This window comes from Eubacterium sp. AF15-50, from assembly GCF_934835595.1.
GTDB classification, from domain to species: Bacteria; Bacillota; Clostridia; order Lachnospirales; family Lachnospiraceae; genus Eubacterium_G; species Eubacterium_G segne.
On record NZ_CAKVZL010000003.1, the window covers coordinates 1 to 57,671 of the forward strand.

The 57,671-nt window shown below is 35.9% G+C and carries 44 protein-coding genes and 1 pseudogene (1 of these 45 running past the window's edge); 38 read left to right on the forward strand and 7 right to left on the reverse strand.

The annotated features are described in order from the left end of the window. From Q5O73_RS00725 to Q5O73_RS00770, 10 genes and pseudogenes are all read left to right on the forward strand, one after another. The coding region (locus Q5O73_RS00725) for a substrate-binding domain-containing protein (protein ID WP_302668819.1) at window positions 1-180 on the forward strand (180 nt) is incomplete at its 5' end. A gap of 15 nt (window positions 181-195) precedes the next feature. Continuing rightward, a complete protein-coding gene (locus tag Q5O73_RS00730) occupies window positions 196-1,878 on the forward strand; it encodes a sugar phosphorylase (protein WP_021952542.1) in 1,683 nt (560 codons plus the stop codon). Between the two features lie 17 nt (window positions 1,879-1,895). Then, the gene (locus Q5O73_RS00735) at window positions 1,896-3,212 is read left to right on the forward strand and encodes an ABC transporter substrate-binding protein (RefSeq protein WP_021952541.1); all 1,317 of its coding nucleotides are present in this window, start codon (window positions 1,896-1,898) and stop codon (window positions 3,210-3,212) included. Window positions 3,213-3,269: 57 nt separating this feature from the next. Beyond that, window positions 3,270-4,148: a carbohydrate ABC transporter permease gene (locus Q5O73_RS00740; RefSeq protein ID WP_021952540.1), complete on the forward strand. Its 879-nt coding sequence runs from the start codon at window positions 3,270-3,272 to the stop codon at window positions 4,146-4,148. After that, window positions 4,135-4,980 carry a carbohydrate ABC transporter permease gene (locus Q5O73_RS00745; RefSeq protein WP_302668820.1) on the forward strand — a complete coding sequence of 282 codons (846 nt, stop codon included), beginning with the start codon at window positions 4,135-4,137 and terminating at the stop codon, window positions 4,978-4,980. Before Q5O73_RS00740 ends, Q5O73_RS00745 begins: the two co-directional genes overlap by 14 nt. A 22-nt stretch (window positions 4,981-5,002) precedes the next feature. Then, complete coding sequence (locus Q5O73_RS00750) at window positions 5,003-6,061, forward strand: zinc-binding alcohol dehydrogenase (protein WP_302668821.1); 1,059 nt, start codon at window positions 5,003-5,005, stop codon at window positions 6,059-6,061. 23 nt (window positions 6,062-6,084) lie between these two features. After that, the gene (locus tag Q5O73_RS00755) at window positions 6,085-6,876 is read left to right on the forward strand and encodes a sugar phosphate isomerase/epimerase (protein WP_021952537.1); all 792 of its coding nucleotides are present in this window, start codon (window positions 6,085-6,087) and stop codon (window positions 6,874-6,876) included. A 61-nt stretch (window positions 6,877-6,937) separates the two neighbouring features. Then, window positions 6,938-7,975 carry a Gfo/Idh/MocA family protein gene (locus Q5O73_RS00760; RefSeq protein WP_021952536.1) on the forward strand — a complete coding sequence of 346 codons (1,038 nt, stop codon included), beginning with the start codon at window positions 6,938-6,940 and terminating at the stop codon, window positions 7,973-7,975. Window positions 7,976-7,994: 19 nt separating this feature from the next. Next, window positions 7,995-10,286: a glycosyl hydrolase family 65 protein gene (locus Q5O73_RS00765; RefSeq protein WP_302668822.1), complete on the forward strand. Its 2,292-nt coding sequence runs from the start codon at window positions 7,995-7,997 to the stop codon at window positions 10,284-10,286. Between the two features lie 29 nt (window positions 10,287-10,315). Further along, window positions 10,316-11,443 (forward strand): annotated as a pseudogene (locus Q5O73_RS00770) (glycerate kinase). A gap of 71 nt (window positions 11,444-11,514) precedes the next feature. Here the strand turns inward: Q5O73_RS00770 and Q5O73_RS00775 are convergent. Continuing rightward, window positions 11,515-12,105 carry a DUF5067 domain-containing protein gene (locus tag Q5O73_RS00775; protein ID WP_302624050.1) on the reverse strand — a complete coding sequence of 197 codons (591 nt, stop codon included), beginning with the start codon at window positions 12,103-12,105 and terminating at the stop codon, window positions 11,515-11,517. 174 nt (window positions 12,106-12,279) lie between these two features. After that, window positions 12,280-12,450, reverse strand: a complete 171-nt coding sequence (locus Q5O73_RS00780) for a hypothetical protein (RefSeq protein ID WP_302668823.1) — start codon at window positions 12,448-12,450, stop codon at window positions 12,280-12,282. Window positions 12,451-12,729: 279 nt separating this feature from the next. On the opposite strand from Q5O73_RS00780, the gene Q5O73_RS00785 reads away from it, so the two are divergent. Then, window positions 12,730-13,302, forward strand: coding sequence for a hypothetical protein (locus tag Q5O73_RS00785; RefSeq protein ID WP_302668824.1), 573 nt, complete (start codon window positions 12,730-12,732; stop codon window positions 13,300-13,302). On the opposite strand, the gene Q5O73_RS00790 is transcribed toward Q5O73_RS00785, so the two are convergent. Then, a complete protein-coding gene (locus Q5O73_RS00790) occupies window positions 13,299-14,417 on the reverse strand; it encodes a CapA family protein (protein ID WP_302668825.1) in 1,119 nt (372 codons plus the stop codon). The two genes, Q5O73_RS00785 and Q5O73_RS00790, sit on opposite strands and share 4 nt — an antisense overlap. A 192-nt stretch (window positions 14,418-14,609) precedes the next feature. Here Q5O73_RS00790 and Q5O73_RS00795 point away from each other — a divergent pair, with 192 nt between their 5' ends. The 4 genes from Q5O73_RS00795 to Q5O73_RS00810 all read left to right on the forward strand — a co-directional run bounded on the left by Q5O73_RS00795 (window position 14,610) and on the right by Q5O73_RS00810 (window position 22,329). Beyond that, a complete protein-coding gene (locus Q5O73_RS00795) occupies window positions 14,610-16,205 on the forward strand; it encodes a peptide chain release factor 3 (protein ID WP_118589684.1) in 1,596 nt (531 codons plus the stop codon). 57 nt (window positions 16,206-16,262) lie between these two features. Further along, window positions 16,263-17,081, forward strand: coding sequence for a MoxR family ATPase (locus tag Q5O73_RS00800; protein WP_118589683.1), 819 nt, complete (start codon window positions 16,263-16,265; stop codon window positions 17,079-17,081). Window positions 17,082-17,115: 34 nt separating this feature from the next. Further along, window positions 17,116-18,294: a VWA domain-containing protein gene (locus Q5O73_RS00805; protein WP_118589717.1), complete on the forward strand. Its 1,179-nt coding sequence runs from the start codon at window positions 17,116-17,118 to the stop codon at window positions 18,292-18,294. Between the two features lie 258 nt (window positions 18,295-18,552). Then, entirely contained in the window at window positions 18,553-22,329 is a 3,777-nt protein-coding gene (locus tag Q5O73_RS00810; protein ID WP_302668826.1) for a glycosyl hydrolase family 18 protein, read from the forward strand. A 105-nt stretch (window positions 22,330-22,434) separates the two neighbouring features. On the opposite strand, the gene Q5O73_RS00815 is transcribed toward Q5O73_RS00810, so the two are convergent. Further along, window positions 22,435-22,749: a helix-turn-helix domain-containing protein gene (locus Q5O73_RS00815; RefSeq protein ID WP_021952525.1), complete on the reverse strand. Its 315-nt coding sequence runs from the start codon at window positions 22,747-22,749 to the stop codon at window positions 22,435-22,437. Window positions 22,750-23,066: 317 nt separating this feature from the next. Here Q5O73_RS00815 and Q5O73_RS00820 point away from each other — a divergent pair, with 317 nt between their 5' ends. The 10 genes from Q5O73_RS00820 to Q5O73_RS00865 all read left to right on the forward strand — a co-directional run bounded on the left by Q5O73_RS00820 (window position 23,067) and on the right by Q5O73_RS00865 (window position 36,605). Further along, entirely contained in the window at window positions 23,067-24,962 is a 1,896-nt protein-coding gene (locus tag Q5O73_RS00820) for a glycoside hydrolase family 16 protein (protein ID WP_302668827.1), read from the forward strand. Window positions 24,963-25,148: 186 nt separating this feature from the next. Next, entirely contained in the window at window positions 25,149-25,463 is a 315-nt protein-coding gene (locus Q5O73_RS00825) for a hypothetical protein (protein ID WP_302668828.1), read from the forward strand. Between the two features lie 153 nt (window positions 25,464-25,616). After that, window positions 25,617-25,769: a hypothetical protein gene (locus Q5O73_RS00830; protein ID WP_186840622.1), complete on the forward strand. Its 153-nt coding sequence runs from the start codon at window positions 25,617-25,619 to the stop codon at window positions 25,767-25,769. 108 nt (window positions 25,770-25,877) lie between these two features. Continuing rightward, window positions 25,878-26,312 carry a large conductance mechanosensitive channel protein MscL gene (gene mscL, locus Q5O73_RS00835; RefSeq protein ID WP_021952522.1) on the forward strand — a complete coding sequence of 145 codons (435 nt, stop codon included), beginning with the start codon at window positions 25,878-25,880 and terminating at the stop codon, window positions 26,310-26,312. 72 nt (window positions 26,313-26,384) lie between these two features. Then, complete coding sequence (locus Q5O73_RS00840) at window positions 26,385-27,068, forward strand: response regulator transcription factor (protein WP_302668829.1); 684 nt, start codon at window positions 26,385-26,387, stop codon at window positions 27,066-27,068. Beyond that, on the forward strand, window positions 27,062-28,021 hold the full coding sequence (locus tag Q5O73_RS00845) for a HAMP domain-containing sensor histidine kinase (protein ID WP_302668830.1): 960 nt from the start codon (window positions 27,062-27,064) through the stop codon (window positions 28,019-28,021). The genes Q5O73_RS00840 and Q5O73_RS00845 overlap by 7 nt, the downstream gene beginning before the upstream one ends. A gap of 127 nt (window positions 28,022-28,148) precedes the next feature. Beyond that, complete coding sequence (locus Q5O73_RS00850) at window positions 28,149-30,821, forward strand: glycosyl hydrolase family 18 protein (RefSeq protein ID WP_302668831.1); 2,673 nt, start codon at window positions 28,149-28,151, stop codon at window positions 30,819-30,821. A gap of 422 nt (window positions 30,822-31,243) precedes the next feature. After that, window positions 31,244-32,011 (forward strand): ABC transporter ATP-binding protein, encoded by a 768-nt coding sequence (locus Q5O73_RS00855; RefSeq protein ID WP_118589676.1) that lies wholly within the window; start codon window positions 31,244-31,246, stop codon window positions 32,009-32,011. Beyond that, window positions 32,004-34,022, forward strand: coding sequence for an ABC transporter permease (locus tag Q5O73_RS00860; protein WP_302668832.1), 2,019 nt, complete (start codon window positions 32,004-32,006; stop codon window positions 34,020-34,022). Before Q5O73_RS00855 ends, Q5O73_RS00860 begins: the two co-directional genes overlap by 8 nt. Window positions 34,023-34,241: 219 nt before the next feature. Beyond that, window positions 34,242-36,605 (forward strand): cation-translocating P-type ATPase, encoded by a 2,364-nt coding sequence (locus Q5O73_RS00865; protein WP_302668833.1) that lies wholly within the window; start codon window positions 34,242-34,244, stop codon window positions 36,603-36,605. A gap of 44 nt (window positions 36,606-36,649) precedes the next feature. Here the strand turns inward: Q5O73_RS00865 and Q5O73_RS00870 are convergent, their stop codons facing one another. Continuing rightward, window positions 36,650-37,204, reverse strand: coding sequence for a TetR/AcrR family transcriptional regulator (locus Q5O73_RS00870; protein ID WP_158576873.1), 555 nt, complete (start codon window positions 37,202-37,204; stop codon window positions 36,650-36,652). Between the two features lie 122 nt (window positions 37,205-37,326). Between Q5O73_RS00870 and Q5O73_RS00875 the strand changes: the two genes are divergently transcribed. The 6 genes from Q5O73_RS00875 (at window position 37,327) to Q5O73_RS00900 (ending at window position 46,526) form a co-directional block, all read left to right on the forward strand. Next, entirely contained in the window at window positions 37,327-38,172 is an 846-nt protein-coding gene (locus Q5O73_RS00875) for a DegV family protein (protein ID WP_021952514.1), read from the forward strand. Window positions 38,173-38,582: 410 nt separating this feature from the next. Continuing rightward, window positions 38,583-40,010, forward strand: a complete 1,428-nt coding sequence (locus tag Q5O73_RS00880; protein WP_302668834.1) for an ABC transporter substrate-binding protein — start codon at window positions 38,583-38,585, stop codon at window positions 40,008-40,010. A 145-nt stretch (window positions 40,011-40,155) separates the two neighbouring features. After that, window positions 40,156-41,067, forward strand: coding sequence for a carbohydrate ABC transporter permease (locus Q5O73_RS00885; protein WP_021952812.1), 912 nt, complete (start codon window positions 40,156-40,158; stop codon window positions 41,065-41,067). Window positions 41,068-41,078: 11 nt separating this feature from the next. Then, window positions 41,079-41,957 carry a carbohydrate ABC transporter permease gene (locus Q5O73_RS00890; RefSeq protein WP_021952813.1) on the forward strand — a complete coding sequence of 293 codons (879 nt, stop codon included), beginning with the start codon at window positions 41,079-41,081 and terminating at the stop codon, window positions 41,955-41,957. A gap of 86 nt (window positions 41,958-42,043) precedes the next feature. Beyond that, window positions 42,044-44,341 carry a glycoside hydrolase family 65 protein gene (locus tag Q5O73_RS00895; RefSeq protein ID WP_302624057.1) on the forward strand — a complete coding sequence of 766 codons (2,298 nt, stop codon included), beginning with the start codon at window positions 42,044-42,046 and terminating at the stop codon, window positions 44,339-44,341. A gap of 1 nt (window position 44,342) precedes the next feature. After that, the gene (locus Q5O73_RS00900; protein ID WP_302668835.1) at window positions 44,343-46,526 is read left to right on the forward strand and encodes a glycosyl hydrolase family 65 protein; all 2,184 of its coding nucleotides are present in this window, start codon (window positions 44,343-44,345) and stop codon (window positions 46,524-46,526) included. A gap of 45 nt (window positions 46,527-46,571) precedes the next feature. Here the strand turns inward: Q5O73_RS00900 and Q5O73_RS00905 are convergent, their stop codons facing one another. Then, window positions 46,572-47,585 carry a LacI family DNA-binding transcriptional regulator gene (locus Q5O73_RS00905; RefSeq protein WP_021952816.1) on the reverse strand — a complete coding sequence of 338 codons (1,014 nt, stop codon included), beginning with the start codon at window positions 47,583-47,585 and terminating at the stop codon, window positions 46,572-46,574. A gap of 165 nt (window positions 47,586-47,750) precedes the next feature. Between Q5O73_RS00905 and pgmB the strand changes: the two genes are divergently transcribed. From pgmB to Q5O73_RS00920, 3 genes are read left to right on the forward strand one after another with little or no spacing between them, the layout of a single operon-like run. Continuing rightward, window positions 47,751-48,395 carry a beta-phosphoglucomutase gene (gene pgmB / locus Q5O73_RS00910; protein ID WP_021952817.1) on the forward strand — a complete coding sequence of 215 codons (645 nt, stop codon included), beginning with the start codon at window positions 47,751-47,753 and terminating at the stop codon, window positions 48,393-48,395. Further along, window positions 48,389-49,996 (forward strand): glycosyl hydrolase family 28 protein, encoded by a 1,608-nt coding sequence (locus Q5O73_RS00915; RefSeq protein WP_302628641.1) that lies wholly within the window; start codon window positions 48,389-48,391, stop codon window positions 49,994-49,996. The genes pgmB and Q5O73_RS00915 overlap by 7 nt, the downstream gene beginning before the upstream one ends. A gap of 10 nt (window positions 49,997-50,006) precedes the next feature. Further along, complete coding sequence (locus Q5O73_RS00920; RefSeq protein WP_302628642.1) at window positions 50,007-50,627, forward strand: discoidin domain-containing protein; 621 nt, start codon at window positions 50,007-50,009, stop codon at window positions 50,625-50,627. Window positions 50,628-50,787: 160 nt separating this feature from the next. Here Q5O73_RS00920 and Q5O73_RS00925 read toward each other — a convergent pair whose 3' ends face one another. After that, window positions 50,788-52,335 (reverse strand): leucine-rich repeat protein, encoded by a 1,548-nt coding sequence (locus Q5O73_RS00925; protein ID WP_302668836.1) that lies wholly within the window; start codon window positions 52,333-52,335, stop codon window positions 50,788-50,790. Between the two features lie 258 nt (window positions 52,336-52,593). Here Q5O73_RS00925 and Q5O73_RS00930 point away from each other — a divergent pair, with 258 nt between their 5' ends. The 4 genes from Q5O73_RS00930 to Q5O73_RS00945 form a co-directional block, all read left to right on the forward strand. Beyond that, on the forward strand, window positions 52,594-53,334 hold the full coding sequence (locus Q5O73_RS00930; RefSeq protein WP_302668837.1) for a hypothetical protein: 741 nt from the start codon (window positions 52,594-52,596) through the stop codon (window positions 53,332-53,334). A 95-nt stretch (window positions 53,335-53,429) separates the two neighbouring features. Next, the gene (locus Q5O73_RS00935; RefSeq protein WP_118589664.1) at window positions 53,430-54,206 is read left to right on the forward strand and encodes a hypothetical protein; all 777 of its coding nucleotides are present in this window, start codon (window positions 53,430-53,432) and stop codon (window positions 54,204-54,206) included. Between the two features lie 107 nt (window positions 54,207-54,313). Then, entirely contained in the window at window positions 54,314-55,753 is a 1,440-nt protein-coding gene (locus Q5O73_RS00940; RefSeq protein WP_302628646.1) for a hypothetical protein, read from the forward strand. Between the two features lie 113 nt (window positions 55,754-55,866). Then, window positions 55,867-57,671, forward strand: the 5' portion of a protein-coding gene (locus Q5O73_RS00945) for a glycosyl hydrolase family 28-related protein (RefSeq protein ID WP_302668838.1). The gene runs 457 nt beyond the window's last position; only the first 1,805 of its 2,262 coding nucleotides appear in the window; its start codon is at window positions 55,867-55,869; its stop codon lies beyond the right edge, outside the window.

Here is a 57,671-nt window from a genome sequence, read left to right on the forward strand (position 1 = left end):
GTAGATAATATCCCTATGGGAAATTACCTTCATCCGAGAATATCCACAGTTGACCAGGATTTTGAATCCATGGCAAGGGAATGTGTTGAACTTCTCACAAAATTAATAGATGGAGAGGACCTTGGAAACAGAAAAACATCGGTATTTTTACCATCTGTTATTGAAAGGGAATCTACCTGATTTAGGAAGTACAAAATGAATGATTTATTAAGAAAAGATTTATATGAATATTACAAAATAATATACAAAGATGGGAAAACTATTGAAAATCTGTATGACCGCATAGACAGGGTTTTAAATAAATACGGATATCTGGATACAAAGAAAACATGGTTAGACGAAACAGATTCCATGCTTATTACATACGGAGATTCAATTACAGATAAAAATGAGGCAGGGATTAAGACACTTCATAAGTTTATGAAAAAACATGTGAAGGATGCAATTTCATCAATACATATATTGCCTATGTATCCATACACATCAGATGATGGATTTTCGGTAGTAGATTATAAGGAAATAAATCCCTCCCTTGGAAATTGGGAGGATGTAAACAGTCTTTCTGATGATTATAAGTTAATGTTTGATGGGGTTATAAACCATATATCAGCTAAAAGTGATTGGTTTAAGAAGTATTTGACAGGAGAGGATCCTTATAGGAATTATTTCATTGAATGTGATCCGGATGTCGATTATTCAAAGGTAACCAGACCTAGGGCTTTACCGCTACTTACAAAGTTTGAAACTAACAGAGGTAGCAGGTACATATGGACAACCTTTAGTGAAGACCAGATAGATTTAAATTATAAATGTATAGATGTTTACAGTGAGATATTGGACGTTTTAATGTTTTATGCAAAGAATGGGGCAAAATTCATAAGATTGGATGCCATAGCATTTCTTTGGAAAGAACCGGGAACAACATGTCTTAACTTAGAAGAAACTCATATGGTAGTGAAGTCGTATAGAAGAATTTTAGAGGAATATGCACCGGGTGTGTATTTCATAACAGAGACAAACATACCACATGAGCAAAATATAAGTTATTTCGGAAACGGGGACGAGGCACATTTAGTTTATCAGTTTCCGCTTCCACCTCTTACAATGTATTCACTTATTACAGGAGATGCCACAAAACTTACCCGGTGGGCAAAAGGTCTTGAGGAACCGGGAGAGAATACAACATTCTTTAATTTCTTAAGTTCTCATGACGGAATAGGTGTAAGACCGGTAGAGGGAATATTAAATGATGAAGAGAGACAGGTTTTAATTGATGCAACTTTAACTAATGGTGGGGTTGTATCTTATAAAGACAATGGGGACGGAACTAAAAGTCCCTATGAGCTAAACATTAATTATCAGGATGCGTTGGCATCACCGGAAGACAGTGATGAAGTAAGAATTGGCAGGTTTATGGCAGCAGAAACAATACTTATGTCAATGCAGGGACTGCCCGGCATATACATTCATAGTTTGCTGGGTTCAAGGAATGATTACTATGGAAGGGAAACTTCTAATATTCCAAGAAGAATAAACAGACAGAAACTGGATTTGGAAAAATTAGAAGAACAGCTTTTATGTAATACAAACAGAGCCACTATTTTTAATGAAATGATAAGAAGACTGAATATTAGAAAAGTGCACGAACAGTTTTCGCCGAAGGCACATCAGAGAATTTTAAATGTGGACTCACATATTTTCGCACTGGAAAGATATATGGACGGTGGGAAGAAAATATTAGCAGTAATTAATGTATCTTCAGAGGAAATCGTAACAGCTCTTGAATTTAAGGGAACAGACCTTTTAAGCGCAGAAAAGGTTAATGGAACCATAACCCTTAAACCTTTACAGAGTATGTGGATACTGGAAGATAATTAAAACAAAGGAGGATTATTATGATGAAGAGAAAGGTATTAGCAACAGCATTATCATTAGCTATGGTTGCAACATTGTTTGCAGGTTGCGGAAGCAGCAGTGAAAAGAAGGAAAGCAGTGCAAAGGATGAAACAGTAAAAATCCAGTTTATGCACATGCAGGTAGAACAGGAAAGACAGGATGTTCTTTCAGAAGTTATTAAGAAATTTGAAAAGGAAAACCCAAACATCAAGGTTGAACAGATGCCTGTAGGAGAAGATGATTACGATAGCAAGATTACTACATTAGGTGGTAACGGAGAACTTCCGGCTGTTATTGAATTTAGTCAGGATCAGGCAAAAACAAGCGTAAAGAATCAGTTCATAAACACACAGGCAGCAGATGACGTTATAGCTTCAGTAGGAGAAGATGCTTATTTTGATGGAGCTCTTAAAGTAATAAAGACAGAAGACGGAAAAGATTATGTTGGTGTTCCTGTATCAGGATGGGTTCAGGGTATTTGGTGTAATACAAAAATGTTAAAGGAAAAAGGATTTGATTTACCACAGAACTGGGATGATGTAATTAAAATAGCTAAGGCATTTTATAATCCATCAAAGAAACAGTATGGTATAGCTCTTCCAACATCTGATTCAGCATTTACAGAGCAGGTATTCTCACAGTTCGCATTATCAAATGGAGCAAATGCTTTTGATGAAAACGGAAATATAACAATTGACACAGATAAGATGAAAGAAGCAGCTGAGTTCTACAAGGAATTATCACAGTATTCAATGCCCGGTTCAACAGAGGTTGCAGATGTTAAGGATGCTTTCGTTGGAAAGAATACACCAATGTGTATGTATTCAACGTATATTCTTGGAGGATGTAAAGATGCAGGATTCCTTGAGGATGTTCAGTTAGCAGTACCTACAAAGACTACATCAGCAGCATATGGTTGTATTGAAGTTTTATCAATTTCAAATACTATCAGTGACGCAGAAACAGAAGCAGCTAAGAAGTTTGTAAGCTTCTTAATGGAAAAAGAAAACAATGAAGCATGGTTAGAGATGGCACCTGGCGGAGTTCAGCCTGTATTATCAGCAGTTGCAGATGATCCGGCATATGCAGATAATGAATTAATTAAGCCATACGCACACCTTCTTGATAATGTTGGAACAGCTTTTGATAATCTTCAGTTATTCGGAAGTGTAAACGGCAAGAACTTTATGGCTATGGGCGATATCACAAACTCAGGTGTATTAAGCAAAGCACTTAATAATATCTTAGTACAGAAAGCTGATATCTCAAAAGAACTTAAGAATGCTCAGTCTGAGGCAGAAAAACTTGCAAAATAGTTTAGTTTAGAAAAGAGGGCTGAATAAAAGGCCCTCTTTTAAAAGAAGGAGTCTTATATGTTAAAGAAAATAAGAAAAAGTCAGAACGCTTTTGCATATACATTGTTAGCTCCAAGTATTATTTTACTGGTTGCATTAATCGGATATCCGATGATTTACAACATAATGATAAGCGTACAGAAAGTACCACTTAATCCAAAACTTGAATCCGTTTTTGTGGGACTTGATAATTTTAAAGAGGTACTTGCAGATAAGGAGTTTTATTCAAGTGTACTTATTACCATAGCATTTACATTTGTTGTAGTTGTATTAAGTACCATTTTAGGATTAGCCATGGCATGCTTTTTAAACAGAGAATTTGTTGGCAAAAAACTGGTAAATGCTTTAGTTATTCTGTCATATGTAGTACCCTCGGTATGTTTGATTTTCTGCTGGAGATATATGTTTAACAATATATATGGAATAATAAACTATTTTCTGGTTGATATATTACATGTGGTAGATAAAGCACCATTGTGGTTTGACAGCCCGGTGAGTGCATTTGTATTAGTAGCCTTGTTTAATGTTTGGAGATTCTTCCCATATGCGTATATGTCATTTGTGGCAATAATGACTTCTATAGACAAAAGTTTGTATGAAGCAGCAGATATAGATGGTGCTTCAAAATGGCAGAAATTCAAAGCGGTAACATATCCGGCAATAAAGCCTACAATGGTAACAGTTGTAAGCCTTAGAATGATTTGGGCGTTCTACATTTACGCAGAAGTTAAGTTACTTACAAGTCAGGTAGATGTTTTAGGTGTATATCTGTATGATATGGCATTCTCAACACATAATTTCGGAAAGGCAGCAGCTATTTCCCTTGTACTGTTTGTATTTATTTTTGCAATGGTTATGCTGATAAGAAAGGTGGTGTTCAAAAATGACGAGGACTAAAAGAAAAGTCAGGAACAATATATTATTTTACACTGCTTTAATTATCATACTTTTAATAATATTATTTCCATTTATTATGATGGTAAGTGTGGCTTTTAAGTCCACGGCAGAAACAATAGGTTTTCCACCGACAATTATACCAAAGTCATTTACCTTTAAACATATGGAAGATATTTTTAATCCGGGAATATTCCCATTTTTAAAACATTTTAAGAACAGTATGTATATTTCTCTTACTACCTCAGCAATAGTTGTATTCTTAGGAATACTTGGAGGATATGCATTAGCTAAATTGAAATTTAAAGGAAAATCAGTAATAACCGAAGTATTTTTCTTTGTATATATGTTTTCGGGAATATTACTTATAGTTCCTTTATATAAATTGCTTTCGTCAATTGGATTGAGAAACAGTCATGAAGCGGTAATTATTTGTATGATAATACAGACACTTCCAACTGCAATTTATATGACAAGAAGCTTTTTTGAAACAATTCCTGATGAACTTGAGGAAGCAGGAAGAGTGGATGGATTATCAAGATTTGGAGTAATATTCAGAATCGTGGTTCCGCTTTCAATTTCAGGATTAATTTCAGTTTTCGTTTATGCATTTATGATTGCATGGAACGACGTTTTATTCGCATCAATCTTCTTAGATTCACCGGATAAAATGACAATTACAATAGGATTGAATTCACTGTTTAACACACCTGATTATATTTGGGGAAGAATGATGGCAGCATCAATTATGTCCTCATTACCTATCGTTATTATGTATGGTATAAGCCAGACATTAATAAAGAGTGGAAGAACAGCAGGCGGAGTTAAAGGTTAAATAAAGGAGAGAAGGTATTAAAATGAAGAAGTTAGTTGCAACTGCACCTAGAGTAGCAGAATTAAAGGATTATGAAGACAGACCTATTAAGGCAAATGAAGCAAAGGTTAAGGTTGAATTTGCAGCACCAAAGCACGGTACTGAATTGGCAGATTTCAGAGATGTAACTCCATTTAAAGACGGAAAATTTGACGAAGAATGGAGAGTCTTTAAGGAAAGAGCAGCAGATGAACCAAGAGGAATTGAATTTGGTGATTTACCATTAGGAAATATGTTTGTGGGAACTATCACTGAAATAGGAGCAGACGTTACGGAATATGCGGTAGGTGACAGAGTTTGTTCATACGGACCAATAAAGGAAACACAGATAGTGAACGCAGTTGACAATTATAAGCTTAGAAAAATGAGCAAGGATGCATCAGCAAAAAATGCCATATGTTATGATCCGGCACAGTTTGCTTTAGCAGGTGTAAGAGATGCTAATGTAAGACCGGGAGATAACGTTGTTGTAGTTGGTCTTGGAGCAATTGGCATGATTGCACTTCAGATGTGTGTAAAATTAGGAGCAGCAGTTGTTATTGGTGTTGATCCTATTGAAAAGAGAAGAAATGTAGCATTAAAGCTTGGAGCAGATTATGTATTAGACAGCACAGCCTGTGATGCGGGTTTGGAAATAAAGAGACTTACAGATAAGATGGGTGCTGATGCAATTATTGAGACATCAGGAAATGTACATGCTCTTCAGGCATCTATTAAAGGACTTGCATACAATGGAACAATAGCATATGTTGCCTTTGCAAAACCATTCCCGGCGGGCTTATGGCTTGGACAGGAAGGTCATTTCAATCAGGGAAAAATTGTTTTCTCAAGAGCATGCTCAGAACCTCTTCCGGAATATCCGAGATGGACAAGAAAACGTATTGAAGACGTTGTATGGAACATGCTTATGAGCGGTTATTTGAATTGCGAGGATATTATTGATCCTATAGTACCATTTGAAGAATCAGCAGAAGGATTTATGAAATATGTTGATCAGGATCCTGAATTAAGTATCAAAATGGGTGTTACTTTTGACAAATAATAATGAAAGGTTAGGTGCTTAAAATGTTATATGGAACACAGGATAGAGATTTCTTTCCGAGAAATTTTGTGGACAGACTTAATTATATTAAAGAATTAGGATATGACTGCTATGAGGTGGATGGTAAGGAATTAGTTGAAAAAACTGCGGAAATAAAGGATGCAGTTGAGAAGACAAAAGTTCCCGTTACAACAGCATGTAATGGATATAGAGGATGGATTGGTGATTTCATAGAAGAAAGAAGGCTTAATGGAGTTACCGATTTAAAGGAAATATTAAGATGTATAGCAGAAGTTGGTGGAACAGGAGTTGTTATTCCGGCAGCATGGGGAATGTTTACTTTCAGATTGCCGCCACATGTACCACCAAGAAGTCATGAAGGTGATATTAAGGCAATAATGGATTCATTAAAGGAATTAGATCCCGTGGCAAGACAGTATGGCGTATACATTTATTTAGAGCCGCTTAATCAGTATCAGGATCATATGCTTAACCTTCAAAGTCAGGCAAGAGAAATTATTGATAATGGAAAATTCACAAATGTTAAGACAACCTGTGATTTTTATCATATGAACCGTGAGGAGGATAATATATCTCAGGCGCTTAGAGAGTCAAAGGATTATATTGGACATGTTCATATAGCTGACAATCAGAGATATCAGCCGGGTTCAGGTTCAATAGATTTCAAAAAGCATTTTGATACATTAAAAGAAATAGGTTACGATGGACCAATTATTTTTGAAGGAAGATTAAGAGGCGACCCTGTGGAAGTATGTAAGGAGTCAAGTGCTTTTGTTAAGGAATGCCTTAAATAATAAGGAAATTTTATGTGGGAGATAAAATCTCCCACGTATAACAGATTTGCGAGGTAAATATATGAGAAAGATAAAGGTGGCTATAATAGGTGCAGGACAAATTGCACAGACAACACACATTCCGGCATTTAAATCCATGGAAAATGTGGAAATTGTGGGAGTAAGCGATACATATGAAAATGTGGCAGGTAAAGTGGCAAAGGATTTTGACATTCCCTTTAGTTGTAGTTCTCACTTAGAATTATTGGAAAAATGTAATCCTGATGCAGTAAGTGTTTGCGTACCAAACAAATTTCATTATCCAATTGTAATGGATGCATTAGACAGAGGATGTCACGTAATGTGCGAAAAGCCACCTGCAATTTCTTATAGTCAGGCTAAGGAGATGGCTGATAAAGCTAAATCTAAAGGACTAATACTGACATATGATTTTCATTTCAGACATGGAACAAATGTGGCTATTTTAAAGGATTTAATAGAAAATGGTAAAATGGGACAAATATACTATACTAAAGTACAGTGGCTTAGAAAGGCAGGAGTTCCAGGCTGGGGTAATTTCATAAGTAAAGATATGCAGGGGGGAGGACCCCTTATAGATATAGGTGCCCATATGTTAGACATAGCATTATATCTTCTTGACTATAAAAAGGTTTCCTATGTATCGGCAATAAGCTCAAATTTAATAGGAACCAAACAAAGTAACGGACTTATGGGTTCGTGGAATCCGGAAAAATACACTGTTGAAGACGGACTTTTTGGAAACATTGTATTTGAAGACGGAACCGGTATAGGAATAGAAACTACATTTGCTCTTAATATGAAAGAAAAGGATGTGAGGGCTGTGAAGGTTTATGGAGATGAGTTAGGTGCATCCTTATTTCCACTGGAAATTTATAGTGGATCCAATAGAAATTATCAGGCTGTAAATTATCCTTACATTAGTGATGGAGATTTGCACAACAAAGCTTTAGAAAACTTCATTGATGCAATAGAAGGTAAAGAAGAAGTTTTAGTGAAAGCCGGGGAAGGTGCATACATTCAGATGATAATTGAAGCATTATATAAGTCGGCAGAGAAGAAGGAGCCTGTTTTTCTATAGAAAGGCACAGGTGAAAAATATGTACTATTATGATACGAAGAGAGATTCCACCGGATTGTGGATAGAAGAAAATAAATATAGGCAGAAATATACAAAAAAATCGGAATCCGTATTTACAACAGAAAATGGGTACATGGGAATAAGAGGAACACAGGATTTTCCCACAATTGCGGAATGTAAGGGAATGTTTGTGAGAGGTTTTTTTTCAAAGGCAACAAAGGATGAAGTTGTTGAGTTGATTAATTGTCCTAATTTGTCAGAGGTTTATATTACCACAAAGGGAAAGGTCATAAGCTTAGATACCTGTAAAATAGAAAATTACAACAGAAAGTTTAATGTGGAAACGGGAGAGCTGGTTTTTCAGTGTGATTTTCTCTTAGAAAATAATATAATAAATATAAAATCAAGACGATTTGTTTCTTACAGTGATTTACATCTGTTTTGCCAACAGTTGGTAATAACATTAGCTGATGGAAATGATTTAGATATGGCTGTAAAGGTAGGCATAAACGGACAGATGACAAACAGCGGTGTGGCACATATTAGAAGAACTGAGTGCAGGGTACACAATAATACTGTTATGGAGTATATTGGGAATACAGATGATTCAGAAATTGATATAATGATGGCACTAGATTATGAAGGAACAGATGACGCTAAAAATTACGGTCTTGAAAGAAGAAGCATATACGAAAAAAGAAAAATAAAATTAGTAAAAAATAAACCGGTTACACTAACAAAATATGCAATGGTATTTACCAATGTGGAAGAACCGGATATTACAAAAACAGATAAAATAAGCAGAATAATTGAAAACAGAAAAAAAGGATTTGCAAAGCTTTTTGATGAGCATTTACAGGAAGTCTATAAGTTTTGGAAAAATGCAGAAATAAAAATAGATGGCATATCAGTAGAGGACGAGGCGGCAATAAAGTACTCACAGTTACAGTTGTTTGGAATGATACCAAAAGATACGGATAGAGTGAGTATTGCAGCAAAAGGTCTTTCAGGTGAAGGATATAAGGGGCATGTATTTTGGGATTCTGAAATATATATGTTGCCGTTTTTCTGCTATACCAATCCTGAAATGGCAAAAAGATTACTTATATACAGATATAATGGTCTTTCAGGAGCATTTAAAAAGGCAAAAGAATACGGCTATAAAGGAGCGATGTATCCATGGGAAAGTGCCTTTGAAGGAAAGGAAGAAACTCCTTTGTTTGCAGCACTTAACATAGAAACAGGAAAAGCTAATCCGGTATGGTCAGGCAGGAAGGAGCATCATGTTAGTGCCGATATTGCCTATGCCATAATAAACTATTACCATATGACTAAAGACGAAGAATTTATGCACAAATATGGATATGAAATGTTAATTGAAATATCTAAATTCTGGGAGAGCAGAAGTGTAGAAAAAAATGGCCGTTTAGAAATATTGGATATAATAGGTCCTGATGAATACGATGAACATATTGATAATAATACATTTACTAACTATATGGCTAAGTATTGTGTGGGACAGACGTTAATAGAATTAAAGAAATTAAAAGAAAATGATAATAACTATTATAAAAAGTTAAGTGATAAAACAAAATATGAGGATAATATTTTAGGTTTAGAAGAGTTTGTACGAAATATATATATTCCTCAGGTTAATAAAGATGGAATTATTCCTCAGGATGATACATTTTTGTCAAAGAAGGAGCTGCCTGATATTGACAAATATAAAAATTCCCAGGTAAAGCAGTCGGTGTTACTGGATTACACAAGGGATCAGGTAGTGGATACGCAGGCAATAAAACAGGCAGATGTGGTAATGCTGTTGAATTTATTCCCACAATTATACAGCCCGGATATTGTGAAGAAAAATGTTTTGTTCTATGAAAAAAGAACTTTGCATGATTCATCCCTAAGTTACTGTGCGCACGCTCAGGCATGCGCTAATATTGGAGAGTTGGACATGGCAGAAAATTTCTTCAAAAAAGCACTTGAGGTGGATTTAGTAGATAATCCATATGATTCCACAGACGGACTACATGCAGCAGCCATGGGAGGCATTTATAATTGCCTTATACAGGGATTTGCAGGGGTATCCGCTGATGATAGTGCATTGTACATAACCCCTCATCTTCCAAAGGAATGGAAAAAAATGGAGTTTGTGGTAATGTACAAAGGTTGTAGGCTTGAAATAAGGGTTAGTCATGATAAAGTTGATATATATAAAACAGGTGATACATCATATCCATTATGTATATCAATAAACAATAACATAATGACAATGGAAGCAAACCAGCAGCAGTTATCAGCATAAAAAGATTAGTTTGTTAAAGGGAGTAACCTATGAAGATTGTTTTGGCATCAGATTCCTACAAGGGGAGTCTTAGTTCCACACAGGTTAATAATATAGTTGCACAGCAGGCACAAAAGGTGTTTGGAAAATGTGATATTAAGAAAGTACAAATGGCCGATGGAGGGGAAGGAACTCTGGCAGCGGTTTTAGAAACAGACAAAGATTACCGGAAGGTAGAGGTTAAAGTTTCTGACCCTTTAGGCAATGTTATTACAGCATCATATATTATGAAAAAGGATGTTGCAGTTATAGAAATGGCTGAGGCTTCAGGTCTTACTTTGGTACCATCAAAGCTGAGGAATCCTTTAAATGCTACATCAAAGGGAACGGGGCAGTTAATTGCTGATGCACTGAAAAATTGAGCAGTGAACATATACATAGGAATAGGTGGAAGTGCCACAAATGACGGTGGAATGGGAGCCATGACTATGTTAGGATATAGGTTTTTAGACCAAAATGGCAACGAACTAAAAGGAACCGGTGGGGATTTGGAGAAGGTTGTGGCGATTGATGATAAGTCGGTTATGCCTGAACTTAAAAAGGCTAAGTTTACTGTTATGTGTGATGTAACAAATCCTCTTACGGGAGAAAAGGGTGCAACCTATGTTTTTGGCCCGCAAAAGGGTGCTGATGATGAAATTGCAAACAGGCTTGAAAGGGGAATGCTTAATTATAGCAAAGTTTTAAGTAAATTTTTAGGCAGAGATATTTCCAGTCTTCCGGGAATGGGAGCAGCCGGTGGAATGGGAGCTGCATTGTACGCCTTTACCAATTCAAAAATGGAGTCAGGAATACAGGTTTTACTGGACTTAAATGATTTTGACAATTTGATTAAGGATGCAGATATGGTAATTACCGGAGAAGGAAGAACTGATGAACAGTCAGCCGGTGGAAAGGTTGTATCAGGAATTGCCAAAAGATGCAAGGAAAATAAAACACCGCTGTATGTGCTGTCAGGTAGTCTCAGCGGTGATTTGGAAGAACTATATGACATGGGGGTTACCGGCATGCAGGCATGTGTATGTGATGTAATTGACATATCAGATGCTATGAAAAATGCACAGGTTTACTTAAAAAGGGCAGCCGAAAGGCTGTTCAGGATAATAAAGGCAGATTAGGTTAGACAATCAAAAACAACATCCACCCCGGGGCAGATGTTGTTTTTTTAACATTATTTATTTGCCATATCCTATTTATTAGTAGCAATAAACTGGATATCCTTTGAAGACCAGAAACTTGGTGAAACATTTATTTCTATTTCCTTCCAGTCAGTTGGAACCTGGTATGCAATGACACCTTCCATTTTTTTGCCGGCAGCAATGTCACCGTCTAGCTGATTATATTTCTTTGCTTCAGGAGCCTGAAGACCCATAATATCTTCATTCATTGAAGTATCATCATAATATGCTTCAAAAGAAGCAATAGAACTCATGGTGATAGAGCTGTCGGAATTGTTTTGGATTTTAAAAATGCAAATAGCAAATTCTTTGCCCTCATCAGGCTGGATAATTTCATCGCCCTTTGAAATAATTACTTTTTCAAGAGTTACCTGAACATCTTTGTATTCAGCAGTTTCACCTACCTTGAAACTGGTTTTGGCTTCAGTTTCTTTCTCCTCTTTTTTGGAATTATCATTAGTAACCTTTGAATCTTTAGAATCAGTTTTAACCTGATGAACGCTGTCATCAGAGCCACCACCGGCAACTGCTGCAATTATTGCAATTGCCACAATCACAATAATAATCCATTTCAACTTTGATTTTTTCTTTTTTTCTTCCATAACTTATACCTAGTCTTTCTAATGCATAAAGTCTGCTGTGAAAGACACAAACACTTAGAGTGAAAAATGTGTTTGCTTTATCCTTTCCCTTATTATTAGTTCACTCTTTAAAACATATGGAAATTTTAGCCTACAGTATGGAAGAAATGTTATGCCGGCAGCATAATTTAGCAATTATTCGATAATTTTCTCCTCCATGTCATGTAAAAGAATGTTGGTATCAATTAAATTGTAATGCTGTTCTAAGGAAAAATGGATTATGCTGTCACGCTTAATACGGGGATATAAAATGCTGTGGTCAGACAATTTTAAAAGTCGGTTTGTGGCATCGGTATCTAATCCCATTGAAATGGAAAGGGCAAGAACCTTATTTCTTGAAGGTTTTTTGGAACCACTAAAAATCTGATAGGCGTAATTTTTTTGAATATTGGATTTTTCTATGACCTGTGCTTTGGTCAGATTGCAATTATTCAGACATTCCGTTATGTATTGTACAAAGGTGGTATTTTTTATATCCTCAGTGTTATCTTCAATAAATTCTTCGATATTGTTATAATTTTTTAGTATTTTTAATAATTCATCAGTTGAAATGAGTTGATGGTGGAATTATCTAAGGTAGCGGAAATGGATGAAAGCCACAATGAATCTGACAAAATTATGCCAAAGACTTTGGATACTTCGCCAAAGAAAACGGAAACCTTATCCAAACCTGAGGTGGATTTATTAAAAAAAACGGAAACTTCATCCAAACCTGAAAAGAAATTATTAAAGAAACCGGAAAAAGGTCAAAAGACCGGGAAAAATTCAACAAAAAATACACCTCAAAAGGAATTGCCACCTATTACGTTTAAATATCTGCTGGATACCATTCCAGGATTTAGGCGCAGAAAAATTGTACCAATGATTATTTCTACCATTGTGTATGTCTGGTTAATATATATTTATGCTACAGTAGCTTTAGACTACAAGAGTATGAACATACCTAGAAGTATCCTGGTAACTATTGTGGCTGAGGCAACGGTAATTATACCGTATATATATTTAACCAATATTGCAGATATAGCAAGCAGATTGCCAAGAAAAACTTTTAGAAGTAAAAGGCGTGAAATATGCTACAGAATATGTATGGCTATATTTTTATTTTTGATTCTCGCTTTAATATTGGGATTTTTATTGCCGGGGGAAAAACCGGGCTAATAAGGTAGCTCCCTTTTGCCACTCATAAACTGCAAAACTTTTCTTTTTTCGGTTTTATTCTTTATTATATCAGGCTGCCAATTGTTGGTATCTCCGGTATACACGTAGCATGGAATTATTTTACCGGCTTCATTAGTCAGCTTTCCGTCTCTGACAGTCAAAGTATGCTGATATATTATTGTGCGGTTTTCAGGGTGGCGGTTGCCACCAAAAATAAAGTTCCCAAGGGAATAAATAATAGTTTTGTTGTTATATTTCTCCATAGGCTGAAGTACATGAGGATGGTCTCCCATAATCAAATCAACACCATAATCCATAAGTTTACGGCAGGCATCGATTTTCCATTGCTCCGGTTTATGGATGGCTTCTGTTCCACCATGAAAATACAAAATCTGGTAATCACTTTTTTTAGATGCTTTATCCACTGCCTCTTTAATGGAAGGAATAGCATAAGTTCCATACATGCTGGCACATATTATTCCGAGTTTAAAACCATCTTTTTGGTAGTAGACAATTTTCCCTTCCTCACCCCATTTAACGTTGGCTGCATCAAGGGCATTGCGGGTATCCTCATGTCCCTTTGCACCATAGTCATTTATGTGATTATTGGAAATAGAAACAAAATCAATTCCACCTTCCCTTAAAATATTGGCATTTTTTGCCTTACTTTTAAACCAATAAGCTTCAACTTTCGGGTCGGCATATTGACCTTTGTCGCTAACCTTTAAATTCTTTGAGTCAGAAAACACGTTTTCGCAGTCTCCAATGGTGAAATCGTCTGAAAGAAAATAAGAGCTTACTTTTTCAAAAAAATAAGAAGCAGGTTTTACGTCAGCCACATCGTTAAAAGTATTTTCGTAATAAGCATTTTCATCTGTGGCACAAAGACAGTCCCCAATAAAGCTAAGGGTAATAGTTGTGTCAGAGGATGTGGTTTCTTCTAAAGATGTAGTTTCAGAAACAGTAGTATTAGTAGTGGTCACTTTTTCAGTTATTCTATTGTCAGCTTTCTGGTCAACCTCAGTTACAGGCTCATGTTTTAAATGGTTAAAAGCAAAAAGAACAAGGATACATAATCCTACAAATATAGGTACCTGAATTAAATATTTTTTCATATAATAATCCCTTTCATTGTTTTTAATTATAGAAATATCTGTTTATTTTATAGTACCATAAATATTAACATAAGTGTTGGCAGAAAATAAAATATACGTTATACTTTTAGAGGTGCTTTTTCCATAAAAACAGCGGAATTCAGAAAAGGGCACCTAATTAGGGAAAAATTAATCTAAGAATGGAGATTAACAATGGATATAAACATAAAGCAACAGATAGAAAACAGAAGAACCTTTGCCATAATATCCCATCCGGATGCAGGAAAAACAACTCTTACAGAGAAATTTCTTTTATACGGAGGAGCCATAAATACAGCAGGTTCCGTTAAGGGAAAGGCAAATTCAAAGTATGCGGTTTCAGACTGGATGGATATAGAAAAGGAAAGAGGTATCTCTGTAACATCATCAGCCCTTCAATTTGATTATGAGGGATACTGCATTAACATATTAGACACACCGGGACATCAGGATTTCTCAGAAGACACATATCGTACATTAATGGCAGCAGATTCAGCAGTAATGGTAATTGATGCGTCAAAGGGTGTTGAGGCACAGACCATCAAGCTTTTTAAAGTATGTGTAATGCGCCACATTCCTATTTTTACATTTATAAATAAAATGGATTTAGAGGCAAGAGACCCTTATGAATTATTAGAAGAAATTGAAAATGTGTTGGGAATTAAAACATGCCCTATTAACTGGCCTATTGGTTCAGGTAAGAGATTTAAGGGAGTTTACGACAGAAACACCAAGAATGTGTCAATGTTTCAGGCAGTTTCAGTTGGTGGCTCAAAAAGTGCCGCAGAAACTACATACAGCGTAGAGGATGAGGCATTAAAGGCGGAAATAGGGGATGATTTGTATGACCAGTTAATGGAGGATACGGAGCTTCTTGACGGAGCCAGCGAACCTTTTGATCAGGAACTTGTAGATAAGGGAGAATTGTCACCGGTATTTTTCGGTTCAGCCCTTACAACTTTCGGTGTGGAAACATTCTTAGAGCATTTTCTCAAAATGACGGAATCTCCATTGCCTAGAATGTCAAATGAAGGATTAATTGACCCGGTGGAAGAACCTTTTTCAGGATTTGTTTTCAAAATTCAGGCAAATATGAACAAGGCACATCATGACAGAATTGCCTTTATGAGAGTGTGTTCAGGAAAGTTTGATGCCACAAAGGATGTATATCATGTGCAAAGTGGCAAAAAAATGAGATTATCCCGTCCGCAGCAAATTATGGCCCAGGACAGAAAAGTAATAGATGAAGCCTATGCAGGTGATGTTATGGGTGTTTTCGACCCGGGAATTTTCTCCATTGGAGATACCATTTGTTCACCGGGAAGAAAGTTCGCATATGAAGGCATCCCTACATTTGCACCGGAGCATTTTTGCAGATTAGTGGCATTAGATTCCATGAAACGTAAGCAGTTTATGAAGGGTGTAACCCAGATAGCCCAGGAAGGTGCAATTCAGATTTTCCAGGACTACAATTTGGAAATGTCAGAAATAATTGTAGGAGTTGTAGGTGTTCTTCAGTTTGACGTGCTGAAATACAGAATGGAAAATGAGTACGGCTGTGACGTAAGATTGGATTCACTTCCTTATAATTATATTCGATGGGTTAAGGATCAAAGCACTGACCTTAACAGTTTAAAGTGTCCTAGTGATACAAAGAAAGTAAAAGACATGAAGGGCAATCCTCTTATTTTGTTTACTAATGAGTGGTCAATAAAAATGGCTTTAGACAGAAATGAGGGGCTTGAATTTATGGAATTTAGTAAAAATTAATAACAATGTGAATGTTAAAATTATGTAAACCACATTAAAAACTGAAAGGAAAATAATATGTCAAAAGAAACAAAATTTACGGGAACAGATACTTATGTGGCATCAGATGATTTGATGGCATCTGTTGAAGTGGCAATGCAGCTTCAGAAACCTCTTCTCATAAAAGGAGAGCCGGGAACAGGTAAAACCATGTTAGCAGAAGCCGTGGCAAAATCTTTGGACAAAGAGCTTCTTATATGGAATATTAAATCTACAACCAAGGCACAGGATGGTCTTTATATTTATGATACCATCCAGAGATTGTACGACAGTCAGTTTGGGGTAGAAGGTGTAGATGATATAGGAAGATACATTAAGCTTGGAAAATTAGGAGAGGCATTTAAGAAAGACAGGCAGGTGGTTTTGCTTATTGACGAAATAGACAAGGCTGATTTGGAATTTCCTAACGATTTGCTTTGGGAATTAGATAAAATGGAATTTTACATTAACGAAACAAAGGAAACCGTAAAGGCAAAAATAAGACCTATAGTTATTATTACTTCAAATGCAGAAAAGGAACTACCTGACGCATTTTTAAGACGTTGTATATTCCATTACATTAGTTTTCCTGATAAAAAGCTCATGAAACAGATAGTTGATGCCCATTTTGAAAACCTTGAAGAAAATCTTCTTCAGCAGGCATTGGACACATTTTATCGTATAAGGGATATCAGGGATATAAGGAAGAAACCTAGTACATCTGAATTTATTGACTGGTTAAGAGCCCTTGCAATCGGCGGTGTAAATCCTGAGGATATAGACAAAAAACTTCCGTTTTTAGGTGTGCTTGTAAAAAAAGATGAGGATTTAGAAACTGTTAAAAGACTAAGCATTTAAAGGAGAATTTATGTTTACTTCTTTTTTCTATACAATGAAAAGTAATGGCCTTGATATATCAACCACGGAATGGCTTACCCTGATGGAAGCCCTTGATAAGGGGCTGGCCAATTCCAGTTTTACGGATTTTTATTATCTTTGTAGAACTATTTTTGTTAAAAACGAAGGGGATTATGACAAGTTAGATGCTGCTTTTCTGGAATATTTTAAAAATATAAAAGAAGACAAAATTAATATGGATAAAATTAACCAGTGGCTTCATAATGGCAGTGACTTAGAGGCTAAAATGACTAATCCGGAATTGTTTCAGGATACAAGAACCAAAAAGGAAGCTAAAGAGGTTCACAGAATGTTTCGTGAAAGACTGGCAGAACAGCATACGGAACATAACGGAGGAAAGTATTGGATTGGTACCGGCGGTGGTTCTTTTTTCGGAAAGAACGGAAGAAATTCCGGAGGTATTCAGCTAGGAGACAAGGCAGGAATGAAAACGGCATTTGCCGTTATGGGTGAACGCCGTTACAAGGATTTCAGACGTGACAAGAAACTTACCATGAGGCAGTTTCAGGTGGCACTTAGGGAACTTAGGCAGTATTCACGTAAGCTTGATTTGCCAAAGACAGAGCTGGATATAGATGGCACCATTGATTCTACCTGTAACAGAGGTGGATATTTAAAGTTGGAGTTTGAGCAGCCAAGGAAGAATACTGTTAAGCTGATGCTGCTTTTTGACAGCGGTGGTTCCATGTATCCTTACAGCGAAATGTGCAATGAGCTTTTTCAGGCAGTTCACAAGGCTAATCATTTTAAGGATGTTAAAACCTTTTATTTCCATAACTGCATTTATGCAAAGTTGTACAAAACTCCTGAGTGTGTTTCAGGAGACTGGATAGATACAACCTGGGCATTTAAAAATTATGACAAGGAATACAAAGTCATAATAGTAGGAGATGCAGGAATGGCTGAGGAGGAATATTTAGACAAAAACGGCAACTACAGCGGGCCTAATAACGGATTGTCAGGTCATGAGTGGATGCAGCTGTTTAAAAAGAAATATCCTCACTGTGTATGGCTTAATCCGTCCTTTCACGGAGATTTGTCGAAAATGTACTGGATGAAGTCGGAAAATATGATAAAAGAAATAGTGGATATGTACCCTCTGTCCGTTGATGGACTGAAAAGAGCAATAAAAAAATTAATGTCAGACAGATAGTTTGTTAATTATTATTACGGGACAAAAACATTTTTGTATGTTTTTGTCCTCTTTTTGTATTTGATTGGTTGATGAAAACAAATAAATACAACTTTTTTGTACAAAGTAGACAAATTAAAATGTGAAAAGAAAACTAAATTTACGAAAATGACGGAGAAGACGTAAAAACATTTTTATCTTATGGAAATTTAATAGGATAGTCTATATAATTTTAGTATACAAATTTTATTTCATGTAAATAAAAAAATGGAGGGAAACATGACATATTTTAAGAAGATGGGGAGGAGAGTATTGGCAATGACAATGGCTGTGTGCCTAAGTCTTGGACTTATTTGCGGTATTTCATTTGTAGGAAATACTGTAAAGGAAGTTAAGGCTGCCGATACAGGTTTTACAAAGAATGATTTTCTTAAATGTAACGGTACTTACATCAAAAATAATTACGGCAAAGGAAGTAACGTTTATTTAAGGGGAACTAACGCAGGAGGAGTTTTCGTTCAGGAAAGCTGGATGAATGCAACTAACGCAGGGGATTACAAAACTACAATGGCTACGTTAAAGAACAGATTCGGAGAAAGTACAATGTATAATCTGTTGGATTTATACGAGTCAAACTATTGGACAGAAGCAGATTTTGATAATTGTAAAAACCTTGGAATGAGCGTTATAAGAGTACCATTTACTTATATGAATCTCTACAGACAAAGCGGAAATTCCTGGGTACTTAAAGACAATGCCTTTAGCAGACTTGACTGGTTTGTAGAGCAGGCATCAAAGAGAGGCATTTATGTAATACTTGATTTACATGGTGCTTTTGGTTCACAGAACGGACAGGATCACTCAGGGGAAGTGATTGATAATGTATCTGATGTTACATTTTTCTCAAATGACACATTGAAAAATCAGACATTGGAACTTTGGAAGGTAGTAGCTGCAAGATATGCAGGCAATCCGGCTGTTGCTGCATACGACACATTAAATGAGCCTGGTGAAAAAGCAGGCACAACTAATTCAAAGCATTGGGCATTTTACAATCAGATGTACAATGCAATACGCTCCGTTGACCCGGATCATATAATTATTATGGAATCATGTTGGGGAACATCAAATCTCCCAAATCCAAGTACATATGGATGGACTAACGTAATGTACGAATACCATCATTATCCATGGGATTATCAAAGTGATTTATCAGGACAGAAAAATGCAGTTGATAATCTTGTAAACAGCGTAAATAATGCAAACTACGGGGTACCTACATATATAGGTGAGTTTACATGTTTTGATTTACAGGATGGATGGACATACGAACTTGACAAGTTTAATAAAGAAGGATGGCATTATACATCCTGGTCATACAAAACCACCAATTCAGGTTCATGGGGCATTTACAAAGAAAAGACTACAGATAAGGTAGATATTTGGAATGACTCAGAAGCAACCATCAGAACCAAGTGGGGAGCAGCATCCTTAGGAACAGGTGATAAAGGCTCTAACGGTTTAGTATACAATGTAATGAAGGTTGCATTGCCTGGAACAGTAGTTATGGCAGATACAGCTCTTACAGATGACAGTTATTTTTCAATTAAGACAAATATTAACGGAAAATATGTATGTGCTGAAAATTACGGTACGACAGCACTTATATCAGACAGAACATCTGCGGGAGAGTGGGAGCAGTTCAGAGTAGTATATAACTCAGACGGAACAGTATCATTCCAGTCAAGGGCAAATAATAAATATTTATGTGCCGTGTTTGATGATACAGATACTGAAAATCCTATTCTTCCAAGAAGCAACAACATTGGAACATGGGAAAAATTCTATGTAGAACAAAACAATGATGGAACATATTCCCTTAGAACATATGTAAATAATTATTATGTTCAGGCAGATATTAATGATACAAATGCAGGAATATTACATGCTATAGGTACATCTGTGGGAACATGGGAAAAGCTGACATTTGAAGCAAAAAATTCAGCAGCCCTTCCTAAGGTAAATGGTGGACAGCAGGAAACTACACAGCCTTCAACAGAAGCACCTACACAGGCACCGACACAGAAGCCTACAGAGACACCAACAGAGGAAGAGGCAAGCGTAGATATTCCTACTACAAGTGGAAAATATGGTAAGAACTTTAAGGCAGTAGCTTATTATCCTAACTGGTATGGTGATTTTACATCAAAAGTACAGTGGGATAAACTTACCCACGTAAACTATTCATTTGCGTTGCCAAATGATAATGGAACCATTGATTCAGTATCCGGTTCTGCCAGTGTTATTAACAGCCTTATATCTGTAGCTCATGCTAATGATGTTAAGGTAAATGTGGCAGTAGGCGGATGGTCATATTCAGACGGAAGAGAGTGTGCAAGGGTATTTGAAAATGCAACAAATACAGATGCAAAACGTCAGTCTCTTGCTAATGCAATTCTTGCAATTGTTGACCAGTACGGATTTGACGGTGTTGATATTGACTGGGAATATCCTACAGCAAGTTCAGCAAGTCTGTTTACATCATTTATGAGATATTTAAGAACAGGACTTACATCAAGAGGTAAAGTTCTTACATCAGCAGTTCAGGCTACAGGTGGCACATACCAGACCGATGAAGTTCTTCAGATGGTAGACTGGATAAACGTTATGGCATACGATGGAGATGCAGGCTCAGGACATTCACCATACAGCCTTATTGTAAATTCATACAATTACTGGCATGGAACAAGGGGAATGGATGCATCAAAGGTAGTTCTTGGTGTACCTTTCTATGAGAGACCTAACTGGGCCTCATATGCAGATATAGTTAATGCCAACTCAGCTAATGCATACAATGATTCAGCTGTTATTAATGGAACAACAGTTTATTATAACGGTATTAATACAATGTCCCAGAAGGCAAAATTCGCAGCAGAAAATGCCGGCGGTATTATGATTTGGGAAATCAGTCAGGATACAACTAACTCAAACTTAAGCCTTATGAATGCTATTTATAATTCAGCCACGGCAGTAGTTGGAAAAGGCGGAACAACAGCAACAGTTACAGATATTCCGGGAACCATCAGCATTGATTCCTATGGTGATAAAACATCAGGAATTACAATTAACACAGAAGGAAATGTTAAGTATGCCGGAAATCTTGTTAATAATTCATACTTAAATTACTATATTAAGGCAGCACAGAAGGGAACATATACTATTAATCTTCCGTTAGCAGCAGGGGATGCACAGTATAATGCAAAGAACATTATTGTTAAGTTAAATGATACAGTAGTGGCAACAGTTCCTATTACAGCAAGCAGCTCATGGACAACATTTGTAAATCACACAGCTGATATTACACTTCCTGCTAAGGGAACCTATAAGTTGTCAATAGTTGCAGACAGTGGAGCATGTAATGTAGCTGATTTAACAGTAAGCAAAAAGGCAGAAGAAACAACAGTACCTGTTACGGAAAAGCCGACAGAGGCACCTACTGAGAAACCAACGGAAGCACCAACACAGGCTCCGGAAGATGATTTTACAATTGAAATTAACGGATATCAGATTAGTACAACTGTAGAAGGTCACAGAGTAGTATATTCAGTGGCAGACCCTAATGACGAAGTTGTAAGCTCAGGTTTGGTATATGGTTTGTCAGATTACGCAACAGCAGCAGATATGGTAGTAAACAGTAGCAATAGTTCAGTTAAGTCATATCAGTCAACAGAAGCAGGTAAATGTCCGATTTCATACAGTACCTTTGAAGGTGGACAGAGCTATACAATGACAATGCAGTTTGTAAATACAGAAAAATACTTCAGTGATAAAATGATGGTAAGAGCTTATGCACAGCTTAAGAATGGTAAATATGTGTATAGTGATGTAAAGACATACACAATTTACTCTATTGCAGATACATTGTATCAGGGAAGAAAGATGAATACTTTCTCAGGTCACAGTTATTTGTATGACAAGATATTGAAAGTTGTAAATTCTAATTATAAAGAAGTAGACTACAATTGGAATGACATAGTTGTAAAACCGTGGAAATAGAAATTTGAATAAACACGGTAATTAAAAAAGCTGTAGTGTGCGGATAATAACTCCATATGCTACAGCTTTTTAGTACCATAAAACAGTAAGTAGTAACTGTTAATATTACTTCCAAATCTTTATAGTGTTAATAAGTTTAAGTTTGTTTTCATCGCTCATATGTTTAATAAGTCCTATAAGTTCGTTGTCAAGAGCGGTATTTTCGTATTCAGGTTCTACACGACCAACCAGTGAATCAAGAGTAATGTTCATTAACTTGGCATAGTAAATAAGTATTCTAAGTGACATTGCTGTTCTGTTGTTTTCAACATTGCTAATGTAACCGGGAGTCACATTTAAAGCCTCAGCTACCTGAGCCTGTGTTAAATCCATGCTGATTCTTAGTTCTTTAATTTTACCCCCCAGACTTTCGTAATTCATTCTTCTAATCCTTTCAATTAACTTAATAATATTTAAAGTATAAACTGCTTATACGTCACAAGCTAGTATACACTAAAAGAAAAACAATTTGTATATACTAATTATATCTAAAAAATGCTATTGGAAATAATGAAAGTAAAAAAAGGATTTTTTTATTAGAATTATTGGAATAAAAAAGAAAATACAAATAAATTTTATGAAATTTGTACAAATAACTTGATAAAAACGATTTTATTTGTTTATATTAAAGTATATAAATTATGCAAATGTTAAAGGCAAATATTGCCACTTACTAATGTACGAAAGGAACGAAAATTATGAGGATAACAAAAAAGATTACAGCTTATATATTAGCTACAAGTCTGCTATTGTCAGGAATTACTTTCTATAATAATGACCAATCAGAAGTCAAGGCTGCGGTAGGAGACTGGAAAGAAGTATGGAGTGATGAATTTAACGGAACAAGTCTTGATACAAATACATGGACATATGAAATAGGAAACGGAAACTGGGGATGGGGAAATGGAGAAGCGGAATATTACACAGACAGACCGGAGAATATTTCCGTGTCAGATGGTTATTTGAAGATAACTGCAAAGAAGGAAAATTATAAGAATTTTAAATACACATCAGGACGTATTATTTCAAGGGGAAAAAAGAATTTTAAATATGGAAAGATGGAAGCAAGAATAAAGGTGGAAAATGGGAACCAGTCAGGAGTATGGCCGGCATTTTGGATGATGGGTGAAAAAGGTAAATGGCCTGATAATGGGGAACTTGACATTATGGAACATGCCAATGACAGAAATTATGTTGGGGGATGTATTCACTGGAATCCCAACGGATTTGGCGGAAACTATGACCACAGATATCAGGGAGGGGATTACTATTTTAGTGACAATGTAAATAATGGTATTACTAACTGGCATACTTACGGTATTATCTGGGACGAAAAACGTATTGAATGGACTGTGGATGGGGTAAGCTATCATACTGAAAAATTCAACAGTAGTAACAGCTATTGTTTTCAGCAGTATCAGTATTTTCTTTTAAACCTTGCTATTGGTGGAACAGGTACACTGTATACAGGAAAGCAGACACCACCTGAGGATTACAAAACAGCAGTGATGTATGTGGATTGGGTAAAGGTATGGCAAAAGGAAGAGGCACCTACCACGGAATACGATGGCCCATATGTTACAGTTACGGAAGATTCTGTAGCAAAATATACCGGCTCATGGTCAGATTTTTTTGGAAGTGGATGGACAGGCGCATCAGGAACCCTTACATCTAACGGAACAATAGCTGATGGATTTACAATTAATGCCACATCAGTGGGAAGAACCGGTGATAAGGACAGCATATGGGGAATACAGGGAAAATTAATGAATCTTAAATATTATCCGGGAAATACATATAAATATAAGTGTACAATTACCTCGGATAAAGATAAAAGAATATTTGTAAAGGTGGCAGATGATGCAGAGGATGCTTTAGCAGGAGGCTACATTACCTTAAAAGCAAATGAACCATATTATTATGAAACAGATGTTAATATTCCTAAGGATTTTGATGGGACAGTAAGTCTTAAGTTTGGTATGGGAATTGCCAATGACGGGGATGTTATTGATGCAGGAAGTTCCCTTAAGGTAAAAGTTGAAAATGTATCTTTTGTTACAACAGCAACAATACCTGATCCTGACTATGTAAACAGTCAGACAACTACGGAGAAGCCAACTGTGGCACCAACAGTGAAACCTACTGAAACTACTAAAAAACAGCAGGAGGAAACTAAAGAAAATATTACGGAAGTTACTACTAAAAAACAGCAGGAGGAAACTAAAGAAAATATTACGGAAGTTACTACAAAAAATCAGCAGACAGTGACTACAACTAAAAATACATCATATAAAGTAACAAAGCCCGGCAAGACAAAGGTGGTAAGAGCCTTAAGAAGTAAAAACAACAAAAAGATAAGTCTTAAATTAAAGAAAATAAAAGGAGCGTCAAAATACGAGATTAAAGTTTCAACCTCAAAGAGATTTACAAAGAAGACAACTAAGAAAGTTGTGATAAAGTCCGTAAAGAAGGTGATTAGAGGATTAAAGAAGAATAAGAAGTATTACATAAAGGCAAGAGCAATAAAGGTTGTTAATAAAAAGCTTTATCCGGGAAAATGGAGTAAAGTCAAAACAGTAAAGTTAAAAAAATAAAAAAATGGGAGTTTTATAAAAAACGGAGAGTATAAGTGCAAACTTAAAAATGATAAACTAAAGATATCAATATAGACGATTTAATAAAGGTTGAAAGAAATATGAAAAGGAAGGGAAAAAGCAAATCATTCTTTCAACCTTTTTAATTTTTTTTGCCATATAAAAATTATGGTGGGATTGGTATATATGATGATAAAAAAGATAATGGCATGTATTATGTCGGTTTGCATGTTTATGTCAATAATATGTACGGAAAACATAAGCACGGCTAAAGGAGCAGAATCCACAACGGTTTATTTTCTGGCAACCTCTGAGTGGTCAGAAGTTAATGCCTACGTTTATGGAAATGCAGGGGAAGCTTCAACTAATGCAGAAGTTTTAGCGAAAAGTCGGACTTACCGTACTGATATTCAGTCAGAGGCAAGTGGCAGACAGGGTGTGAAATTAAAAAATAATGGGGATTATGTTGAATTTACATTACAAAAGCCGGATATTTTTTAATGAAACCCTTAACAAAGGAGAAAAAATAAGACTTCAAAAAGACTCAGGTAATGAAGCAGAATATTATATTATTGATTTTATAGAGTGTGAGATGACAGAAAATGCCCTGAAAAAACCGGGGAATATGTTTATGGTGATGTACATGATTATTCTGTGTATAATGTAGCAGATTATTTGTATCAGAAAGCATGTTCCACAAATGCAGCAGCACATGATTATCTGTACAATAACATTTTAAAGAAAGTATCGCCGGAATACAAAACAGTAGATTATGACTGGGGAAATACAATAGTTCCGGTAAAATAAAAACAAATATATAACCCCTGATTCTTTTACGGAATTGGGGGTTATATATTTGAAATAACTGTGATAATATAAACAGTAGAAAAAATACAAATGACAAGGAGATAATCTATGTTAAAAGAGTTTAAAGAGTTTGCGTTAAAAGGCAACATGATTGACCTTGCTGTAGGTGTAATCATCGGTGGAGCTTTTAATTCATTAGTGACGTCTTTAGTTGACAACATAATAATGCCTGTTATCAGTATCTTTACGGGAAAAATTGATTTCAGCAATCTGTTTTTATCCCTTGACGGAAAAGAATATGATACGTTGGCACAGGCACAGAAAGCAGGGGCAGCCACTCTTAATTATGGAACATTTATTACAGGACTTTTGAATTTCATAATTATGGCATTTGTGGTATTTTTGCTTGTTAAGGCAATGAACAAGTTAAGAACTCATAATGAGGTGCCACAGGAAGCAACTACGAAAATCTGTCCACATTGTAAGTCGGAAATACACATTGACGCAGACAGATGCCCACATTGTACAAGTAAACTTGATTAGGAAATACCCCCGGTGGAATATAGTTTTGCCGGGGGTATATTAGTAGGTTTGATTTTAGCGGAGAGCAGATATATGACAGAAAATAAATACAATATAATGATAGTGGAAGATGATAATACCATAGCGGAAAAAATAAAAAGTCATTTGGAAAAATGGGCATACAATGTTTATATAGCAAAAGATTTTGGAAATGTATTAAAGGAAGTATCTGATTTCCAGCCGGATTTAATTTTGTTAGATATAACCCTGCCATATTTTAATGGATTTTACTGGTGCGGGGAAATACGGAAAATGTTCAAAATTCCCATTATTTTTATATCTTCTGCCGATGACAGTATGAATATAGTTATGGCAATGAATATGGGCGGAGACGATTTCATATCAAAACCCTTTGACCTTACGGTACTTACTGCCAAAATATCGGCTCTTATCAGAAGAAGCTACTCTTATGCAGGTCAGCTTAATACCATAGAAAACAATGTGGTAATACTTAATCTTATGGACGGCACCTGTCTTTATAACGGAGAAAAAACTGAACTTTCAAAAAATGAATTTCAAATATTGGCGCTTCTTATGGAAAATTCAGGAAGCGTTGTAAGTCGTGACACCATTATGATGCATTTGTGGGACAGTGAAAATTTTATAGATGATAATACATTAACAGTGAATATAAACAGAATCAGAAAAAAACTAAAGGATATAGGATTAGATGATTTTGTAAAGACGAAAAAAGGGTTAGGTTACATGGTATGTTGATAAAATATTTAAAGGACAGAAAGTTAATATTTATTGCTATTTTATTCTGGATTGCCATATTTTCCGGCGTGTTTGCTTTATGCGGAATAGAGTTTAAGTATGTATGGTATCCCACAGTATTAGGGTGCATGGCTTTGGTTATTTGTCTTGTGGTTGATTTTGTTTGTTATTATAAAAAGTGTCGAAGTCTTACCATGGTAGAAAATAGTATTGATGTAACATTGGATAATTTGCCTAAAACCTCAAATCAGATTGAGAAAATGTACACAGAGCTTCTTAAATTACTGACTAATGAAAAAAACGAAGAAATAAATAATATTCTAAATTCAAAAAAAGAAACAATGGAATATGTTACATTGTGGTCACATCAGATAAAAACTCCCATTACCGCATTGCAGTTATTAGCTAACGACACTGATGAAGAAATCCGGATTGAAATTCTTAACCGGTTGTTTGAAATTGAACAATATCAGGATATGATGCTTCAATATCTGCGACTTGAAGGCGGCGGAAGTGACTATGTTCTGGCAGATTATAGTGTAAAAGATATGGTTAATCAGGCAGTGAAATACTTTGCCAGAATCTTTATTTCTAAAGGAATTTCAGTGAAAATACAGGTGGATGAAAGCAGGAAGGTTGTAACAGATGAAAAGTGGATGGTATTTGTCCTTAAACAGCTTATATCAAATGCCCTTAAGTATACTTCAAAAGGGGAAATATGTATATCCTTTGATAATGATGAACTTTTAATTAAGGACTCAGGCATTGGCATTGCAAAAGAGGATTTGCCAAGAATTTTTGACAGGGGATATACAGGTTACAACGGAAGAAAGGACAAAAAGGCTACAGGTCTTGGTTTGTATCTTACAAAACAGATTCTTGACCGGCTGAATCATAAGATAGAAATTGATTCTCAAATAGGTGTTGGAACTCGGGTTTTCATAAAATTTTAGAACAAAAAATTGTATATAATTGGTAATATTTAACATAATTGGCTACTTTTTAAATAGGTTTGACATATGGCTAAAACCCTTGCTAGAATGGACGAAAAGGCAAATTTTAAAGGAGGGAAAAGTCATAATGACAAGGAAAGCAAAGAGAATGCTTGCTAAATTTATGGCCCTTGTAATGGCAGTGACTGTGCTGTCATTTACAGGTGGATTTAGCAGTATGCAGTCTAGCGTGGTTTATGGAGCGGCTGCATGGAACAGCGAAACAATTTACACAGGGGGAGATGAAGTGGAATACAACGGAGCAATTTACAAATGTAAATGGTGGACTAAGGGGGACACACCTTCAAACGGAGGTCCTTGGGAGCTGGTTTCCGGGTCAACATCAGGGGGAGATACAGGTGATTTAGGAAGTCTTAAACCGGGAAAAGCAACAGTCACATTAGACCCACAAATTGGAACAAACGTAAATGGAGTTACACTTCCGTCTAATTATTACAACAAAAAGGTTGTGGGTTATTTTCCAAGCTACGCAATTACATCCCAGGCACATGAATATTTCAATATAGCAGATTTACAGTGGGATAAGCTTACTCATATTCAGTATGCTTTTGGTATTGTTAATAAAGATACATGTGAGCTGGAGGTAGGAGATCCGGAACATGACATTGAAAGTAAGTTTGAAGGCACAACCTTTAAACATGACGGACAGGTAATTAAGATGGATGACTCCCTTGGATACTACGGACAATTTAACATAATGCACACATTAAAGAAAATGCATCCTGATGTAACCGTTCTTATTTCAACAGGTGGCTGGGGAGCATCAGAAGGTCTTTGGTATGCCACACAAAATGAAGCGTCCATGAGAAAATTCAGTGCTTCGGCAGTTTCATTTATTAGAAAGTACGGTTTTGACGGCATTGATATTGACTTTGAGTTCCCGTCAGAAACCCCACAGTCAGGAAATTATACGGACTTTACTGAATCTATAAGATCGGGAATTGCAGACAGATACGCCCAGTTTATAAAAATACTTAGTGAAGATTTAGCTAAGGCATCAAAGGAAGACGGAACATATTATTGGCTTACATCTGCGGTAGCAGCATCATCATGGGTTCTTGGAGGGCAGACAAATTCAGCCTTTTTAGATTACTTGGATTTTGTATCAGTTATGTCCTATGACTTCCATGGTGGATGGAACAATTATGTAGAAAATCAGGCAAATCTTTACGCTGATCCGGCAGATACGGAAACAGCCCAGGTGGACGTTAAAACATTGGGATTTGACTGGGCTTACCGGTTTTACAGAGGAAAAGTTCAGTCTGAAAAGATTTTAATGGGAGTTCCTTATTATACAAGAGGTTGGACAAATGTTTCCGGAGGAACCAACGGATTACACGGTTCGTCAGGTACACCTCTTACTAACAGCGTTGATAATCTTAACTTATGGTGCGATTTAGATGAAAGTGGAAAAGAAGTGGCAGCAGGTGCTAATCCCCTCTGGCATGTAATGAATCTTATGAAATCCAATTCAAACTATAAGCGTTACTGGGACGACGTAGGAAAGGTTCCTCATATCTGGAATGCACAAAATAACACATTCCTTACATTTGAAGACACAGAATCAGTACAGGAAAGAATAAATTATGTAAACAACAACAATTTAGGCGGTGTTCTCATATGGGTTATGCACGGAGATTATGATTATGACGAACAGCAGCAGAAATATGTAATAGGTGATACTCTTACATCCATGTTCCATGACCAGTTTAAGGCAAAGGGGGCATCAAAGGTATCATCAGATGTGGATTATACTAATGATACATTAAAGTTCAGTGTGGATTTTGGTGGAAAATACGATCATCCAAACTACACATACACAATAAAACTTACAAATAATGAATCTGTGGCATTTCCGGCAGGTTATACTTTAAGTTTTGATTTACCGAAATCCAGTAAATTTACCAGTGCATGGGGGGCAACGGCTACCACGGAAGATAAAGGTGACTTTACAACGGTAACCCTTACATCCACCAGTGCACTTTCACCGGGAGAGTCTGTAGAGTTTACAGGTATGTTAAAATGTTGCTTTTCAGGAGTTAAGAATTTTAAGGTAAACGGATATTCCATGTTAAGTGAGGTAAATAATGAAATAACCAGACTTAACAGAGCATATCTTACTGACAAAAACGGAGGTTCGTCGGAAATTCCAACTGAACCTGAAACAGAGGCACCTACACAGGCACCAACAGAAAAGCCTACGGAAGCACCTACACAGGCTCCTACAACAAAGCCGGACACAAAGGTTCAGACATCAGTTAAGGGCTACCAGATAAGCACTACAGTTGAAGGATACAGAGTTTTATATAATGTATCAGACAGTGACAATGAAGTGGTAAAAGCAGGTCTTATATATGGACTTTCAGATAAGGCGACGGAAAATGAAATGGTTGTGGGAAGTGGAAATCAGGCAGTTTACGACTATGCAGCAACCAATGCAGGATTACTTCCTAAAAGTGGTGATACATCACTTTATGCCATGACAATGGAATTTGTTAAAACAAAGGAATTTTATCAGGCAGGTATAATGGTAAGACCATATGTACAGTTAAAGAATGGAGAATATGTATACGGAGAGGTAGAATCTTTGAAGGTATATGACATAGCAGATTCTTTGTATCAGAAGGAGTTAATGCCAAATGAGGCAGCACATTCTTACCTTTATAACAATATTTTAAAGGTATCGGATTCTTCATATACAGAAAAACCATTTAATTATAAAAATATTCTTGTAAAATAGTGACTTCATAACATGATGTAACCAAATTACTTTATTATTACCCAATTTCCCCGGTTACATCACAATATAATACTTCTTTTATTTCGGGTGGAGCTTTAATATGACAAATATTAGGCTCCACCTTTTGTATATTACAAAAATGTAAGGTTAAAGGCAGGATTGTAAGGTGAAATTAAGGAAAATCCCAATTACTTATTGTATACTTGTAACATAAAGATTTGCAGATTTTTAAAAATAGGAGGAAACAAATGAACGAAGTTCATTTTCAGGAATGTTTCCGACGACTTGCCGCTGACCGAAGGGAGGGGGCGTTACAATTTATAGGAGGAAACAAATGAACGAAGTTCATTTTCAGGGATGTTTCCGACGACTTGCCGCTGACCGGAGGGAGGGGGCGTTACAATTTATAGGAGGTTAGTACCATGGAGGTATTAGAAGTAAATAATTTAAAAAAGATATATACAACAAGATTTGGAGGAAACAAGGTAGAGGCTTTGCATGATATAAACTTTTCAGTGGAACAGGGAGAATACGTTGCAATAATGGGAGAATCAGGCTCCGGAAAAACTACATTGCTTAACATTCTTGCAGCAGTAGACAGACCTACATCAGGAGATATATTTCTTAATGGCAAAAACACCACAGTAATCAAAGATGATATGCTGGCAAAATTCAGGAGAGAGCATTTAGGATTTGTATTTCAGGATTTTAATCTTTTAGATACTTTTTCTATTGAAGATAATATTTACCTGCCACTGGTACTTGCAGGAAAAGAATATAAGGATATGAAACAGGAGCTGGATGTAATTGCAGGAAAGTTGGGAATAAGTCATATACTTCACAAATACCCTTACGAAGTTTCAGGAGGACAAAAACAGAGAACGGCGGTGGCAAGGGCAATTATTACAAAACCGGACATCCTTTTGGCAGATGAACCTACAGGAGCACTGGATTCAAAATCCACAGGAGATTTATTAGATGTATTTGATAAGTTAAATTCCGACGGACAGACAATATTAATGGTAACTCACAGCGTAAGGGCCGCATCAAATGCCGGAAGGGTTTTGTTTATAAAAGATGGAGAAATATTCCATCAGATATATCGTGGAGCCATGACAAAGGATGAAATGTACAAAAAGATTTCCGACACTTTAACAGTGTTACTGGCAGGTGGTGATTTACATGAATAAAAAATTGTATTTTAGGCTTGCCCTTAGAAATGTAAAAAACAACAAAAGCACATTTCTACCTTTTTCAATTTCAACCTCAGCCATTATTGCCATGTTCTATATGCTATACAGCATATATGAGCAGGTAAATGAAAATATGTTTTCAGGTGCAGAGCAAATGAGAATTATATTAAATTTAGGTGTGTCGATTTGCGGAATATTTTCAGTGTTTGTTCTTATTTATACTAACGGATTTTTAATGAAAAGAAGAAGCAGGGAATTTGGACTATATAGTGTATTGGGAATGGAGAAAAAGCATATTACCAAAATAGTTTTCTGGGAAATAGTTATTGTGGCATTAGGATGTATTACCACAGGAATATTAGCAGGCATTGCATTATCCAAATTAATGTTTATGGTTTTGCTGAAAATATTAAATTTAAAAACGGATTTTGCCTTTGGGGTATATCCTAAGCCTGTATTGTTTACCATAATAGTTTTTGACTTAATATTTGCCATAGTTATATTTTTAAACAGCGTAAGAGTTCATAGATTAAAGCCTGTAGAGCTTATTAGAAATGAAAATGCCGGAGAAAGGGAACCTAAGGCAAAATGGCTTTTAGCTATATTAGGGCTGGTAACCCTGGCATTAGGCTATTACCTTGCTCTTACAGCTAAAAGCCCAATGGATGCCATGGGAAGGTTCTTTATGGCAGCTCTTTGTGTAATTATAGGAACCTATTTGCTGTTTATGAGCGTAAGCATTGCCTTTCTTAAAATATTAAAAAAGAATAAAAAATTCTATTATGATAAGAAACATTTTATTACAGTGTCAGGTATGATTTACCGTATGAAACAAAATGCCGCAGGTTTAGCAACCATATGTATATTAAGTACCTGCGTGCTGGTGGTTTTATCCACAACGGTTTCCTTATATGTAGGAATGGAAGATGTTTTAAGGGGACGCTTTCCAAAGGATGTTATGACTAATTATCTGTATTTAGAAGACAGTGACAGTTCTGAAGAACAGAAGGAAAATCACTATGATTACCAAAAGGTTCAGGATGCATGCCAAAGTCGTGCCGATGAATATAATGTGAAAATACAGGATGAGGATAAATATTATTCCATAGATGATATAGGAGCACTTCAAAATGGCAGATATTCAATGGAAAATATAAGTACCAATAATATGGTGAATTTTAAGGTGAAATTATTAGAGGATTATAATAGGGCAAACAGTGAGAATATCACCTTAAATTCAAATGAGGTTATAGTGTATTCATCAGATGCAGGTAGAATCAATTCTCAAAAATTAAGCATATGCAACAAGGAATACACAATAAAGAAAAAATTAGAAAAACTTCCTGTAGATGAAAAGGAGTTACAGTTATATGACACTCTCTACATTGTAGTTAAAGATATGGATGCAATGAAAGAAATCAGGGATGTTATTAATGAAAACACAAAGGATGATTTTGTATGCAACATAAAATATAACTATGAGTTTAATTTAGCAGGAGATTTTAAGGATAAGGAAGAATACTGTCAGGGGTTAAGGGATGTAATAAACCATACAGGGATAGCTCACACAGACGAAGTGGGAAGCATATATACAAGCAGACAAAATTTCTTCGGCTTGTACGGAAGCCTTTTCTTTATAGGTATATTTATTGGAACCATGTTTTTAATTACTACGGTAATGATAATATACTATAAGCAGTTGTCAGAAGGCTATCAGGACAGAAGGCGTTTTGAAATAATGAAAAAAGTGGGAATGGACGATAAGGAAACTAAATCCGTAATTAAAACTCAGATACTTATGGTGTTCTTTCTACCTATATTTATGGCAGTTATCCATATATGCTTTGCCTTTGACATAATCAGAAAAATGCTGGTAAGTTTAAACTTTAATAACACCCCGCTGTACATTGTATGCACGGTAATGGTTACTCTTGTATTTTTCATAGTATATGGAATTGTGTACACAATTACCGCAGGAACTTACTACAGGGTAATAAACAAGGGGTGAGTACCCAATAAGTATAAATTACTTTTGTGCAAATACAAAGGCAATTTATACTTTTAAAATTTGCATCATGGAATTAAGAAAAAACAGTAACATTTCATAAAAAGTTTACAAATAAAATCATAATACTAAAAAAGATTTTACATTTACAGGTTATACTGTAAAATATAGGTAACGTTGAATTGTAAAATACGGGATTTAGAAAAGTAAACGAGGACAAATATGAATATGTATGAAACAAATTGTGAAAAGGGATTAACCAAAAGTCAGGTTCAGGAAAGAATTGGCCGTGGACTTGTAAATACAGCTGTTGATTCCGTTGAAAAAACCACAAGAGAAATTATCATTGAAAATACATTCACATATTTTAATATGATTTTTGTGTTTTTGGCAGTGTTAGTATGTATAGCCGGTTCATTTAGAAGCTTAACCTTTTTGCCGGTTGTTATAGGAAACACGTTGATTGGAATATTTCAGGAAATAAGGGCAAGAAACGTTCTTGAAAAAATGAATATTTTAAATGCCCCATCCACTACAGTAATAAGAGACGGAGTGGAAATGGAGGTTGGCTCTCAGGAACTGGTTTTAGATGACATAGTTGTTTTCCATGGAGGTGAACAGATACCGGCAGATGCCATTGTGGTAAAGGGTGAGGTTTCCGTAAATGAATCCCTACTTACAGGAGAATCAGATGAACTTACCAAAACACCGGGAATGCATTTACTGTCGGGAAGTTTTATTGTGTCAGGGGAGTGTTACGCAAGACTGGAAAAAGTAGGGGAAGAATCCTATATTTCAAAGCTTACCCTTGAAGCTAAAAAAATGGGTAGTGGCGAGCAGTCAGAAATGATTAGGGATATTAACAAACTGGTAAAATGGGTTGGCATTATAATTATTCCTGTGGGAATCATTTTGTTTGCTCAGGGATTTGTGTTTAATAAGGAAGGTTTCAGTCAAAGCATAGTGTCTATGGTAGCAGCTGTTATAGGTATGATTCCTGAGGGATTATATCTTTTAACCACTGTGGCACTGGCAGTAAGCACCATACGACTTGCCAAGCAAAGGGTACTTCTTCATGACATGAAAAGTATAGAAACATTGGCAAGGGTAGATGTGTTATGTGTTGATAAAACAGGAACCATTACAGAAAATAAAATGACAGTTAATGACCTTGTTTATTCAGAAGAAATACCTAAGGAAGTGGCAGATAATCTTGAAACCATAATTAGTGATTTTGCCTCTAATATGACTTCTGATAATATAACAATGGAAGCTATAAAGGAACGTTTTAAGGATGTCAGTGGAAGAAGTGCAGTAAGCAAAACATCATTTTCATCAAAGGTTAAGTATTGTAGTGTGACTTATTCTGATGAATGTTATGTATTAGGTGCCCCTGAAATGGTTCTTAGGGAGGATTACGAATTTTATGCTGACAGCATAGGGGAATATACCAATAAAGGATACAGAGTTCTTGCCTTTGGTAAATATTTAGGAAAGGCTGACGGAAATCCTCTTATTGAAAAGGTTATTCCTTATGGTTTTATAACATTATCCAATGCAGTCCGTGAAAAGGCACCTGACACATTCAGGTATTTTGAAAAGCAGGGGGTTAATGTTAAGGTTATTTCAGGAGATAATCCGGCTACAGTTTCTGAAGTGGCAAGACAGGCAAAAATTTCAGGAGCAGAAAATTATGTGGATGCCACATCTCTTGCAACAGATGAGGATATAGAAAAGTCAGTACAAAAATACACTGTATTTGGACGTGTAACACCAAAGCAAAAACAGAAAATAGTTAAGGCACTGCAAGGTCAGGGACACACCGTGGCAATGACTGGAGATGGCGTAAATGATATTTTGGCAATGAAGGATGCAGATTGCAGTGTGGCAATGGCGTCAGGTAGCGAGGCAGCAGCTCAGGCATCTCAGGTGGTATTGCTAGAGTCGGATTTTTCCTGTATGCCATCAGTAGTTTTAGAAGGAAGACGTGTTGTAAATAACATACAGCGTTCAGCCAGTCTGTTTTTGGTAAAAAACATATTTTCCTTCCTTATGTCAATATTCTCGGCGGTATTTATGATGACTTATCCTCTAGAACCGTCTCAGATATCATTAATCAGTGGATTTACAATAGGTATTCCGGCATTTTTCCTTGCCATGGAGCCTAACAAAAGCCGAATCAAAGGAAAGTTTATTATTAATGTCTTCCTAAGAGCATTGCCGGCAGGACTTACGGATTTAATAGCTGTAGGTGCCATAGTGTGGTGCGGAAAGGTATTCGGTCTGTCTTCGGCAGAAGTGGCAACAGCGGCAACAATGCTGTTATGCATGATTGGCTTTATGGTATTATTTAAGATAAGCGAACCAATGAACAAATACAGAGCTATTGTTCTTGTAGGAAGTCTTATTGCATTACTGATATGTGGAATATTCTTTAATGACTTATTTGCGTTAAGTGGAATGTCTGCCAGCTGTATATTGCTGTTTATCATGTTCTCCTTTGCGTCAGAATCAATGTTTAGATGGCTGACACTTTTAGTTAAGAAAATGAAAAATTTTAAATTCGTAAGAAGATTAGTGGAATAAAAAAATCCCGGGCAGATAAATAAACTGTCCGGGACTTTAAAGTTTTATGTTAAAGATAGATTATTACGTTTGATAAGTGAGATAACAATGTCTACTATTTCATCCACCGATTCGGATTTTCCCAATTCTTCCCATTTAAGAAAGGTATTTAAAAGGGCACCGGCATAAAAATATAGTTCGTAAACGGAACCGTTGTATTCAGGATAAACATATTTAAGCATAAAATCATTTAAGGCTTCCACTATTATATAATATTGTCTTGCATCAGACATAGTAAGGAGAAAATCGGCATATTTATCAAAAAACAAAATGGCATCTTTAATATGGGATTTGTCCTGAAATTCACTCATGGTAAAATGATTACCCGTGGTTTCAAGATAACCGGCAATTATTTCCTGCATATAATCTTTTATAACATCATTTTTGGTATGATAATATTTATAAAAGGTCATTCTGGAAACTCCGGCTTTTTTTACAATATCAGATACTGTAATATGTTCAAAATCTCCTGATTTAAGTAATTCCGTTATTGCCTGACCTATACATTGTCTTGTAAAAAGATTTCTTTTTGTAAAATTACTAAAAGGTAAATACTTCATAAAAATCTCCATATCAAAATAAGTTTACACTTAATGTGCTTTTGTAAATTGTATCACATAATAAATAGTTATACAATAACAAGTAGTAATAAAAACTACATATGTAGCAAAGGAGATAAGAAATGAAGTATGGCATAATTGTTGATTCAGGGTGTGATTTAAGAGTATTGGATAATTCCACTGAATCGGATATTTACTATAAGAGAATACCTCTTACCCTAAGAGTAGGAGAAAAAGAATATATAGATGATGAAAATTTGGATATTGAAGAGTTTATGAAGGATATGAAAGGATATCACGGAAAAACCAGTAGTGCTGCACCGGCACCTCAGGAATGGTACGATGGATTTATGATGGCAGATGAGATTTTTGCCATTGCCCTTACAAGTGAATTGTCAGGAAGCTATAACAGTGCCATGGTAGCCAAAAAGATGGCGAATGAAAAGTACCCTCACAAGAAAATTCATGTAATAGATTCAAAATCGGCAGGCCCGGGTCTGGCAATGATTGCCATTAAGCTAAAGGAAATATTAGACAGTGACGTGGAATTTGACAAAGCAGTGGAAATGATAGAAGTCTATAGGGATAAAACAAAGCTTTTATTTGTATTGGAAACTCTTGATAATCTTATGAAAAACGGCAGGGTAAGCAGAATACAGGGAAGCATGGCAGGAATTTTAGGAATAAAGATACTGTGCGGAGCCAGTGACCATGGCACTATAGATGTCTTAAAAAAATGTAGGGGAAAGCTAAGTGCTTATGATAATCTCATAAAGGAAATGGGAAATAAAGGATATAACAGTGGAAAAGTTATAATAAGTCATTGTTTTAACAATGAAAAATCAGATTATATAAGAAGTAAAATAGAAAATATATATCGGAATGCCTCGATAGAAAAAATAAGTGCAGGTGGTTTGTGCAGCTATTATGCAGAATATGGTGGAGTTATGGTGGCATTTGAGGGATAAAAGTGTACAAAAGGAAGAAAACAGTGGGTTAAATCTCATAATCTAAGGTGTTTTCTTCCTTTTTTGTACCTTTTTAACATAAGAAATTGTGTATTTTGTATATACTCATAAAATATAAAAAATAGTTGAAAAGAGATAAAAAAGGATTTTTGGACAAAATGCACAATTTTGTAAACGTTTTTATGCAATTTAGAACACATTTATTTGTGTATTTTATTTCTAATGGTAATATTGACATATAAATCCATAAATGTTATCATTAGTTTAACGTTAAACGCATAAACTAATATAACGATTTCGTTAGAAAGTGTTCTAAAGGAGGAATTGTTAAGAGGGTGCCTTACACAAGGCAAATGTGTAGTTGAACGATAAACTAAACTAATTAAATTAATCAGATGGGAGGATCAGAAATGAGAAAAAAGAGATTATTAAGTTTAGCACTCGTTGCAGCTCTTTCAGTTACAATGTTAGCTGGCTGTGGCGGAAAGAAATCAACAGAATCTGAAACTAACAAAGATGGTTCAGATAAGGTTAAAATCACATTAGGTATTTGGCCAGGTGAGGATTTAGCAGAAAACATTCCTACATTTGAAGGATACCAGAAGACAATGCAGAAGTTACATCCAAACGTAACTTGTGACCCAACACCTTATACATATGCTACAGATACATTCGTATCATTAGCACAGTCAGGCAACTGCCCAACAATCTTCGAATCATGGTTCACAGAGCCACAGAAGTTAATTAAGCAGGGACTTATCGCAGATGTAACAGATGAGTTAAAGAAACGTGGATGGCTTGATGATATGAACGATAACATCAAGGGACTTTTATCAGATTCAGACGGAAAAGTTTACGGTGTTCCTAGAGATGCTTACGGCTTAGGACTTATGTGCAACGTAGAACTTTTTGAAAAAGCAGGTTTAGTAGATGAAAACGGAGTTCCAAAATTCCCTAAGACATTTGATGAATTAGCAGAAACAGCTAAGAAAATCAAGGAAAAGACAGGCGCTGCAGGACTTTGCTTACTTGCAAAGGACAACTCAGGTGGATGGCATTTCTCAAACATCGCTTGGAACTTTGGTGCTAAGTTAGTAACAGATAACGGTGATGGAACATATACATCAAACCTTAACTCAAAAGAAGCAGTTGCGGCTATGCAGTATGTAAGTGATCTTAAGTGGAAATATGATGTATTAACAGCTGACCCGACAGCAGAAGATTGGGGAACAGGTTTCCAGCAGTTAGGAACAGGCGGAGCAGCTATGTATATCGCAGCTAACGATGCTGTAGCTCAGCCAACACAGACAAACGGACTTGACGTTAAAAAATTAGCATTAGGCGCTATGCCGGCAGGAACAAACGGAGATCAGTATTCATTAACAGGTGGTACACCTTACATGTTCTCTAAAGATGCTACACCAGAACAGATTAGTGCAGCATTTGACTTCCTTGAAGTTATGGGTAAAGCTCCAGAAGCTAATGACACAACAATTAAGGGTATGGAAGCTGATGCAGCTAACCGTAAACAGAATGGTGTTCCTGTAATCCAGACATTCCCATGCTGGACAAACAAGGAATATGTTGATGCAAACAACAAAGTTGTAGAAGAATACTCAAACGTTGATACAGCAATGTTCCAGCAGTTCTTCGATGCAGTTAACAAAGAAGGTAACCTTCATACAGAAGAACCTGGTGATGCACAGGAAATGTATGCACAGCTTACAAACGTTCTTCAGGCAGTTATCACAAACAAAGATGCTGACATCCAGAAACTTATGGACACAGCTAATTCAAACTACCAGAAGACATTAGACAGCGAATTCAAGAAGAACTAATTGTCTAAGTTATATAGAAACTAATAGTGTTATTTAAAAACTAACGGGCAGGTGAACAACACTGTTCACCTGCCTTTACTAAAAATAGACGAAGGGCGTACCCCGTCCCGTAGTGTAATAAACTTATTTTAGGAGGGGTTTTTCATTGAGCAAAAAGAGAAGTAATAAGGGTTATGCGGTTCCGAAAAAGAAATTTGGAAAATCAGATATAATGGGTTGGCTCATTATGATTCCAACACTTGTCCTTTTCACATTCTTTGTATGGGAACCATTGATTGAAAGTATAAGATTATCGCTACATTCAGCGAGAGGAGTAGAAATACAGGAATTTGTAGGGTTACAAAACTATATTGATGTATTTAATGATGTAAGTTTTAATGCTGCATTTGCTAATACATTCAAGTACATCGGATGGTCATTAGTCATCGGATTTGTAGTACCAATTATTTTGGCTATATTCATCAGTGAGACAATAAGAGGAAAGAGCTTTTTCAGATTTGCAGTATACTTCCCGAACATGGTTCCGGGTATGGCTGTATCACTTCTTTGGGTTTATTTCTTCAAACCGGGTCCTACTGGTGTTCTGAATATATTGTTAGGAAAGTGTGGTATAGCACCAAGTGTGTGGTTGAACAACGCGGCATTAACTATTCCACTTATCGTAATTGCATTAACATGGAAGGGAGCAGGTTCTACAGCACTTATTTACATGGCGGGTATTAGTGGAATCAATCCTGAATATTATGAAGCAGCAGCAATTGACGGAGCAGGAATTTGGAGAAGAATTTTCCATATTACAGTTCCTTGCATATTAAATCTTGGAAGAACAATGTTGATTCTTCAGGTAATATCAGTGTTCCAGATATTGTACGAGCCGTTAGTATTGACCAACGGTGGACCAAACAATGCAAGTTTGTCCATTATGCTTTTAGTATATAAGTATGCATTTACTAAGTACGATTATCCAAAGGCAGCAGCACTTTCAGTTATTATTTGTGTAGTTCTTATTTTGTTAAGTGGATTATATATGAAACTTACAAAATCAAAAGATGAGTAGGAGGTGCGGTAATGTTTTTTAAGAAATATATGGACAAAACAGACGGAGCTATCAGAGGCTTCGATGTTAAGTCAAAAAGAGTTAAGATTATTTGCCTTCTTATAGTTTTAGTATGTTTAATATTCTCAGTAATAGCTATTTATCCGGCGTTCTGGGTAATGGTTTCGGGTTTTAAGGATATTAAAGAATTTACTACAGAGGCAACACTGTTCCCTAAAGTTTTTGATTTTAGCGGATTTAAGTATACATGGGATAAGTTAAACTTTGCAGTATACTACAAAAACTCACTTATCATGGTAGTTGGATGTGTTTTATGCGCAATCTTCTTTAACGGATTGTTAGCATATGCACTTGCTATCCTTAAACCAAAGGGACATAAAGTTATTAACGGACTTGTAATGTGGAGTCTTCTTATTCCTACAACAACAAGTATCGTAGCTTTATTCGTAAACATTAACAGATTAGGCCTTACAGGAACATTTATTCCACTTTGGCTTTCATATGGCGCAAATGCCTTTTGGGTAGTTCTTTTCAAGGAATTCTTTGAAGGACTGCCAAAAGAACTGATAGAGGCAGCAAAGATTGACGGATGTAATATATTCCAGATTTTCTATAAGATTGTGTTACCTTTATCAAAACCGATTATTATGGTTATAATAATCTTCTCAGTAACAGCTGCATGGTCAGACTTCCTGTTACCATATTTAGTACTTAACGGTTCAGGAAATGAAACGGTTATGGTTAAGCTTTACGCTTACTCAGCAGCTCATACAACACAGATAGATATGATCAGAGCAATATTCTTCTCAATTATTCCTCCGACAATTATCTTCTTGTTGTTCCAGAAGCAAATTACAGATGGTGCCGCTGGCGGTGCTGTCAAAGGTTAGAATATATATAGTGTGCTGTCGGCATTTCCTCCTTTATGCCGACTAGCAGACTATAACTGTATTTAAAGAAAAAATGGAGTGGAATTATGGCAAAAGTAGCAGATAAATATTTTAAAGCAGACGAATGGAAAGTAATTGAAGAAGGATTCAATCCGGATTACGGAGAAGTTTCAGAATCTATATTTTCTCTTGGAAATGAATACTTAGGAGCAAGAGGATATTTTGATGAAGGATATTCAGGAAGCAAACTTATTGGAAGTTATTTCAACGGAATATATGAAATGACAAAACCTGAATATGGTCATTATAAGGGAATAGCAGATTTTACTGAATTTATGGTAAACTCAGTAGACTGGTTATATACAAGAATTGAAATTGATGGGGAACAGTTAGATTTAGCCACATCAGAATTTGAAGATTTTGTTAGGGAAATTGATATGAAGACAGGCATTCTTACAAGAAGCTTTGTTTGGAAAACAAAATCAGGAAAGAGACTTGCAGTTAAATTTGAAAGATTTGTTTCAATGACTCAGGTTAAGAGAACAACACAGAAAATTACTATTAAACCAATTGGATTTAGTGGAGAAATATATATAACATCAGGTCTTGATTTCTCACAGATACATAGAAATGAAAGAAAGAATTTATGGGATTGCAAGCCTGGAACAATAGAAAAGGGCGAAGATATTTTTATGGGTATTGACGGAACTACTATCAATACCAAATTAAAGGTATATTCAAGCTGCAAAGTTAATGCAGAATATGAAAGCCTTGAAGAAGTTAACGAAGAGAAAATTGTCGCAGTTAAGTTAAAAGCTAATCTTGAGGATGGTAAGGATTATGTTCTTACTAAGGTTACAAATAATGTCACATTAAGAGATGACGGAGATTTGGCTGTATATGATAAAGAAGTTGAGGCTGTAAAATCTGAAACAGAAACTGTATGCACATTGTATGACAAGTTAGAAAAAGAAAATATTGACTGGTGGAAGAAAGTATGGGACAGCTCAGATATAACTATAGCAAATGATCCTGAAAACCAGCAGGGTATCCGTTTCTGTATTTTCCAGATGTATCAGACATATCATGGTGCAGTGGAAGGTACTAATATTGGAGCAAAAGGCTTAACAGGTGAAGCTTATAATGGTAATGCTTTCTGGGATACAGAAACATATTGTTTGCCATTCTTTATATTCAACAATCAGGAAGCAGCAAGAAACTTACTTTATTTCCGTTATAAAACATTGGATGAAGCAAGAAAGAGAGCAGAAGTTCTTGATTGTAAGGGAGCTTTCTATCCAATCGCTACTATTAGTGGTAGAGAGTGCTGTAATTTATGGCAGCATGCAAGCTTACAGCTTCAGGCATCTACAGCAGTAGCTTACGGTGTATGGTTCTATGAAAAGATGTTTGATGACAAGGATTTCCTTAAGAAATACGGACTTGAAATGCTCATTGAAATCTCAAGAATGCTTGCTACAAGAGGTGATTTCAACAGAGAAGGGAAATATGGTTACTATTGTGTAATGGGACCTGATGAATTCCAAATGATGGTACATAACAACTCATACACAAACTATATGGCAAAATTCACATTGGAATACACTCTTGACAAAATAAATGAAATCAAGTCAGAAGATCCGGATGCTTACAAGAAGGTTGCTGAGAAGGTAGCTTTTGATGAAAGCGAAATGGATACATGGAAGAACATTAAGGATAATATGATTTTGCTTTATGATGATAAAACAAAATTGTTTGAACAGCATGATGGTTTCTTTAAATTACCACACTTAGATGTTGATTCAATTCCAATTAGTGACTTCCCATTATATGACAACTGGTCATATGATAGAATTTACAGAAATGATATGATTAAACAGCCTGACGTATTAATGTTTATGTTGTTGTTTATTTCAAAGTTCTCACAGGAACAGTTAAAGGCAAACTATGAGTATTATGAACCATGTTGTATACATGAAAGCTCATTATCACCTTCAGTACATTCAATTTTGGCGTCACAGCTTAAGAAGGATGATGAGGCATATGATTTCTTTGGATTTGCAACAAGATTAGATTTAGACAACTACAACAGAAACACAAATCAGGGAATCCATACAACAAGTATTGCGGCAGCATGGATGAATATTGTATACGGTTTCGGTGGACTTAGAAGTGACGGCGAAAAGTTAAGCGTTGCACCATCAATTCCAAAGAACTGGGGCGGATATTCATTTAACATCAGCTACAAGGGTGTTGTAATTGAAATTAAGGTAGACAAGGAAAATGTATACATTAAGACAAAGGGCGACGGCGTTGTTGAACTTAATGTATATGGCAAAGATGTTGAAATAAATAGCGAAGGCTATAAGTGTGAAGTAGAATAAAATGATTGATTGGAAATTAAAAGAAGAAGGATTTGACAAAGAAAAAATATCGTACCTGGGAAATAAGTTTTTAATAGGTAACGGATATATGGGAGTAAGAGGAACCCTTGCTGAATATGGTAAGGAAAATCTCGCAGCCATCAACCTTGCCGGTATTTATGATAAGGTGGGAGATGGCTGGAGGGAGCCTCTTAACGCTCCAAATGGTTTTTATACATATCTCGTTGTTGACGGTGAAGTTTTAAAATTACCTGATGTTAATCCGGAAGTTCATTACACAGAACTTGATTACAGAAATGGTATTTTCACCAGACATTCAGAATGGGATACGGCAAGAGGAAAAATCACCTTTGACATCGAAAGATTTGTCAGCATGAGTGATGTACATTTAGGTGTAATGAAGTTTAAGGTTACTGCTGATTTTCATGCTGATGTAGAAGTTGTGTACGGTATAGACGGTGATGTGTGGGATATCAACGGACCACATTATGACAAACTTGAATATATCGAAAATGATGTTATCGGCATTATTGGAACAACTCACGAAAAAGGATATAAAGTAGCTGTATGTGGTGGAGATAAGACAAGTTTCCCTTGCGAAAAGAAGATTAATGTTCATGATAAGAAGGTTCTTAAGAGCATTAATTTTGTAACAGATATTAACAAAGAATATGTTATAGAGCGTTTCTTTGGAGTATATACAAGTAAGGATTGCGAAAATTGTGTTGAGGAAGCATCAAAAGAAGTGACTGTAGCTTTAAGAAACGGTTATGAAGATGCCATAGAGAAGCACAAGGATAAATGGAACAGTCTTTGGGAAAACTCACAGGTAATTGTAGAAGGTGATGATAAGGCAATGGAAGCTCTTAATTATTCACTTTATCATTTACATTGTATAGCTCCAAGACACACTGACAGCCTTTCGATAGCTGCAAGAGGACTTTCAGGACAGACATATAAGGGAGCTGTTTTCTGGGATACGGAAATGTTTATTTTGGATTTCTTCCTTATGACAGAGCCTAAGGTTGCAAAGAGCCTTATGAAGTACAGAATAGATTCTCTTAGCGGTGCAAAGGAAAAGGCAAAGAGCTATGGCTTAGATGGTGCCTTTTATGCATGGGAAAGTCAGGAAGGCGGATTTGACGCATGTTCTGATTACAATGTTGTAGATGTATTTACAAAGCGTCCTATGAGAACATTTTTCAAGGATAAGCAGGTGCATATTTCATCAGCAGTTGTTTACGGTATTGGAAAATACTTAAAGACAACAGGAGATACATCTATTTTATCAGAAGGTGGTGCTCATACAATTATTGAATGTGCATTGTTCTACTACAGCCTTTTACTTAAGAGAGCTGTCAGGGACTACTATGAGATACATGATGTAATCGGACCTGATGAATATCATGAGAGAGTAAATAATAATGGTTACACAAACAGAATGGCAAAATATACCTTTGAAGAAGCTGTAAACGTTATTAATTTAAAGGATGAATTATCAGAAGAAGAGCAGGAAATCTTAAGTCAGTATGATTTAGATGACCTGAAAAATAAATTTACTGATGCTGCAGAGAATTTATTTATCCCTCAGCCAAACGAAAGTGGTGTTATACCACAGTTTGACGGATATTTTGATTTAGAAGATGCAAGCATTGATGAAGTAAGAAGTAGATTATTAGACCCTAAAGAATATTGGGGCGGTGCATATGGTGTAGCCAGCCATACCCAGGTAATCAAACAGGCAGATGTTGTTACATGGCTTAATATGTTCTCAAAGGAATTTGACTTAGATACAATGTTAAAGAATTTGGAATATTATGAGACAAGAACTGAACATGGTTCTTCTCTTAGCGCATGTATGTATGCATTGTTAGCATGCATGTGCAACAGACCTGATAAGGCATATGACTTCTTTATGAAGTCAGCTTCAGCAGATATAAAGCAGGGTGGTAAAGAATGGGCTGGTTTGGTTTATATCGGTGGAACACATCCGGCAGCCGCAGGAGGTGCTTATATGGTAGCACTTCAGGGATTTGGAGGCTTAAGCTTTGATGGAGATGAAATCATTGTAAAACCAAATCTTCCGGAAAGCTGGAACAGATTATGCTTCAGAGTTAATTACAATAATAGATTATATGAGATTGATATTAACGAAGCAGGAGTCACAAAAAAAGAATTAAGTTAATAAAAAAGCATTAGAGGTTTTATAACCTCTAATGCTATTGGATGATTAGGAGATAGTCCTAACACTGTTACGTTCCGTGATAGATGTGTGAAGTAAAACTTCATATTGTTTTGGTTTCTTATGTTCAAGAAGCTGTAGCATGAAGTCCACTGCTATACGACCTTTAAGGTCCATGTCCTGATGGATGGATGTAAGTGGTGGCTCGATGATGTTGCAAATGCTTAAATCATCGAAACCAACGACGGATACCTGTTCAGGAATTTTGATTTTAAGCTTATGGAGGTTAGCAATAATGCTACCGGCAAGGGTATCGGCAGTTGTAACAACACCTGTTATCTCAGGATGAGATGCCAAGGTTTTTGCAATTGCACGGGTTCCTTTTAAGTCCATGCCACACTCGAATACCAGTGATTCATCAAATGGAATACCGGCTTCGGTAAGGGCTGCCTTATAACCAAGGAAACGTTCCATAAGAACACCACCGTCTTTTATGTGAAGTGAAGCAAAGGCAATCTTTTTATGACCGTTTTGAATGAGATACTTAGTGGATGAATTACTTCCACCAAAGTCATCAAGACCTACATTACAGATTCCTTTGTGATGTACATAACTATCAACTAAAACGATTGGTATTTTTAAAGTGCTGATTTCATCAAAGAATTCATCCTTAAAAATACCTGCAAGGAAGAGACCATCAATATCCCATGTGTGGAGAAAAGCCTGAAGCTGTTCGGCAGTTTCAACGGTGCGAAGCATGAGATAATATCCGTTTTCACGGAGAACATGTTCTAATATTCCAATAAACTTTGAGAGGAATGGGTCTTCCATAAAATTAGAGCCTTTATCAGTTACTACATGGTTTACGAAACCAATAACTTTTGAGGATCTTGAAACAAGAGAACGGGCAGACATATTTGGGACATACCCAAGTTCTTCAATAGCTGTGTTAATTCTGGCAACAGTGTCGGCTGAAACGCGACCGGCTTTGCCATTAATAACATTTGATACGGTTGTTGGGCTTACCCCTACAACCTGGGCAATATCTTTTATTGTAACCATAGTTTATCTAAGTCCTTTCTATAAAATAACGATATTTTACGTTTAACGTAAAACTATAAGTAAATTCTAGCATTAATAGAAGGATTTTAAAATAGTAAAAATTTATAATTTAGTATAGATTTTTTTTATAGTTATAACCAAAAAATGATATAAAAAGGAGGAAAAATGCAAGGAGTAATATTTGATTTAGACGGAGTGCTTGTTTCTACAGATGAATTACATTATCAGGCATGGAAAAAACTTGCAGATGAACTTGGAATCACAGATTTCAACAGAGAGGACAATGTAAGACAAAGAGGAGTAAGCAGAATGGCATCTCTTGAGGTTGTACTTGAAAAGGGTGACAAAGAATATTCTGAAGAAGAGAAAGTTGAGATGGCAGAAAGAAAGAATGACTATTACAAGGAAATGTTACAGTCATTAGATGACAGCGCAGTATTGCCTGGAGCGTTTGACACATTGAAAATGCTTAGAGATAGAGGTATACTTACAGCTGTTGGTTCTGCAAGTAAAAACGCACCATTAATACTTGAAAAGACAGGTTTATTACCACTTATTGACAAAATAAGCTGCGGACTTGATGTAACGAAGTCAAAACCTGATCCTGAAGTATTTTTAGTAGCTGCATCTAAGTTGGAACTTACACCGGAAAATTGCCTTGTAGTTGAAGATGCAAAAGCAGGAATTGATGCTGCAAAAGCAGGAGGCATGAAATCTCTTGGTGTAGGACCTTTCCATGAAGAACTTGGAGCAGACTTTCATTCAAGAACACTGGCAACAGTAGATAATTGGGAGGAAATATTATGCTAAAAGAGAACAATAGCACGGAAACAAAAACAGATAAGCCTATTGGCGGAAAAGCCGGATTTATAATAGGCTGCGTGATAATTTATTGGTTAGCACTTGGCATTGTATGGGGCTGTGTAAGCCTTCCGGGGGCAATTGATAAAATGTCACAGAAAAGTGAAATAAAGAACAGCAAAGTAGTTCTTTATGATGGACCTAAGTCATTAAAAGATGCAACAGCAGCTGATTTGTCAGTTGTATCAGAGGCAGAAAGAGATATGGCTTTAATGCATTGTACAGATACTAAGGTAACTGTAAACGGAAATGACTGCTATGTATATGATACAAACGTAAACAACACACATGCATGGGTTGGATCATATATGCCAAAATTATCAAGAACCCCAATAACATATTTTGATTTTGAAGGTACAGTTGAAATTACCGTAAAGGCTGAAAACATTGATATTAAGTCAGTAACAGTAAGACCACTTAAATATGATATTAAGCCTGAAATCAATACTAAGGATCATACAGTAACATTCCGTGTAAACACACCGGATACATATACTGTAGAATTTAACAACAGCACTCAGAGAGCAGTACATATTTTTGCTAATGAGTTAGAAAATCCTGAAGATATTCCTGATGCAAAGGATGATGATGTATTCTACATCGGACCTGGTGAATGGAATATTGAAAATATGGTATTATCAGATAACCAGACATTATACATTTCAGGTGGTGCTGTAGTTCATGGTATTGCAAATGCAAACTTTGCAAAGAATGTTACAGTTTGCGGACGTGGTATTATTGATAATTCAAACCTTGAAGGATGGAAGGGCAGATCAGCCAGCGTTCCACTTAAGTTTGATAACTGCCAGGATGTAACAATTGATGGTATCATTTCATTAAACTCAAATGCATGGTGCCTTCAGGTTTACAACACAATCGGTGCTGACATTAACAATGTTAAGATACTTACAGCAAGACCAAATGGCGACGGAATGTCAATCCAGTCAACAAAGAGTGCAAAAATCACAAACTCATTTGTTCGTGCATGGGATGATGCTTTAGTTGTAAAGAATTATGATGAAAACTCAGCAAACATCAGCTTCAAGAACATTCAGGTTTGGACAGATCTTGCACAGTCAATGGAAATTGGATATGAAACAAACAAAGGTCAGAACGAAAAATCAACAATTACAAATGTTTCATTTGAAGATATAACAATTTTACATAACTTCCATAAGCCGGCATTATCAATTCATAACGCCGATGATGCAGCTGTATCAGATATTAAATATAAGAACATTGTAGTAGAAGATGCAGAAATGGGAAGAGGAGACGGAACAACAGATCTTATCGATTTCTCAATTGTTAAGAATGATAACTGGTCTTCAACACAGGAAAGAGGAACAATTTCTAACGTAACTATTGATGGATTTAAGGTATTAGATGGTGCTAAGACTTTAATGGTTAAGTTCAAAGGTTATGATGCTGAACACAACATTTCAGATGTAACAATTAAGGGATTGAACATTAAGGGTGAAAGCATTACAAATGATTCAAAATGTGTAAGCATTGATGCTAATACAACATCAAATATCAAGATAGAAAAGTAGGAGGTGCCACATGAAGAAAAAAGGAATAATATTAATGGCAGTGCTTTTAGTAGTATTTGTCGGATTGGCTATAGCAGTTAAATCAGCTGATTCTTCTACAAAAATGGACAAAAAGAATCTAACTGTAGTTACAGCACCGGATCAGAAGGAAGCACAGGAAAATGAACAGTTCACAGTTCCTGAATATAAATCAGCAGAAGTAAAAGGTGAAAACGTTGCTTTAAAGGGTAAAGCAAGTGCAAACGGATACACAGATGTTTACACACCTGTTTACGCAAATGATGGTGATAGAGATACAACATCATATTGGGAAGGTGCAGGAAAAGGTGATGACGAAATCACAATTGATTTAAAGAAAGCCTACAATGTTCATACAGTAAGACTTGCAGTTAACCCGGCTACAATCTGGGGTGCAAGAAAGCAGACGCTTTCAATTAGCGTAAGTGAAGATGGAAAAGACTATAAAGAAATAGTTGCATCAAAGGAATATGAATTTGATCCTAAGGCAGGAAACGAAGTAACAATTCCGTTTGATGAAGTTAAGGCACAGTATGTTCGTGTAACAATTACAAAGAACACAGGTGCAAAGGGTGGACAGCTCGCAGAGTTCGAAATCTATTCTAATGATTAACTGGTATTAAAGTTAATACTTGCCACATAAAAATGCTCATACCATTTGAATTTCTCTCATTCGTTCAGGTGGTATGGGCGTTTTCTTATGGATAAAAATAAGCATTTCAAACATACAAAAAGCGGCTGGTAATAAACCAACCGCCAATGTAGCATCAATATTAATTGAAAGTTTCTTCTTCCTTAACTTCATAATCTTTAAATTTGATTTTGTTATCATCCGAAAGAATTGATTGCTTAATAAAGCGCATATATCTGTTATAAATCTGTTTAGGTATTCTAAAGACCGCTCTTCTGTGAATGCCCTTAAAGGCTTTCTCTCCAACTTCTTTCAAATGTGTGCCTTTAAATCTTACAATTTGGAGCTTTTCGCACTTGTAAAATGCTTTTGTACCTATCTTTTTCAGTGATTTTCCAAATACAATCCATTCAAGTTTTGAACAATTGGTAAATGTTCTGGCTGGAATTTCCGTAATGTTATCACCAATTCGTACAGTCTTTAATTTGTAAGCATTAGCAAGGCAGTTTTTTGCCATTGATACAACCTTGTATGTTCGCTTTTCATTTGTAATTTCTGAAGGAACAATTAATTCCTCTACATTTCCGTTCTCGCATCCGACAAATTCAACTTCATCTCTGGACAATACTTTATATATGTTACCTTTTTCGGTAAATGTGGTTCCAATAGCTGAAGGAGTGGTATATTCGCCATCGTACCATGACGGCTTTTCAAAAGACATTTCATCTTCAAAAGAAATAACCGTAGGTTCTTCCCCTTCATATTTGTTATACCAGTCAGACGGATACAAAACATCAGAACGCATAACCGCAGTTGATGTATCTACTTTGGCTGATTCTCCTTTACGGACACGCCTTGCAACAACTACCGTTCGGTAATCTCCTATTTCATAGGAACAGGTAGAAAGAAGTAGCAGGTGGTCATTTTCATTAACCTTAACAGGACACTGATATAAAGAACGCATTTCTAACTGATAGACAAAATCCATAAATTCATGTTTATTCTTGAAATTACCCTTTAAATATGTAAATCCCTGATTAACCTTCATGTCACCGGACAATCTTACATATGCGATAATTTTCCATTTGGCTTCTTTATATATACTGTCAAAAGTGATAACCGGATGTTCCTTATAAAAATTAATATCTTTATACTTAAGTAGCTGGTGAAACATCATCCCGGTGGAATCCATATTATGTCCGTGAATAAGAATGGACTTGGATGGTTTCTTTACATTACAATGACCGTCAACATAAAGGGAACCGTTTTTATCCTTATGACCTTCAAAGTCACGTGTCAAATAAAAGTCAGAACCACTGAAAGCCTGCATAACAGGATAGTCAATGTTGGTTCCGGGAATGGTAAGCCATCCTTTAATATCACTATTGTACTCTAAAAGTTTTGAAAATTTCAATAATATACCATTTGAATCTTTCAGGCCTTTTTGAGATTTGTCCAGAGAAATATCTAACTTTTCTTTCTTTTTACCTTTCTTATCAGTTGTCTGCTCATAATTGTTTGAATTATTAGCGGCAGCATAATATATCCTTCGGTATTTGTCGGTAACCTTTCGTGAGTATGCAGGCTGCAAAATAAGATAATAAATAAGAAATGCAGCGCATCCCACAAACAAAAGAATGGAAAAAATAACAAGCGAACGTCGTATTATTCTTTTCTTCTTATTAGTCATGTTTTCCTCCTAAAATGATTATAGACATATGAAAGGTGTTTTGCAACGTGAAAATGCAAAAAAAATACACAAAAACCTAGCATATAATACTAAAAAATGAAACACTTGAAAGGTTTTTTTGTAAAAAACTAACAAAAATACACAAGTTTTTTGGTCAATTTCAACCTTTCAAATTCATTGACAAACAATACCTATAATGATAAGATTAGTTTAACGTTAAACGAAATAAAATGATGTAATAATGTGGAGGCATTAACAATGAAGAAAATATTGAAAAAAGTTATAGCATTAGCTAGTGCCGTTGCAATGACATTGAGCATGAGTTCATTTGTAAGTGCGGCAGAGGATATTGTTTTGGAGGACTCAGGAAGTCCATTCATTAAGACGTTTGACCCGGGAGATAAAGGAGATTACATTTATCTGGGTTATGCGTATTGTTTTGAAGTTGGTCCGGAATATAAGTATTTAAAGATTACATATACCGGTGAAAAGACAGCATTTGATGAACTTCGTTTAGAGTTTGTAATTAATTCAGACCCTGCAGAAGAAATCAAGCTTACTCCAAAGTGGTTTAGAGAAAATGATGAAGGAACTCTTGTTACAACAGATGGCAAAGAAGTTCCGGCTCCATCAGACAAGGAACAGACAGCGGTTATTGACCTTGAAAAGTCAGGAGTTGATTTAAAGACCGGTATAAGAGCTTTCCATATTCATGATACACCGGGCAAAGGCTCATTTAAGATTATTGATGCCCGTCTTATGACAAGCCCTGAAGGAGAGGCAGGCTCAGGTGATAGCAATGGTGAAGAAACAAAAAAAGAAGATGAAAACAAGAATGTTGAAATTGTAACAGACAATGCTAAAAATACATCAACAGGTACAGTTGGTTCAGTTAAACCGGGTGCATCCGGTATTCCTGTATGGCCAATCGCAGCAGGCGTAGGTGGTGTTGTAGTAGCAGTTGTAGCATTTGGTATTACAAAATCAAAAAAGAAATAATTAAATGATTTTATTCAGATGAAAGAAAATCATCTGTTATAAGATAAAACAATGTTAACAATTATAATTATATAAGAAAGGATAGGGATAACAATATGAGAAAAGGTTTAATTAGTAAGAAAATCGTAGCATATGTTTGTGCAGCAACTATGATGTTCTGTGGATTCGCAGGCATTACAAAGGCTACACCTGTAGCAGCAGCAGAAACAGAGATTCAGCTTGACGATGCAGCAAGTGGAATGAATAAGACATTACACATTGACAAAGCAGCAAAGGGCTCAAAAGATGATTTGATGTATGCATATCAGGGATTTGTAACATTTAAGGATCTTGCTGATAAGAGTTTTAAGTATCTTAAGATTACATACACAGGTGATATTACAACTTTAAGATTTGAATTTAATGAAAAAACTTCAAATACAAATCAGGGACCGTTCTGGTTTGATGCTGAGCAGGATACACACTTTGTAACAGCAGACGGAAGTGATATTCCTTTGGTTGGTAAAAACACAACAATCGTTATTGACCTTGAGAAATCAGGTGTTGATATGAGCAAGTATAACAATGGTATTCATATGCATGCTAACTCAACAACAGATGCAGCATTTGATGTAACACTTAAGGATTGTGTATTGTCATCAGTTGCACCAGCTACAACTGGTTCAAAGACAGCAACCAAACCTGGAGACAGCAAGAGTAAGACAGATGAACAGGTAACAGATGCAAACGGAAATGTTACACCAACACAGAACTCAACAAATGCACCTTCAACAGGTTCACCTATGTGGCCAATCGCAGCAGGTGTAGGTGGAATCGTAGTTGCAGCAGCAGCTTTCGTAGTTTCAAGATCAAAGAAATTTAAAGAAAACTAATTTAATATTTATGAATTTATTCAGGTGTCAGGGACGGTCCTTTGACACCTGATATAAAATATAATAACAATTAATTTACAAATTTATGAAAGGACAGGGGTAATTATATGAGAAAAGGTTTATTTACCAAGAAAATCGTAGCATATGTTTGTGCAGCAACTATGGTATTTAGCAGTTTTGCAGGTGTCAGTGTTGTAAATAACACAAATGTAATTGCAGACGAAACAAAGGCTGACATTGTATTAAATGATACAGGTTCACCACTTATTAAGACATGGGGTTCAGCAGATGGTGAAGGATATGCATATGAAGGATATGTATACTGTGGAGACGTTAGCTCAGATTACAAATATCTTCAGATTACATATTCAGGAGCTGCAACAGCATTGAAAGAAGCTCGTTGGGAACTTTTAGGGAAAGATGATAAGGCATTAGGAACATATTGGTTCTCACAGAATGATCAGGGAACATTTAAGACAACTGATGATACATTAGTTCCTGCACCAACAGAAACAGCACAGACAGTAGTAATCGACTTAGAAAAGACAGGTGTTGATTTATCAGCATCAGGAATTAATGCATTCCATTTCCATAACACAAAAGGAAACGGTGCATTAACAATAACAGATGCAAGATTCATCACAAAGGTTCCTGAAGAAGTTACAACACCTGCACCAACAGAGGCACCAACAGAAGGACCTACAGAAGCACCAACAACACCACAGCCAACAACAGCAGCAGATCCTTCAACAGGAATTAAGCTTGATGATGTTGCAAGTGGAATGAACAAGACATTACACATTGACAAAGCTGCAAGTGGCGCTACAGATGGTATCAAGTACGCATACTTAGGATTTGTTACATTTAAAGATTTAGCTACAAAGGATTTCAGATATCTTAAATTAACATATACAGGTGATATTACAAGCTTAAGATTTGAATTTAATGAAAAGGCAACAAACGCAAATCAGGGACCTTTCTGGTTCGATGCAGAACAGGATGTTCACTTTGTAACAGCTGACGGAAGCCCAATCCAGTTAGTTGGAAACAATACAACAGTTGTTATTGACCTTGTAGCTTCAGGTGTAGATATGAGCAAGTACAATAATGGTATTCATATGCATGGTAACTCAACAACAGATGCTGCATTTGATGTAACAATTAAAGATGCAGTATTATATGGTGGAGTACCTACACCACAGCCAACAACAGTTGCACCTACAAAGAAACCTACAGTTAAGGTATCAAGACCTGGTACAGCTTCAGTTAAGAAAGCTACAAAGAAGAAAGCTTCAACAAAGGTTAAGATTAGCCTTAAGAAAGTTAAGAAAGCAAAAGGATATTATGTACAGATTTCAACTTCTAAGAAGTTCAAGAAAGTTCTTGTAAAGAAATATGTAAAGAAAGTATCATTTACACTTAAGAGCAAAAAGATTAAGAATAAAAAGAAACTTTACGTTAGAGCAAAAGCTTACAAGCTTAACGGAAAGAAGAAAGTTCTTTCTAAGAAGTGGTCAAAAGTTAAGAAAGTAAAAATTACAAAATAATTTTAAAATATTAATTTAGACTATGAAAAGAAAATAACCTATAGTGGGGAAAACGCTATAGGTTATTTTTCTATCGTAAAAAAGTTTTTACTAAGCAAGAAGGAGATATGAATTTGAGAAAGATAGTAAAACAAATAATCGTTATGGGAATGGCAGTTATGTTGACTATCCAACCGGGATATATGGGAAATGATAATAAAAAGGCATATGGTGCAGAAAGCACTAAGGCTGATAGTTTTTATTTACCGTCTGCCAATGCAAATGGTGTAATAGGGGCAACTATGCCATATACAAGATATGATACTGAAAAAGCCAGTCTGGCAGGAGGTGCTGTAATTGCAAAATCAGATAGTTATTCTAATTCAAGCATTGCAACACAGGCATCAAATCAGTCCTACGCAAGACTACCAAAACGTGGTGCGTCGGTAGAATGGACAATGGAAACGTCAGGAGATGGCGTTACAATGAGATTCACAATGCCGGATTCAAGTGACGGAAAGGGAAAAACAGGTTCTCTTGATGTATATGTAAATGGAAAATTGGCAGAGAAAGTAAACTTAACATCTTATTATATGTGGCAGTATTTTGCTGCGGGAAAAGGACATCCAAGTGATACTAATAACGGTGGGTATCCATTATTTGCCTTCGACGAAGTTCATTTTAAATTAAACAAATCACTGAAAAAAGGTGATAAGATAAAAATACAAAACAGTGGTGCAGGAAATATGGAATATGGTGTTGATTTCATTGAGGTAGAACAGGTACCGGGTGAAATTAAACAGCCGACAAATTCCCTAAGCGTAGTGGATTTTGGAGCAAAGCCAAATGATGATACAGATGATGCAACGGCTATAAATAATTGTATATATGCTGCTAAAAATTCAAAAAAAGATGTATATTTTCCGGCAGGAACATACAAAATGAGTAAAAAAATGAAGATTTTAGGGGAAAATATTAAAGTAACCGGTGCTGGAATGTGGTATACAAATATACAGTTTACAAGTGACCAGCAAGGTGGCGGTGGAGTAACAGGAAAATGTAAAAATGTTGAAATAAGTAATATGTACTTAAATTCAAATTTACGTTCACGTTACAGTGAAAGCGCTAACTACAAATGTTTCGCAGATGTTTTTGAAGGCGGTTCAGTTATTCATGACATTTGGGAAGAACATTTTGAGTGTGGTTTCTGGCTTGGTGATTATGACAGAGACACAAACTATTCAGATGGTTTAAAAATCGTAAATAGCAGAATAAGAAACAATTTAGCTGATGGTGTTAACTTCTGTCAGGGAACAAGCAACGCTGCAGTATATAATTGCTCCGTAAGAAACAATGGTGATGACGGTCTTGCAATGTGGAATAACAATTATTATTCAAAGGATGAAGATAAAAATGTATTCGCATACAATACCATAGAATTTAACTGGAGAGCCGGTGGAATAGCTGTGTATGGCGGAAATGGACATAAGATTTATAACAACTACATCTGTGACACCACTATGTCCTGTGGTATACATTTAAATACTGTTTTTCCAGGTCATAAGTTTAATAATAATAAAGACGGAATAAAATTTGACAATAACATAATAATCAAATCCGGTTGTTCAAAGGACTCATGGAATGGAACAATGGCAGCCATTGATATAACAGGTGGTGTTAAGAACGTTACATTTAGCAATACAAAAATTTATGAAGCACAGCATGATGGTATACGTGTAGGACAGGACTGTAGCAATATTGTTTTCAATAATACTAAGATATACAAGTCAGGTACCGATGGAAACACTTCCAGAAAAGGAGCTGCATTGTATTTAGATACAGCACAAAATGTTATATTTAACAATGTAGAAATTGCAAAGAGTGCCTATAGTAATGCAGCCGGATGGCCAATATATTCACATATCTATGGTACGGTTAA

Bases quoted from the DNA above. Each gene is read 5' to 3' on its own strand.
- Q5O73_RS00730 (WP_021952542.1), top strand. From the start codon at position 196: ATGAATGATTTATTAAGAAAAGATTTATATGAATATTACAAAATAATA.
- Q5O73_RS00735 (WP_021952541.1), top strand. From the start codon at position 1,896: ATGATGAAGAGAAAGGTATTAGCAACAGCATTATCATTAGCTATGGTT.
- Q5O73_RS00740 (WP_021952540.1), top strand. From the start codon at position 3,270: ATGTTAAAGAAAATAAGAAAAAGTCAGAACGCTTTTGCATATACATTG.
- Q5O73_RS00745 (WP_302668820.1), top strand. From the start codon at position 4,135: ATGACGAGGACTAAAAGAAAAGTCAGGAACAATATATTATTTTACACT.
- Q5O73_RS00750 (WP_302668821.1), top strand. From the start codon at position 5,003: ATGAAGAAGTTAGTTGCAACTGCACCTAGAGTAGCAGAATTAAAGGAT.
- Q5O73_RS00755 (WP_021952537.1), top strand. From the start codon at position 6,085: ATGTTATATGGAACACAGGATAGAGATTTCTTTCCGAGAAATTTTGTG.
- Q5O73_RS00760 (WP_021952536.1), top strand. From the start codon at position 6,938: ATGAGAAAGATAAAGGTGGCTATAATAGGTGCAGGACAAATTGCACAG.
- Q5O73_RS00765 (WP_302668822.1), top strand. From the start codon at position 7,995: ATGTACTATTATGATACGAAGAGAGATTCCACCGGATTGTGGATAGAA.
- Q5O73_RS00775 (WP_302624050.1), bottom strand. From the start codon at position 12,105: ATGGAAGAAAAAAAGAAAAAATCAAAGTTGAAATGGATTATTATTGTG.
- Q5O73_RS00780 (WP_302668823.1), bottom strand. From the start codon at position 12,450: ATGGGATTAGATACCGATGCCACAAACCGACTTTTAAAATTGTCTGAC.
- Q5O73_RS00785 (WP_302668824.1), top strand. From the start codon at position 12,730: ATGGATGAAAGCCACAATGAATCTGACAAAATTATGCCAAAGACTTTG.
- Q5O73_RS00790 (WP_302668825.1), bottom strand. From the start codon at position 14,417: ATGAAAAAATATTTAATTCAGGTACCTATATTTGTAGGATTATGTATC.
- Q5O73_RS00795 (WP_118589684.1), top strand. From the start codon at position 14,610: ATGGATATAAACATAAAGCAACAGATAGAAAACAGAAGAACCTTTGCC.
- Q5O73_RS00800 (WP_118589683.1), top strand. From the start codon at position 16,263: ATGTCAAAAGAAACAAAATTTACGGGAACAGATACTTATGTGGCATCA.
- Q5O73_RS00805 (WP_118589717.1), top strand. From the start codon at position 17,116: ATGAAAAGTAATGGCCTTGATATATCAACCACGGAATGGCTTACCCTG.
- Q5O73_RS00810 (WP_302668826.1), top strand. From the start codon at position 18,553: ATGACATATTTTAAGAAGATGGGGAGGAGAGTATTGGCAATGACAATG.
- Q5O73_RS00815 (WP_021952525.1), bottom strand. From the start codon at position 22,749: ATGAATTACGAAAGTCTGGGGGGTAAAATTAAAGAACTAAGAATCAGC.
- Q5O73_RS00820 (WP_302668827.1), top strand. From the start codon at position 23,067: ATGAGGATAACAAAAAAGATTACAGCTTATATATTAGCTACAAGTCTG.
- Q5O73_RS00825 (WP_302668828.1), top strand. From the start codon at position 25,149: ATGATGATAAAAAAGATAATGGCATGTATTATGTCGGTTTGCATGTTT.
- mscL (WP_021952522.1), top strand. From the start codon at position 25,878: ATGTTAAAAGAGTTTAAAGAGTTTGCGTTAAAAGGCAACATGATTGAC.
- Q5O73_RS00840 (WP_302668829.1), top strand. From the start codon at position 26,385: ATGACAGAAAATAAATACAATATAATGATAGTGGAAGATGATAATACC.
- Q5O73_RS00845 (WP_302668830.1), top strand. From the start codon at position 27,062: ATGTTGATAAAATATTTAAAGGACAGAAAGTTAATATTTATTGCTATT.
- Q5O73_RS00850 (WP_302668831.1), top strand. From the start codon at position 28,149: ATGACAAGGAAAGCAAAGAGAATGCTTGCTAAATTTATGGCCCTTGTA.
- Q5O73_RS00855 (WP_118589676.1), top strand. From the start codon at position 31,244: ATGGAGGTATTAGAAGTAAATAATTTAAAAAAGATATATACAACAAGA.
- Q5O73_RS00860 (WP_302668832.1), top strand. From the start codon at position 32,004: ATGAATAAAAAATTGTATTTTAGGCTTGCCCTTAGAAATGTAAAAAAC.
- Q5O73_RS00865 (WP_302668833.1), top strand. From the start codon at position 34,242: ATGAATATGTATGAAACAAATTGTGAAAAGGGATTAACCAAAAGTCAG.
- Q5O73_RS00870 (WP_158576873.1), bottom strand. From the start codon at position 37,204: ATGAAGTATTTACCTTTTAGTAATTTTACAAAAAGAAATCTTTTTACA.
- Q5O73_RS00875 (WP_021952514.1), top strand. From the start codon at position 37,327: ATGAAGTATGGCATAATTGTTGATTCAGGGTGTGATTTAAGAGTATTG.
- Q5O73_RS00880 (WP_302668834.1), top strand. From the start codon at position 38,583: ATGAGAAAAAAGAGATTATTAAGTTTAGCACTCGTTGCAGCTCTTTCA.
- Q5O73_RS00890 (WP_021952813.1), top strand. From the start codon at position 41,079: ATGTTTTTTAAGAAATATATGGACAAAACAGACGGAGCTATCAGAGGC.
- Q5O73_RS00895 (WP_302624057.1), top strand. From the start codon at position 42,044: ATGGCAAAAGTAGCAGATAAATATTTTAAAGCAGACGAATGGAAAGTA.
- Q5O73_RS00900 (WP_302668835.1), top strand. From the start codon at position 44,343: ATGATTGATTGGAAATTAAAAGAAGAAGGATTTGACAAAGAAAAAATA.
- Q5O73_RS00905 (WP_021952816.1), bottom strand. From the start codon at position 47,585: ATGGTTACAATAAAAGATATTGCCCAGGTTGTAGGGGTAAGCCCAACA.
- pgmB (WP_021952817.1), top strand. From the start codon at position 47,751: ATGCAAGGAGTAATATTTGATTTAGACGGAGTGCTTGTTTCTACAGAT.
- Q5O73_RS00915 (WP_302628641.1), top strand. From the start codon at position 48,389: ATGCTAAAAGAGAACAATAGCACGGAAACAAAAACAGATAAGCCTATT.
- Q5O73_RS00920 (WP_302628642.1), top strand. From the start codon at position 50,007: ATGAAGAAAAAAGGAATAATATTAATGGCAGTGCTTTTAGTAGTATTT.
- Q5O73_RS00925 (WP_302668836.1), bottom strand. From the start codon at position 52,335: ATGACTAATAAGAAGAAAAGAATAATACGACGTTCGCTTGTTATTTTT.
- Q5O73_RS00930 (WP_302668837.1), top strand. From the start codon at position 52,594: ATGAAGAAAATATTGAAAAAAGTTATAGCATTAGCTAGTGCCGTTGCA.
- Q5O73_RS00935 (WP_118589664.1), top strand. From the start codon at position 53,430: ATGAGAAAAGGTTTAATTAGTAAGAAAATCGTAGCATATGTTTGTGCA.
- Q5O73_RS00940 (WP_302628646.1), top strand. From the start codon at position 54,314: ATGAGAAAAGGTTTATTTACCAAGAAAATCGTAGCATATGTTTGTGCA.